Origin of the sequence: Affinundibacterium macrobrachii (assembly GCF_014652415.1) — a bacterium.
Classification (GTDB): domain Bacteria; phylum Pseudomonadota; class Gammaproteobacteria; order Burkholderiales; family Burkholderiaceae_D; genus Undibacterium; species Undibacterium macrobrachii.
Genome location: NZ_BMYT01000006.1, coordinates 115,343 through 173,013, shown reverse-complemented (window position 1 = coordinate 173,013; position 57,671 = coordinate 115,343). Strand labels below are relative to the sequence as shown.

Below are 57,671 nucleotides of genomic sequence, written 5' to 3'. Positions count from 1 at the left end.
TCGGATTTAATTGCTTGCCACGATTACCGTTGTTTGCTGCGTTTGTGGGATTATTGCCAGCTGTCCCACGATTAGGGTTGCGGGCGTCTGAGCGCTGATTTAATGATTTTGAGGTAGATTTAGAAGTTTTGGACATTTTCTGCTCCAAGTGAGTTAAAGGGAAGCAAAGTTTATCGATGGGTCTGTTGTTTTCCTAAAGGGAAATTGGCGACGTGTTTTTTTTACCCGATATTTGCAAATACGTCTTGAGGGCTCTTGCTTGAAAAAATTGTTGATTATCGATTCACGTACGACGCACAAACTACGCGGGGTAAGACAAAAATCGCCATGAAGAAGTTTTCTCCATGGCGATTTTTATCGGCATTTTTGAATAATATGGGGTTAAATTAGAGACGACGAGGTTTCCAATTGCGTTGAGCGTCAAACATTCGTTTTTCCCAGTTTTCGACGGCCTCAACGCACCAAAAGACCTTTTTCCCAATTCGCTTCCCTGGAGGGAATTCTTCGCGGTTGACCATCATTTCTAAGCCCCGTACAGACACGCCTAACATCTCACACACAACATCCTTCGCTAATATTTCCATTTCAAAATCCTCAAAAAAGTCATCAGGATTCTTATAGGAATCAATATTTATCGATGGTTCTAAAATCCAGTATTTGCGGAAATTTAAGGACACTTTTTTTAGAAATGAGTTGCTAAGTAAGAAAATTCAACTTAAGATGCCACCGTCGATTTCACTGACAGTTTACTGACAGTTGAAAGTGCGGACAGCTGCGTTTGACTGCGCATCGGTGCGGTTAAGTGCATGATTTATATAGGATTTGCGTTTTAAGGTCGGACAGGAAACACGATGATTCTTCATTGAAAATCCTTGTGTCGGTGGTTCGATTCCGCCCCGGGCCACCAAGAATAATGCGGCTCACAGCGATGTGGGCCGTTTTGTTTTGTTCAGCAATTTCTTGCTTGCTCCGCGATCCCACATTTTTGGTATCTTTCCATCTCACGACTATTTGGTTCGATTTACCTGATCCCCCGCGTCTGCTCTTGCTGTAATGAGTCGGTGCACACTCAAATTTGACCTACCGGGGATGCGCGTCAACACTGATTGGCAAGAATGGCCGCTTGTTTTTGTAGCCCCTTAATTATCGACTCGGCAAGAGATGAGGGAAAGTTTGCGGGCAATCTTCCATACACAGACTCAACAACTTTTGGAACCTGCGCAAGTACCTCTTCGATAATTTCCTCAGCAGTTATCGCACCTAGGCCCACCTGTTTTGCCATACTAGACCAATGTCGGCGTTGGATACGTTGGATATGATAGTAGTTAGTGCTTCCTCGGACTGCCATGGCGAGTTTAGCGTCCTGTGGCGAAATCATATTAGGTCCTGTACCAATAACTGGGTGTGCAGATAACACGTCATAAATTGGCGTTGCCTGATATCGAGCTTTCGGCTGCAAGAAAATACTGAAATTTTTTGCGTGCCCATCGATTGCCGCAAGCAACCAAAAGATGATTTGGGTTTTAAAGAAGTTTCGTCTGTCTTTTGCCGCGCTTTCGGAGCCTAACAATAGCCGCATAATCGCTTCAATCCCTGGTCCACCATCTCTCTGATATTTATTGAGCGGTGAACATCCCGAGGCTTGGCACATATCTTCTTGCGGAAGACGAACAATCCAACTTCTGTCATCGGAATACTTCCGATCGAATCTTTCTACGGAAAGCACTTTTTGTTCTTCAAACTGCAGAATTTCTGTCTTCGCAATCGGCAGATTAAATTCTTCAAGAATGATAGAACACAGCCATTCATTTTCTATCGATGTACTCATATCCGCGCGCATACTTCCGACCAATCCGAGCGGCAATTTCAATATATGTGTGGTTGGTGTACTTCCAATTGGTAGGTACCAACCTCCCTGATGGTATAGGAGAGCATTTTTTTCCTGAGCACCAGCGATGGAAATTCGAAAATCTTGATCATCATCGGTGTGTCCAAACGGGTTTGAGTTAGTAGTATCACGCAATAATTTGGCTATCGCTTGTTCGTCTAGTGGGCGTTTGCGGATAGAAAACAAGTCTTCGGGCTGCACATCTTCAGGGAGTATTTGGGCGGCGCCCACGCAGTCTCTACCGATTGCCTCAAGTAGTTGAAACGGAGATGTGCCACCTGTATTGTGGCGCATGGCAAGCCGACGTCGAATGATGTCGCTGTCTGGCAATAAATTATCGAAATAGTTTATGACTACCTGACCGGAATAGGCATCATTATTTGCCGTAAATGGCATCGACAATGACAATGGACGTCCGCTCTCGTCCTCTAACCACTCATTAAAGTAAGTGAAAGTAGAAGAATTTGCCTTGTTTCTCCATTGACCAACGGGAGTGCCGTTGAACCAAACATTAAGCGTATTTTGCTTTGATCTACGTGCCATGCATCACCATTTCGTCGTGTCTGAGCGCTTACTTAGTTTTGCAGGTGAGGCCAAGGTTCGTTTTTTGTTTGCGCTAGTTGTTTCTTTGCTCGATAAAGTATTTGACTGCTTTTTTCTGGAGACTAGTTTTTTAGTACCTAGTTCTACTTTGAAGCTCTGAGGTTTTTTAACTTTATTCGGAGTGACCAGATTTTTCGATGAAATGCTAGCGATCTCTACTGCTGTTGATTGGACTTCTGCATGGCTCGTAAAATTAATATCGATATTCAATAACCTAAGTATTGTGTACAGTCGTTCAACACTTGTGCTAGATAAGTTTGACTCGATCTGTGCGTAGGCTTGCTGAGACACCCCTAATCGCTCAGCCATCGCCGCTTGCGTCAAGCCGGATTTTCGCCTAAAGCCTTGAACAAGTGGTTTTAGTTGATTGAGTGTTTGGATTCGATATTCCATGCGCTCCTGCTCCTGACAATTTAAATCGCCTACAAGTTTAGCATTGTATTTCAACAATACAACATAAAAGTTGTATTTGCGAATTACAATCTATACATTGTAATGAGGAGTTGCAACATAAACATTGTTAAACGGGATTATCTTCGCCAAAAAGCGGAACTTACAAAGTCCATATTCTGGGTACACAACATTGAAATCTGCTCCCTGTTTCATCTGTTAATGCGTAGAGCAAAGTCACAGTTCAGATCAGAATCAATAGAAAAAATTATTGCCTCAAGGAATATTTCACCTACAGATGCGGGGATTACCTGAAATGAGTTATATGAGTTATTGACTAGCATATTTTTACAGACACCAAAAATTCCCCGAACACTGCGCGAGTGCGTCGATGTGATGTTGATGCCTAGGCAGGTGAATCAACCACAATGCAAGGCGAAGGAATGGAACGTTCAGAAAAACTGAACATCAACATGATCACTCATGCGGGGAATAACGAAGTTCCGGTTTTCGGAAGTTTTGGGGGAATTCAAATCGCGTTATTGATATTTCAAACTAAGGAACAAACGGGATCATGGCGTTTAACTGATTAACATCAACAAATTCAAGAATGCTTTTTACATGTAAATTTACACGCTCGAAAAAAGATCACCTATAAGCTATTAAACCCCGCAAAAATCGCCTGTTTTCTATAGAGACTACAGTACAATCATCACTCCTCATTTTGGTGGACAGTGGATTAGTCGATGGATAAAAAGAGCCTTACTGAACGCGATATCTGCAGCAAATACATTACCCCAGCCATCCTCGAAGCAGGCTGGGATTTGCATACCCAAATCCGAGAAGAAGTCAGCTTCACCAAAGGTCGCATTATCGTGCGCGGCAAATTGCATACACGCGGTGAACAGAAGCGTGCAGATTACATCCTGTACCACAAGAAAAATATTCCGATCGCCGTCATCGAAGCCAAAGACAACAAGCACAGTATTGGCGATGGCATGCAACAAGCTTTAAATTATGCCGAGACCTTGGGTGTGCCATTTGTGTTTAGTTCAAATGGCGATGCATTCCTATTTCACGACCGCACAGGCAATGCTGCAAAGACAGAGACCGAAATAGGCCTTAACCAATTCCCATCGCCAGCAGAACTTTGGCAACGCTATTGCGTTTGGAAAGGCATCGCGACTGCTGAGGCTGTCCAGACCATAGAAATGCCTTACTACGACGACGGCACAGGTCGCGCGCCTCGCTACTATCAAGCCAATGCGATTAACAATACTGTAGAGGCGATCGCCAGAGGCCAACAACGAGTATTGCTAGTCATGGCAACTGGCACAGGTAAAACCTACACTGCATTTCAGATCATCTGGCGTTTGTGGAAATCGGGCACTAAGAAACGTATTCTCTTTTTAGCAGACCGTAATATTCTGGTGGACCAAACCAAGAATAATGATTTCAAACCCTTTGGCGCAGCGATGACCAAAATCAGCAAACGCCAAATCGATAAAAGCTACGAGATTTATCTGAGCCTATATCAAGCAGTGACTGGAAATGAAGATGAGAAAAACATCTATAAACAATTCTCGCCAGATTTCTTTGACCTCATCGTAATCGATGAATGTCATCGTGGTAGCGCTGCCGAAGATTCCGCTTGGCGCGAAGTGCTTGAATATTTCAGTAATGCGGCCCACGTTGGTCTTACCGCCACACCAAAAGAAACCAAAGATGTCTCCAGCATCACCTACTTTGGTGACCCCGTTTACAGCTACACCTTAAAACAAGGTATTGAAGACGGCTTCCTCGCACCATATAAAGTCGTGCGTATTGATATCGACCGCGATTTACAAGGCTGGCGTCCGCGTAAAGGGCAGCTCGATAAATATGGACAAGAAATCGAAGACCGCGTGTTTAACCAAAGCGACATGGATCGCACCTTGGTACTAGAAAAACGCACAGAGCTAGTCGCGCAAAAGATCACCGATTTTCTCAAAGCCAGCGATCCTTTTGCTAAAACCATCGTATTCTGCGACGACATCGACCACGCAGAACGCATGCGTCAAGCACTCGTCAATTTGAATCCAGAGCGAGTCAAAGAAAACCGCAAATACGTGATGCGAATTACGGGTGATGAACAAGAAGGCAAAGCCGAACTCGATAACTTCATCAACCCAGAAGAGCGCTATCCCGTGATCGCCACCACGTCCAAGTTAATGACAACTGGTGTCGATGCACAAACCTGTAAGTTAGTCGTACTGGATCAACACATCAAATCCATGACCGAGTTCAAACAGATCATCGGTCGCGGTACGCGCATCAACGAAGACTACGACAAATACTGGTTCACCATCATGGACTTTAAAAAAGCCACCGAGCTTTTTGCCGACAAAGATTTTGATGGCGAACCCGTGGTGATCTACGAACCCAAGGAAGATGAACCACCGGTGCCGCCCGATGATATTGACGTGACGCCTGACCCACAATCAACTGATAGCGACAAAGATAATGCCATCGACGATGATGAAATCCCTGGATCAGATATCAGTGGTGGTGGCAGACGTATCAAGTACGTTCTCGGTGACGTAACGGTGCACGTGATCGCGGAACGAGTTCAATACTACGGCAGCGACGGCAAACTCATGACCGAATCGCTCAAAGATTACACCCGTAACACCGTACGTAAAGATTACACTTCACTCGATCAATTTTTAAAGCGCTGGACAAGCGCCGAACGTAAGGCCGCTATCATCAAAGAGTTAGAACAACATGGCGTATTGTTTGAACCATTAGCAGAAGAAGTCGGCAAAGAACTCGATGCCTTTGACCTAATCTGCCACGTCGCATTCGACCAGCCACCACTCACCAGAAAAGAGCGTGCCAACAACGTCAAAAAGCGTAATTACTTCGCGAAATATAGTGAGCAAGCACGCAAAGTCTTAGAGACTCTATTAGAAAAATATGCGGATACGGGGATTGAGAATATCGAAGACATCAAAATTCTTACACTCGACCCATTCAAGAATATGGGCAGCGCCACAGAGCTTGTCTCTGCGTTTGGTGGAAAGCAAGCCTATATGGAGGCACTAGCTGAATTGGAACAAAACTTATATGCCTAGACTGTCAACAAAAAAACAAAGCGAATTGCTTCTAACTCCCTCTCCCGCAAGCGGGAGAGGGCTGGGGTGAGGGAGCCTGAGTCGCGCACAAAGCATAAAGAATAACGATACAAACAAGCACATGAATATCAAATCTAATTTCTCGAACGCCCTCACCCCCAACCCCTCTCCCGCTTGCGGTAGAGGGGAGTTTTAAGAGCACCGAATTCTAAAGAAGCACAAAAATCAACAATCATTCGAACCTGAAAAGAACACCATGAGCATCTCAAGCACCATCAAATCCATTCAAGACATCATGCGCAAAGACGTAGGTGTCGACGGCGACGCCCAGCGTTTAAGTCAGCTCGTGTGGATGTTGTTTCTCAAAATTTTTGACGACCGCGAAACCGAGTGGGAACTCATACAAGACAACTACCAATCACCGCTACCTGAAAAATACCGCTGGCGCAATTGGGCTGCTAATCCCGAGGGCATGACAGGCGACGAACTCAAGCAGTTTTTAGACAATGATCTCTTCCCTGCCCTACAAACTTTGGAAGCCAAAGGTGGCGATCAACGCGCCTATGTGATTCGTTCTGTTTTTGAAGACGCCTACAACTACATGAAGTCCGGCCAGTTGATACGTCAAGTCATCAACAAAATCCAAGAAGGCATCGACTTCAACAAGGCACAAGAGCGCCATTTGTTTGGAGACATGTACGAGCAACTGCTGCGTGATTTGCAAGCCGCAGGCAATGCGGGCGAATTTTACACGCCACGCGCCGTCACCGAATTTATGGTGCAGATGACCAACCCGCGCTTGGGTGAGAAAGTCATGGACCCTGCTTGTGGTACCGGCGGCTTTCTATCGTGCTCCATCGAACATATTCGCAAACAAGATGTGAAAACTGTCGACGATGAAGCGCAACTGCAAAACAGCATTTTCGGTATCGAGAAAAAACCGCTACCGCATTTACTCTGCACCACCAATATGATACTGCACGGCATCGATGTGCCCAGCAATATTCGTCACGACAACACCTTATCGCGCCCTTTGATCAGTTGGGGCCCAAAAGAACGTGTCGATGTCATCGTCACTAATCCGCCTTTTGGTGGCATGGAAGAAGACGGCATTGAAACCAACTTCCCCAGCGCCTTTCGCACCCGAGAAACCGCCGACTTGTTCGTCGTGCTGATCATGCAGCTTCTCAAAGCCAATGGCCGCGCCGCCCTCGTTTTGCCAGACGGTTTCTTATTTGGTGAAGGCATCAAAACCCGCATCAAAGAAAAGCTTTTAGAAGAATGTAACTTGCACACCATTGTGCGCTTGCCCAACGGCGTCTTCGCGCCTTACACCGGCATCAAAACCAATCTGCTTTTCTTCACCAAAGGCACGCCAACCAAAGAGACATGGTTCTACGAACACCCCTACCCTGAAGGCGTGAAGAGTTACAACAAATCCAAACCCATGCGCATCGAAGAATTCGCCACCGAAAAAGCATGGTGGGGAAGCGAGGCGGACGGCTATGCACAACGTACAGAAACACCACAAGCGTGGAAAGTTAGCATCGCCGAGATCAAAGAACGCAACTACAACCTCGATTGTAAGAACCCTCACGTTGGCGAACAAGAACAACACGATCCAGAAGAATTGTTAGCGCAATACGCGCAAATGCAAAACGAGATCAGCGATCTGCGCCATCAACTCAAAGACATCCTAACCAAAGCATTGAAAGGTGAGGAATAAATGAGCGCAGTACACAAACTGATCACAGATCATCTCGAAATTTGGACAGCAGCGGATACTGAAAAGAAGTCAGGCCGTGGCCGCGTTTCTGGAAGTGCGAACAGCGTGTATGGCATTAAAAAACTGCGCGAGTTGATTTTGGAGCTCGCGGTGCGCGGAAAGTTGGTGCCGCAAGATCCGAATGATGAGCCTGCTAGTGAATTGTTGAAGCGGATTCAGGTTGAGAAAGCTAAGTTGATCGCAGATGGAAAGATTAAGGGAGGCAAGCCGCTACCAGAAATAACCACCGAAGAGAAACCATTTAAATTGCCATATGGTTGGGAGTGGGCAAGGTTAAATGATTTTGTTCTGAACATAATCAGCGGCGGAACGCCAAGTAAAAACAATTCCGAATTCTGGAACGGCGACATACCTTGGGCGAGTGTTAAAGACTTGAATGTAGAAAAATTTCTTGAATCTACTCAAGATTTCATTACTCAGAAAGGGCTAGATGCGGGAAGTAAACTTGCGCAAAAGGGCGATCTAATTATCTGCACAAGAATGGGACTAGGAAAGATAGCGATTGCCGCGATGAATGTCGCAATAAATCAAGACCTCAAGGCCCTCAAAGTTACATCATTCCTTGATATCGATTACTTTATAAATTTCTACGGGACCTTAAAGATTATTGGTAGCGGAATGACCGTTGCAGGAATTCGACAAGATGAACTGTTACAATATTGCATACCTACGCCCCCCCTAGCCGAACAACACCGCATAGTCGCCAAAATAGACGAACTCATGGTGCTATGTGATCAACTAGAACATCAACACAACAACGCAGCAGAAGCACACGAGCAACTGGTCAGCCATTTGCTCGGCACACTCACGCAATCACAAGACCCCGACGACTTCAACGCCAACTGGCAACGCATCGCCGATCACTTCGACACACTCTTCACCACAGAATCCTGCATAGAAGCCCTAAAACAAACCATCCTCCAACTCGCCGTCATGGGCAAACTCGTACGACAAGATCCGAATGATGAACCGGCGAGTGAGTTGCTTAAACGGATACAGGCTGAGAAAGCGAAGTTGGTTGCTGAGGGAAAGATCAAGAAAGATAAGGCTCTTGCGACGGTTAGCGACAGCGAGGAGCTGTTTAAATTGCCAAGTGGGTGGAGTTGGACCCGAATGATAAATTGTGCTAAGCAAATCACAGATGGTGAACATTTAACTCCTGAACGAACAACTGACAATACGAAGATACCGCTTATCACAGCGAAGAACGTTCGTGACGGTAGCATGGATTATACAACCACAGACTTTGTGGATTTTGATGTTGCATCCAAGTGCTGGAATCGCTGCAAACCAGAACCCAATGACATTCTAATCGTCTCTGTTGGAGCGACAATTGGAAGACTAACAATGATTGAGGATCATCGTGACATGGTAATTGTTAGAAGTGTCACGTTAGTCAAACCTTTACTGATCAATATTCGATACCTAACGATGGCTTTGCGTAGTCCTTCTCTGCAGAAAACTATTTGGGCCGGCGTAAAACAGAACGCGCAGCCGTGCCTATACTTAGCTGTATCAAACAACTTGCCAATTCCGGTTCCACCGATTAATGAACAACACAGGATAGTATCCAAAGTAGGCCAACTAATGGTCTTATGTGATCAACTAAAATCACGCATCACCAACATGCGCCGATCTCAACAAAAACTTGCCGACGTCCTGATTGAGCATGCTCCCACAAGATGACTCTCAAACTGGTCGAGCAAGTCCCTATCAATTCAGAAACTAAGCCTAATTAGAAATGCAAGCTAGCTAAACAATTTGTTCTTTAATTTTGCGATTACACTTCAAAAGTAAGGAAAGTAAAAGATGGGAAAACTAACACGTTATTACTTGGGCCGAGTCTTAAAACGAGGCGAGATGACTTCCAAGAAAATTGTGGAGGCAATGCAGAATCCCATCATTATTGAATATCGAGGTACCAAATACAGCTTCATTGATTTTGAAAAATTTGATGGCCCTGGTCAAGAAATTGGTTACTTCGCAAAAATTGCTAAGTACAAGCAACTCGGAGCAGTAGAGGTTGTCCAAGAGGCACAACATACATCCGCAGAAACGCCAGTTTTAAATCGAATAGATGCCGCGAGTGCCTTCGTTTATATTCCTGGCTTTAGCGGAATTACCTATCGACATATCTGGGGTGTTTTTCCTAGTGAGCAATTTGAGAAAGTATTCAAAGAACTGGTCGAAATGCGTCATCAGAAATTTTTTGTAGGCTGCGATATTGAACCAATCGTCGATCTAAGAACGTTTGTAGCTAGACTCTCAAAACTCGACAAAATTACCGAGCTCAATGCAACGGTGAAACCTCCAAATCCTCTATTTGGCCCTTGTTGGAAATCGCTTTCTGAGTACCTACTAAAACGTAAATTAGTAGAAGCATCGTTCAAGGAAACCGCACCGAGTGGAATCGAAACCAATTTGAAAAGTATCGCCGTTGCGGTTCTCGACGATAACACATCAAAGAACATGGTCGAGCTTATGGAACCTTTACTCGACGGGGTCGGTGATGCGGCTTTACTCATGGCGGCCGACGGCTACGGCCACGCACGCATCAAGGGTATAGAAGAAGCACGCGATGTCGTTATCCGCACAAGTGAAAACCAAAAGAGCTTCATGTTTGAGGGTGAGCCAAACCCGAAATTACTCTACCAGCATGCAGTCGATGTGTTTAGAAGACACACTGAAGAACGAGGCCTAGAACATCCATGAAACAATTTAAGGACATCTTGAGACTGACAATTATTTCGCCAGAATTGCTGATTGGTTGTCTTCCTTTTCTTATTTACACTTTTCAACCGTCATTAGCTGATGTCTTTGTGAAACCGATAAAAGAAAGCATCGGTTTTGGGCTTGGCGCCGCAATGATCCCATTGGGGCTACTTGGCTTTTGCTACAAAGAAGGGTTGGATTTGTTAGCACCAACCGGCGCAAAAAAAATCATTCTAGAATGGCCCGATTACCCAATGATAAAGGCGAGAGTTTTAGCAATTTTTCTTTGGTGTGTAATGGGATCTCTCCTAGCATTTATCGCCTTTTTCATGGTTAGCACCGATTCCAAGCCACAACTGGCAATAGCAATCTTGGTGGCTGGCATTCTTTCATCCGCGACAGCGACAGCAACGCTTGCTTTAGCACGTTTTCGGATGAGAGAAATTATTGGTGAATAAGAACTTCAATTTCTTCAAAAACAAGCGAGTTTTACTGGCACATCAGTTGTCAAAGTAAGGCGTTACTGGATTGACTTCATTTTCAGTTCAAAGCATACGGTTTAATCATAAATTAATGAAAACGCAAAATTTGTTTAAACACTATCCAAAAGGTGAATTACATGTTCATTTAAATGGCCTTGTGAGTACAGACATAGTAAGAAAGCTACTGCATCAAGAATACACATCAATACCACCTGGATTCGACTTGAACCAGGACCTCGTAATATTAACGCCTGCAAGAAATTTGGAGACATATCTGAAACCATGGGAAGTGCTTAGACTAATTCCAAAGAGTCGAGCTAATTTAGCCATGATCGTTGATAACGCATTTAGCAATTTGAAGGAACAAAACATACAGTTCGTCGAATTGCGTAGCAGTGTTCTTTATCTGTCTAAACTCAATAATGTCGACGTCGAAACCGCCCTATCTTGGTTGATTGACGAAATAAAAAATGCTTCGTCCAAATACAAAATTAAAGCTGGGCTCATCCTTACCGTGTCTAGAGGTAATTTTGCTTGTACACATCTGAGCGCGCTACTTGAGGCTTTCAAGAACTTGGATCGCCCTGATTTTGTAGTCGGAATCGATCTTGCAGGATACGAGGATACAACTTCACCTTTGGAACTAGGGTATCTCTTCGAAAAAGCAAAAAATGATTTTGGGTTAAACATTACTATCCACGCGGGAGAAACTGGAAATGCCGGTAATATTTTGGATGCAATTGTTAGGTTCAAAGCCGACCGTATTGGGCATGGCACGGCCGCATATAAATCCGCTGCAGTCATGGAATTGTTACAAAAAAATGATATTTGCGTTGAAGTATGTCCAATCAGCAATCGTCGAACTGGTGCGATCGAAGAAAATGAGAAACACCCTGTCGTCGAATTCATCAAATTGGGCGTACCTTTTGTCATTTGCTCCGACAACCCATCAATTCACGCATCAGGACTGAGTGATGATTACTTGTGCTTCTACAATGAAACAGAAAATTTAGAACATCTTCAAAATATGTTTGAAAAACAAAAGAAATACAGCTTTATTAAAGGACTAACGTGAAACTACGATTCATCTCAAAAAACCCCCATAAGATAGATGAGGTAAAAGCTATTCTTGCGGACTCAAATATTGAAGTAATTCCGGTTCCAAAATCCATCGATGAAATTCAAACAGAAGATGTTGACAAACTCGTCAGGGACAAACTACTCAAAGCTTTTCACATAACCGGAAAACCCGTTTTCGTCGAACATACCGGTCTTTACATCGAGAGTTTAAACGAATTTCCTGGGGGGCTTACGCAAATATTTTGGGATAAATTGGAAGCCGTAAGATTTACTGAACTCTTCGGACAAGGACCGAATACAACGCTAGTCGCAAAAACAGTCATTGGCTACTGCGACTCAAAAAAAATTCACTTATTCGAGGGCAGTATTAGAGGCACGATACCAAGCTCGCCAAAAGGTCAGCAGAAATTTCAATGGGACTGTGTTTTCATTCCAGAAGGTGAATCCGAAAGCTTTGCAGAAATGGGGACAATTCGAAAGAATGAAATTTCGATGCGAAAAATAGCTTTCGACAAATTTAAAGAATTTCTTAAGAAGGTAGACGAGTAATGGAGCAACTCATTTCATCATACAAGCAAGGTAACGTTATTCTTTTCATTGGCGCTGGTGTGTCGATGAATTTAGGTCTGCCATCTTGGAAGCAACTAATCGAAAAAATCGCGACTGAACTCGAATACGATCCTGAAATTTATAAAACACTAGGGACTGACTTGGCGTTGGCTGAATACTATCGAGTGAAAAAAGGAAGCTTAGGAAAACTTCGAAGCTGGATGGATAGAACCTGGCATTCTCCCGACATTAAAGTGGAGACATCCAAAGTTCACGAACATATTGCAAATTCAAAATTTCCCATTATTTACACGACAAATTATGATCGCTGGGTTGAACTAGCGTTTGATCACTACAAGAAGCCATATAAAAAAATTGTATCTGTCGCTGACTTAACGAGCATTAGTGGAAAAGGCACACAAATTGTAAAATTTCATGGTGACTTCGACGACGATAAATCCATTGTTCTCGATGAGACAAGTTATTTTGAAAGATTGGGGTTTGAAACACCACTAGACATAAAACTTAGATCAGATGTCCTTGGGAAGTCCGTCTTATTTATTGGTTATAGCTTGACAGACATCAACATAAGACTCCTGTTCTATAAACTGTCAAAACTCTGGAAGACAAATGATAGCGGTGGCACCCAGCCGAGATCATATATTTTTTCACCAAATCCAAATCCCATCCAAGAAGCGATTCTTGATCAGTGGGGTATCAATATGCTGTCCTCTGAAATTGATGATCCAGGAGAGGCACTTGCGGATTTCCTAAAAAATTTCGTTTAACTGAGCCTTGAATAGATAGCGACATGGTCGATCTCCTTTTCCATTAAAAATAACAACTTTTCTAAATCAAAGCGGTAGAGGAATTCATTTATGTCCCCACCATTTTCCCTAAAAATATTCGTATCCACAGGCGACCCAGACGGCCTTCGCATCGTTGAACGTAGCAACTGGATAGGCAAAGCACTCGTCTTTCCAAGAGGCCTGTTACCGTCCATCAAACAGAGAGATGAGTTCGCACAGACCGGCATTTACATCTTGATGGGACCAAGACCGGATGCTGATGGTGAGATGATGTACATCGGAGAAGGTGATCCAGTAAAACCTCGTTTAGAAAGCCATTACAGCAATAAAGATTTCTGGACACGTGCAGTATTTTTCGTCGCTGGACCGGGTCATCTCAACAAAGCACATGTGCAATTTTTGGAAGCACAATTAATTCAACGCGCCAAAGACGCCAAACGCATTCGTTTGGAAAACATCAAAGCAGAGAACGAACCCACACTCTCCGAGGCTGATCGTGCAGACATGATGGTGTTTCTAGATCATATGTTGAGTATGCTGCCAGTACTCGGCATCAGCGCCTTCGAGATAGCTCGCACAAACACGACGGAGTCGCAAAAATTGACGAAGCTCTTTTGCTCTGGAAAAGGTCTTAAGGCAGAAGGCTACGAATCCAATCAAGGCTTCATCGTCAAAACAAATTCACAAGCAAGCGGCTCAATCACACCATCAATGCGCGATCAAATGCGCGGCATCTTGGATCTACGCGAAGATTTAATGTCAAACGGTGTACTGAATAAAGCTGGCGAAGACTACGTGTTCACACAAGACTACAGTTTCAGCAGCCCATCGACAGCAGCGGCCATCGTATTAGGACGCAGCGCCAATGGACGGATCGAGTGGAAAGATTCAGCGGGTCGAACTCTCAAAGAGATTCAAACACAACAGGCTATGCTTTAAAAAAACTTTGCCGGCCTGATTGTGTGGGCAAACTGAGAGCGGTCGCCTTATTAACTCAGGTAAGAATTAATCTCTGGCTAGCGGTGATACTCACCATTTCGTTCTGGCTGATAGGTGATTTCTTGTATCGTTACCTGTTGCACGCCGCCGTCTGGTGTTGGCCATTGGATTTGGTCACCTTGTGTTAAACCGAGTAAGGCGCTGCCGATTGGGGCAAGGATTGAAATTTTCTTGCCGCTGGCGTCGAGATCTTTTGGGTATACCAAAGTTAATTCGAATTCTTCCGGTGAAGATGCGACTTTAAATCTGACGGTGGAGTTCATCGTCACCACATTGGCTGGAATCTCGGTCGGTTCAACGACATCGGCACGCAGCAACTCTGCTTCTAATTCGTCTTTAATTGCTGCATTGTGTGGAAGACCATCCAGCAATTGCTCGATGCGCTCCGCATCTAATGTGGAAACAACAATCTTAGGTCTACTCAGCGTTTGCGGGGTCATACTTTTCTCCTTTACTACATTCAAATTTGATTTGGCTTAGTCTAACATCGACTGCATAAACAATCTAACATTGCACAATCTAACGTGGCACGATCTAACGTTGTGAGCGTACTGTCTTTGATTTGCTCGCTAACGCACTCATTTGCGTCAAATAATCCCATAATTTAGCGACGACTGGCTTACCGGGCTTTTGTTCTGATGGACGCTCACGGTACAAGCGGATTTCCATACGTACTTCCCATGCATCTGCACCACCATCCGCGCGTGCTAACTGCTTTTGCTTTAGCTCACGTGTTACCGCAGATTCTGGAAGAAACGCAATGCCTCGACCTTCAAGCGCCATCATTTTGAGACCTTCTGCCATGTCGGTCTCGTAGCATTTGTCGAGATGCAGTGCTTGCTTGGTTTGCGTCAGAATCAAATCCACCATGCGTCCAAGATACGCGTTATTAGCGTATGCCAAAAACGGTAAGGGTTCTTCAATAGTGCCAGGCAAAATGAAATCTGGCTGACCTGCTTTATCACAGCGCGCGTAAGCACGTAAGGTTTCAGTTCCCATGCTGATCATATCGTATTGTGCAGGATCTAACAGCAAGGGCTGTTGTGGATGGTGATAGCAAAGCATAAGATCACAACCACCTTCTACCAAACTCATCACCGCATCATGTACGTTCAAAGCTAACAATCGGCTATTGATCTCGCCAAAATTGCTATGCAATTCACTCAGCCATTTCGGTACAAAGGTTAAGGACAAAGTATGCGGCACTGCAAAGTCGACGGTAGTCTGAATCGAAGTGCGCTTGCCGCGCAATAAGGCGCGTGCATTGTTGATTTGCCCCAGCATTGCAATCGCTTGTTCAAAGAATATTTCACCCGCATTTGTTAAGCGCGTTGGGTAAGAAGTTCGATCAATCAAATCAGCGCCTAACCAGGCTTCTAAGGATTGTATGCGTCGCGAAAACGCAGGCTGCGTTACGTGCCGCAATTCGGCAGAACGACTAAAACTATTGGTTTCCGCCAAGGAGACGAAATCTTCTAGCCATTTGGTTTCCATAGATTATTTTGAGATAAATAATATTAAAAGTTAGACTCAAACATTGACACTGACAACACAAAACACACTGAAGTGCGCTCCACAAATCGTGAATCTATTGTGAACAGCCTGCAAAATTCGATCGCATAAAATTAAGATTCAGCTTCAATTGCATTGCTAGCCGTATCATAACTATGCTGTTGTCGCTCCCACATTTGCGCATACGCACCTGCGAGTGCCATCAATTCTGTATGCGTACCACGTTCAATAATGCGCCCTTTGTCCATCACTAAAATTTGCTGTGCATCGACGATTGTCGATAGGCGATGCGCGATGACTAAGCTGGTGCGGCTCTTGGCAATTTGCTTTAATTGCGCTTGTATCATTTGTTCCGATTTTGAATCAAGTGCCGAAGTCGCTTCGTCAAAAATCATTACCACCGGATTCTTGAGTAAAGTACGCGCAATCGCGACACGTTGTTTTTCACCGCCAGACAATTTTAAGCCACGCTCACCGACCATGGTTTCGTAGCCATCTGGCAGGCTCTCGATAAAATCATGAATATACGCAGCCTTAGCAACTGCAATCACTTCTTCTTTCGTTGCGCCGGGTTTGCCATAAGCGATGTTGTAACCGATGGTGTCATTGAATAAGACAGTATCTTGCGGCACGATGCCAATTGCTTGGCGCAAAGAATGCTGCGTCACATCCATAATGTTTTGACCGCCAATATGAATGCTGCCAGATTGAATATCGTAGAAGCGAAACAGCAAACGCGACAGCGTTGACTTGCCTGAACCACTGTGCCCGACCACAGCTGTCGTGGTTCCAGCAGCGATCGTGAAATCAAGATCAAATAGAATTTGACGCTTCTCTTCGTAACTAAAATTCACGCGCTTAAATTCCACTTCTGGCGATGCATTGCCAGCCAATTGCAATACTGGTGCTGCTGGCTTATCGGCAATTTCTTTGTTTTGATCGAGCAAGCTAAATAGCTTTTCCATATCCGCCAAGCTTTGTTTGATCTCGCGATATAAGACTCCCAAAAAGTTCAAGGGGATATACAACTGAATCATAAAAGCATTGACCAATACTAAGTCGCCAAGCGTCATCGTTTGGTCGATCACACCTTGCGCGGCACGCCATAAAATTAAAGTGACTGCGGTGGCGATAATCAAAGATTGGCCCGCATTTAACATCGACAAAGTTGTTTGCGATTTGACTGCGGCTTTTTCGTAACTCTGCAAACCTTGATCGTAGCGCTGTGCTTCGTATTCTTCGTTGACAAAATATTTCACGGTCTCATAATTGAGTAGTGAATCAATTGCTTTGGTGCTGGCTTTTGAATCGAGATCATTCATAGTGCGACGGAAATTCGTGCGCCACTCAGTGACCGCAATCGTGAACACGATGTAAATAATCAAGGCAGCGATTGTGATAATCGCAAACCATTTATCGTATTGCAGAAATAAGTAAGTCAATACCAAACCAATTTCTAATAAAGTCGGCACAATGCTAAATAAAGCAAATGACACCAAAGAAGAAATCGCCCGCGTACCACGCTCGATGTCGCGCGTCATTCCGCCGGTTTGTCGATTTAAATGAAAACGTAAAGACAAGGCATGCAAATGCCTAAACACCTTCAAAGCGATGGTGCGCACTGCTCTTTGCGTTACCTTGGCAAATACAAATTCACGTAATTCTGTAAATAAGGTGGTAGATAAACGCAACACGCCATAAGCGATTAACACGCTCACCGGCAATACCATTAAGCTCACTGGGCTACTAGGATTTGCCGTTAAGCGATCAACCAATTCTTTTAGAACTAAAGGCACGCCGACATTGGCTAACTTAGCTCCAACCAAAAAACTCAGCGCTAATAACACACGCCATTTGTATGCCCATAAATAAGGCAATAAGGTCTTTACAGTGGACCAATCACCGCGAACGGCATTAGGACTAGCAGGAGAAGAAGGACGAGAGTCGCGACGCATGGCTTACCATCAAAAAAGGATTTACTATATTATTCAACTTTATTGCGCCACAGCATGATAAATGCGATAAATGATTTGGCAATTAATACAAATTATTAGCACTAATAATTAATGCTAATAACTAATGTTAATAACTAATGCAAATGATTAGTGCAAGCAATCAATGCAAGCCATTTATTTACTAGCGATGCCTAGCAATAGAAATAGATACGAAGACGTGTTGACTTGATGTTGGGGCAATGCGTATGAGAATCAAGTCTACAAAGTATATTCATGCGATTGTATCGCGTTCAATCGATCTTAGAGAGAAAGCCATGTCAGAAAGCTCAAAAACTTCATTACCCAATTGCATGCCGACCTTACGCGTCATGCCTATGCCGTCGGATGCCAATATTCATGGCGACGTGTTCGGCGGATGGATTATGGCGCAGGTCGATATTGCTGGTGCTGTGCCGGCTGCACGCCGCGCGAATGGACGGGTGGCGACGATTGCGGTGAATTCATTCTTATTTAAACAACCGGTGTTTGTCGGTGATTTATTGTCTTTCTACGCAGAGGTTATCAAGGTCGGCAATACCTCAATCACCGTATCGGTTGAGGTATATGCAGAACGTAATCGACTACAAGCAGATACCGTCAAAGTCACCGAAGCCACATTAACGTATGTAGCAACTGACGAACATCGCAAACCTCGCGCGATTCCACCATTAGACTTACTGTAAATCGCTTGGATTTATTCTCTATCAAAGCAGTCGTGATTCAATCTCGACCGCTTTGATTGAAGCACCGCTTCCGCTGTTTCGATTTTATTCACAGCTCGGATTCCATCCTCTACATAGTCATTTCAATTTACAGATCCGCACAATACGTGCATCGATTGTGCAGACTATTCCTCTAATTTGTCGCTGTATCGCAAACTAAACGCGCCTCACACCAATCGACGCTACGATCCAAACTTTTCTCGCTATCGTCGAGAGTCGATGCTCACTTTGAGCATGGTTCATCTCAACCACCATCGCAATCGAATAGCCAAACAGAGGAGTTAACTATGAATCGATTTAGCATCATTGCAGGCATCATCTTGTGCTTCACCAGCCTAAGCAGCTTATATAGCAAAGCCGCTGATACGGTTTCGAACCAAGCTACAAAACAGCAAGACGAGCAAGCACAATCCCAACAAACCGTGACTGCGACGATTACTATCAAACGTTTAAGCAAGGATGATTGGGAATTCGAATATCAGTTCTCACAAGAGATCGATGCCTTTGATTTTGGTCCACCAGTAGTTCAGTTCCGACAAGATGCATGGAAGCCGAGCACCCCAGCGATGAAAATTATCAGCAAGGCTGGCAGCGAAGTATTACAGCATGAGCAAGGTCGCTTTCAACGCGCGACGATTGAGGTCAAATCGTATCACCCATTCTCACATAATCAATATGTGCCGATGATTCACTTTTCTGATGGCGGAGTCGCACTGTTTTTAGGACATCTAACTGGTCAAGTCAGCATAGCTGGTGTGAGTCGTCCGCTCAAGACTCGATTTATAGCGCATGGATTACCTGGTGAAAAAATCGTCTTGCCACAAAAGGCGCAGGAAGGTGTTGGCCTATTTGCGTATTTTGGCCCACAAGAACCTATCGTTGCCTCGCACGGCATCTTGGTGCTTGACCCACTTACACCGGCATGGATGCGCGAAGTCTTGGCAAACACCACCGAACGGGTAACCGCGTCTTATGCTAAATCATTTGAACGCATACCAAGCGAGCCAGCAATGATTTTCTTTGCGATCCGTGACTTGCATTTAAAAGGTTACTCCATCAGCGGTGGCGCCTTACCTGGTCAATTGGCTTATCGATTAGCAGGCAACGAAAGCATTATCGACAAACCCGAAAGCCGCAATCGTTTCACTTATATGATCGCGCATGAGCTAGCGCATATCTGGCAATCGATTCCCAATCGCGCTTGGACTTCATTCCCCGAATCATGGATCAATGAAGGTGGTGCTGACGCGATTACCACAGAGACCCTACTTAGAACTGGGTTATGGTCAAAAGAAGCAGTTACCGAATTTGAAGAGAAGTTAATCAAAGAATGTGACAACACCAAAGATTCTGTACGTATCGCGTATGCATGCGGATTTAAACGCTTCAAAAGCTACAACACCGACGTTTTACAACTATGGAAAAAGCTCATGGATGAGAGCGATCGTAGTTCGACTGCATATAACGAAACCATGATCCAAGCGGTATTGCGCAAATAAATCACACCAACTATTCCAACCGAATAAGTTAATGAAGCGGAGCCATCTTACTCCGCCTCTCAACTAAGATAGTTGTGCAAACAAAGCGGTTCAAATTGTACGGATACGCTTTGGTGCTGCACACTCGTTCCACTCACCAGCATAGACAGAGACACTGACTAATGGCATTATCAGCTTACTCGATTGTAGCTATCACTAGCCTGTTTCTATTTTTACACAATACAATCGACACAGAAATTTTCAATACACCACCGTAGTAGCTTCAGACATACCAAGTTCAGCAGCACAATTGATTGTTTAGGTTCGTTAGATCTTTAGTTCTTTGGCTAATATCTCTAATCCAATGCTAAAACTGTTTCAATTTAATTTGCGCTTAATTGCACTCTGTAGCTTGCTACTGAGTGGTTCTTGTATGGCACAAAACTTAGCGCTGTATTGCGAAGAAGATCGTCCTCTACAGTTTTATGGCACCGATGGCAAGCTAACTGGCTTTACTATCGAAATCGTGCAAGAAATCCAAAAACGTGTTGGCAATAAAGACCGAATCCAAGTGGTTCCTTGGGCGCGTGGCTTAGATAAGATCAATAATAATCCCAACACGCTCTTATTTAGTATGGCACGCACCCCTGAGCGTGAAGACGCTTATCAATGGATAGGTCCGATTATGTCGAATATCTATGGGCTGTATGCCAAAGCGGACTCTAACTTACGCATTCATAGTATTGAAGAAGCCAAACAACTTAGTTTAATTGGTGTCTATAGAAATGATATTCGCGATCAAACTTTAACTCGGCTGGGGTTCACCAACCTTGATCGCGCAAGCTCGAATATCTCTAGCTTTAAGAAATTAATGATGGGACGCATTCCCGCTTACACCGATTCCAAACTCGGCGTCGAAAGCCTAGCGATTGCCTCAGGCTATCAAGCAAGTGACGTCAAACTGATTTTTGAATTATTCAAAAGTGAGTTATACATTGCCGCCTCGAAAAACACCGATAAACACATCGTCGAGCAATGGAATCAAGCGCTAGAACAAATGAAGCAAGATAAAACCTTTATGAAAATCGAACAAAAATATCGACGACAAATCTCGCCGACATTACCCGCCACACCTTCGCTCAAATCAAAACAATAAACAGCTCTTGTAATCGTCTGCATCTCAATGCAGGCATAAAAAAAGCTCGGCGTTTAAACCGAGCTTTTGATTTTGCAGCGAATTCCAGCTAGCTTCTAACTGATTTGCAGCAAAGGTATTGCTACCCTGTCACAAGCTAAACATACAAAAATATTAGGTACTTTGTTTTTCGTCCCGCAATGCACGACGCAAAATTTTGCCTACATTCGTTTTTGGCAGTTCAGTGCGGAATTCAATGTACTTCGGTTTTTTGTAACCAGTGAACTCTTCCTTACAGAATGCCATCAATGCTTCTTTTGTTAATGCCGGATCTTTCTTGACGACGTACAGTTTGACAGCTTCGCCCGAAGTTTCATCTGGTACACCAACGCATGCACATTCCAAAACACCAGGGTGACCTGCAATTACGCCTTCGATTTCTGTTGGGTACACATTAAAGCCAGAAACCAAAATCATGTCTTTCTTGCGATCGACAATTCTAGTGAATCCACGCTCGTCCATGATGCCAATATCACCGGATTTAAAGAAACCATCAGGGGTGAAGGCATTCGCGGTTTCGTCAGGGCGATTCCAGTATCCCATCATCACTTGTGGGCCGCGAATCGCGATTTCGCCACTTTCACCTAGCGGCACTGGCTTACCATCATCATCCAAAATCGCAATTTCTGTCGACGAAATTGGCAAGCCTATACTACCTGTGAACTCTTTAGAATCAGCGTAATTAGCAGTCGCAACTGGCGATGTTTCAGAGAGACCATAACCTTCTGCAATCGCACAACCCGTCACTGCCTTCCAACGTTCTGCGACAGCTTTTTGCACCGCCATACCACCACCGGTACAGCACAAATAGCCAGAGAAATCGGTATTTGCAAATTCTGGATTATTCAACAAGGCGTTATACAAGGTATTCACCGCAGGGAAAATATTGATCTTGTACTTCTTCAATTCTTTAACAAAGCCGGGGATATCGCGCGGATTTGGAATCAAGAGATTCAAACCACCGATGCGCGTACCAACCATATTACATACTGTCAGTGCGAAGATGTGATATAGCGGTAAAGCACAAACAAATACTAACTGTGGTGTCTCTTTGTGCGCATCCATACTTGGTTTGAGCCAAGCATGATTTTGCAATACGTTAGCAACCACGTTGCGATGGCTCAATACCGCGCCTTTCGAAACACCAGTGGTACCACCTGTGTATTGCAAGAAAGCGACGTCCTCAAGCTTGATCTCAACTGGTTGAAACTTCATGGACGCGCCTTGTGCGACGACATCATTGAAACGGAATGAACCTGGTAAAGAAAAAGCTGGCACCAATTTTTTGACATGGCGCACAACGAAATTGACGATCGTGCCTTTTAATCCACCCAACAAATCACCCATCGCGCACACCACGACATGCTTCACATCGGTATTGGCGATTGAATGTTCCAAGGTTGTCGCGAAATTTTCTAATACAAAAATTGCTTCTGCCCCAGAATCTTTTAATTGATGCTCAAGTTCACGGTGCGTGTACAAAGGATTGACGTTAACCACAACATAGCCAGCACGCAAAATCGCTGCCAAAACGACAGGATATTGCAAGACATTCGGCATCATCACAGCAACGCGAGCACCGCGTTGTAAGCCGCGACTTTGCAACCATGCGCCAACTTTTTTCGACATCACATCCACTTCGCGATAAGTCAAAAACTTATCCATGCAGACATACGCATTGCGATCAGCAAATGTTTTGAAGGCTTCTTCCAATAAATGTACTAGGGATTTGTATTGGGTAACATCGATCTCCGCTGGAACGTTTGGCGGGTAATGTTTGAGCCAAAATTTATCTGTATTTATTGTCGTCATTTGTTGTCTCCAATTTTTTTATATGGTCGTTAAATTATTGATGAACACTCTAACCCCGGCCATCTCTTTGCATACACCTACAGCGAATCGCAGTGAATTCACTAGCGATCTCAACGATGTTATTCAAGTCAAATCAAGATGCAAGCAGGCTATTTTCTGCTTGCGATTTCTATCAAAATACTAAAAACATCAAGCCCCCACACGATACACCAAGCCTTGCGCTATGACTATTGCTGGTGCAAATTAGCCGCGCAAAAACAGCTGAAACTGAATAAGCTCTCTAGGAATTTTTGCGACGCAACATAAATTTACAGAGTAAATTTACCGATTTCTTCACCAAATAAAATCAACTTACAGCTTTTCTACTTGCACCAATAAATCATAAAAAGTTGGCCCACCACCCATGTCGGTTAATCGCTGACTAGTCACTTCATTGGCGTTTTTCTGATCCGACGCAAGCTTCTTCCACCAGATCGACAATGCGACAACCAAGCCTGGCTTGGCCTTTTCGGTAACTCTTGCTTTCGCCACAAAGCTACCGCGATCGTTGAAGATTCTGACCATATCGCCTGCTGCAATTTGACGTGCTGTGGCATCCTCAGGATGTAAATCAATATGTGGCTCGCCCTCGGTATCACGTAAGCTCTTCACATTCACAAAAGTCGAATTCAAGAAATTACGTGCAGGTGGAGAGATCATAGCTAAGGGATATTTCGCCGCCAATTGTGGATTACTGATCACCGATTCATAAGGTGGAATATAAGCTGGCAAGGGATCTAAACCTGCATCCAACATTTGCTGACTATAAAATTCACACTTGCCAGATGGCGTGGTAAACCCGCCTTGCGCGAATGGAATTTCAGGCATGTTTAATTTTGACCAACCTGTTTGCTTTAACTGTTCCCAATTCGTGTGTTGGGTGCGCGCATGTTGATAATTAAACGCCAGCGCACCTAATTCATCATCGCTTTCAGTAAAACACGCTTCCGTGAAGCCCAAGGCCCTTGCTAATAAGCGGAAGATTTCGGTATTCGGCTTCGCTTCACCGAGTGGCGCAATCGCTGGATTACTCGCCATCATATAGCGATGACCATAAGCAGAATGCGCATCCAGATGCTCTAACTGTGTGGTTGCTGGCAGCAAAATATCGGCATAATCAGCGGTATCAGTCTGAAAGTGTTCCAACACCACGGTGAACAAATCATCACGTGCAAAACCTTGCGCAACCACCGCAGATTCGGGAGCAATCGCTACTGGATTAGAGTTATAAACAATCACGGCCTCTACTTTGGGACCAAATTCATCTGAGCCCGGATGCAGCAAAGTATTGCCGACATCACTCATATTTAAGGTACGGCTAGGCTGATTTGTTGGGAAAAGGTCTGGACGCGCTAAGGCATCTGAATTCTTCACAAAACCACCTGATGAAGATAATAAGACGCCGCCAGCGGCATGACGCCAAGCACCAACCAAGGCAGGCAAACAAGAAATATTCCGCACCGCCATACCGCCACCATGGGTACGTTGCACACCATAATTCATACGAATCAAACTAGGCTCACCACGCTTAGCGCCTTCGCCATAATCACGCGCTAATCCAATCACCTCTTCGGCACTGATCCCGCAAATTTCCGCTACTTTTTCTGGAGTCCAATCGGCGACGCGTTGTTGTAATTGCTCAAATCCCAAGGTGTATTGCGCGATGTAATCATGATCGAGCAAATCTTCTTTGATCAGTACATGCATCATGCCAAGAGCGAGTGCCGAATCCGTCCCAGCACGCACCGCAATATGCTGATGGCATTTTTCAGCACTTAAGGAGCGATACGGATCAATCGCAATAATCTTGGCACCATTACGCTTGGCTTCTTGTACCCGAGTCCAAAAGTGTAAATTCGATGCAATCGGATTACCGCCCCAAATAATGATCAAACGTGCATTCTGCGTTTGTTCAACATCCGTACCAATCCGATCGCCTAAGGTATATTTATAGCCAACCCCACCAGCCGAGGCACAAATTGTTCTATCCAAAAAAGACGCGCCGAGTTTATGCAAAACACGCGCAGCCATACTCTCGCCTTGTACCAATCCCATCGTACCAGCGTAACTGTAAGGCATGATCGCTAGTGGGTTACGTGCCGCAATTTCTTTTAAACGATAGGCGATGGTTTCAATCGCTTCATCCCAACTAATGCGCTCAAACTTCCCTTCGCCTTTTTTGCCAATACGCTTTTGCGGATATAACAAACGATCTGGGTGGTAAGTACGCTCAGTGTAACGTGCCACTTTGGTACATAAAACCCCAGCCGTCGTCGGATGATCGGGATCGCCTTTAACCTCAGTGGCAACACCATCTTGCACCGTCACTAACAAGGCACAAGTATCAGGGCAATCATGAGGGCAAACAGCACGAACAACATTACTAGACATGGTACTTCCTTTGTTTCTACAATCATTTAGAGGATTTGGCGACCGAATGGACGAATGAGGTAGCGCTCATCACCCATCATCAGCATTCATTTCGGCTTGATAACGTGATGATAGACTGCTTCAACAAACTCTGCCAGCGAGCAAAACAGGAACTTTTGCCGAATCACGTAGTCCATCGCTGCAAGCATGCCAAAGCTACAAAAGAAAGCTCGGATAACTTTGCGTAAAGCAGATGAAATCTAGTATGCTTACGCCCGCTTGATCTGAACCCTTCTTATGCGCTGTAGTGGAAGTGTTTTTAGATTATTGATTACCACCGAAGCGAATGGAACACGCCATGAATCGTACAAATGCCATCTTAGTCACCATCATTCTTGCCTGCCTCGGTTTGCTTGGCTTTGCCATGTACTTACAACTGGTGTTAGATATGTTGCCTTGTCCACTGTGCGTGATGCAGCGTTATGCATTTGCTCTGATTGCTTTGGCTTGCTTACTGACTCTAATCGTGCCCAAGCTCAAACGCGCTGCGATGTCGGCGAGTTTATTGTTTAGCTTGATTGGCGGTGGTCTTACTGGTTATCAACTCTGGGTTATTGCACAACCGATGGGTTCCTGCGGTGTTGATCCACTTTCTGGCCCACTAAATAGCTTCTTTATTGCAAAACTATTTCCAACGATGTTCCAAGCCAATGGCTTATGCGAAACACCTTATGATCCAATTTTGGGCTTATCGATTCCAGCTTGGGCTTGTGTTTGGTTTGTCGTGTTCGCAATTGGGTCTATCTATTTACTCGTGAACAAACCGAAAGAACAAAGCATTTTTGCGAACAAGCTGTAATGAATACTTGGTTTTCAGTTGACGATAATCTCGCTGCTTGTCAACAAAAGTCTCCCTTAGATGCATTAGAAACCCGCATGTTGTTATCTCATGTGGGTCAATTGAGCAGAGTACAGTTAATCACTCAACATGAGCGGTATTTAAGCGCCACACAAGTTGCAGAATTAAATCAATTAGTCCAAAAACGATTGGATGGCCACCCTTTAGCGTATTTGCTTGGTGAGCGTGAGTTTTATGGGCTGAACTTCAAGGTGAGCCCTGCGGTATTAATTCCGCGTCCGGATACTGAATTATTGGTCGAGCTCGCTCTGCGATTGACACCGCAAAATGCCAGTTTATTAGATATGGGAACAGGTTCTGGCGCAATTGCAATTAGCATCGCCGCACAACGAGATGATCTCGATATCCATGCCTGCGATATCTGCGTGGCGGCGCTCGATATCGCCAAATTTAATGCGAACAAACTACTGCCGCATCGCTCGCCTATCACATTCTATGAAAGCGATTGGTATCAACAAATTCCACCAAAACGATTTGATACGATCGTTAGCAACCCACCCTACATCGTCAAAGACGATAGTCATTTGAGCCAAGGTGATTTGCGCTTTGAGCCTATCGATGCCTTAACCGACCATGCGGATGGTTTGAGTGCCTATCGCAAGATCATCGATAATGCACCCAACTATTTGACAGCAAATGGCTACTTATTGATGGAACATGGTTACCATCAATCGCAAGATGTGCAGGCACTTTTGCAAGCGCGTGGGTTTAGCGCGGTGCAAAGCTGGCAAGACCTTGCCGGTATTTGGCGCGTAACGGGTGGACAATGGAAATAAGTCACGACAAATCAAGATTACAGCTTGATGTGATTCATCGATTCTTATCAACCCAAAGTACTTGGGCAATCGGTATTCCTCGCGAAGTCGTTGAGCGCTCGATCGCCAATTCATTGTGTTTTGGTGGTTATGAGAATCATCAACAAATCGCATTCGCGCGCGTGGTCAGCGATTACGCTACTTTTGCTTATTTAATGGATGTCTTTGTGTTACCTGAACATCAAGGACGCGGTCACAGCTTACAATTACTCAAAGCAGTTATCGCGCATCCGCAACTACAAGGCTTGCGACGTTTTATGTTGGCGAGCAGTAATGCACGTGGCTTGTACCAAGGATTTGGCTTTCGCCAATTGGCCAATCCCGACATCATGATGGAAATCAATGTGCCAAATATCTATGCAAAACACGTGGCAAAAACATAAGTTTAATGTCATTCCTGTACAAAATATGCATTTAGGCGCCTGAATCACACCCATTCGCACCCAATAACGCCCAATCACAGTCAATTTCGTCCTTGTCAAGACTGGCGCAATCGCACAGATTGCGTATGATCACGGGCTTCATTTAACTTTACTTCAATTCTAAACACCCTATGTTGCCTTCTATAGAACAACGTCTCGCCGTAGAACTTGCCGCTAAACCGAATCAAATTGCCGCTGCTGTCGCCTTGCTAGACGAAGGCGCTACCGTGCCGTTTATCTCTCGCTATCGTAAAGAAGTCACTGGTGGACTCGATGACACACAGTTACGTTTATTAGAAGAACGTCTACGCTATCTGCGTGAATTAGAAGATAGACGTGCTGCGATTATTGCCTCTATCGAAGAGCAAAACAAAATGACGCCAGAATTGCTGACTGCGATCAGTCTGGCGGAAGACAAAACACGCTTAGAAGATTTGTATTTGCCTTACAAACAAAAACGTCGCACCAAAGCGCAAATTGCGGTCGAAGCAGGCCTCCAACCACTAGCAGACGCTTTATTGGCTGATCCAACTTTGGTTCCCGAAACCGTTGCGGAAGCCTATTTGAAGCCAGCATTCACCACCGCTGCGGGCGACAATCCAGGCGTCGCAGATGTGAAAGCAGCGCTTGATGGCGCTCGCCAAATTTTGATGGAGCGCTTCTCTGAAGATGCGACTTTACTGCAATCGATTCGCGAATATCTGCTTGATCACGGCATCGTTGAAACTGCCGTCGTCGCTGGCAAAGAAGAGGCTGGCGCGAAGTTCAGCGATTATTTCGCTTACTCAGAAACATTAGGAACAATTCCTTCGCATCGCGCTTTAGCGATTTTCCGTGGACGCCGTGAAGAGTTCTTAACAGTTAACTTGCGTCTCGATACCGAAGAAGAAAAACCAAAATGGGATGCGCCACTCAATCCATGCGAAAGCCGTATCGCCGCGCATTTTGGTGTCAGCAACAAAAATCGTGCAGCAGACAAATGGCTTTGTGACACCGTGCGTTGGGCATGGCGTGTCAAAGTATTTATGCACATGGAAACCGAATTGATGACCAATTTGCGCGAACAAGCCGAAGTTGAAGCGATCAATGTATTTGCGCGTAATCTGAAAGCCTTATTACTCGCCGCACCTGCTGGACCACGTGCAACCATGGGTCTTGATCCTGGTTTACGTACTGGTGTCAAAGTCGCGATTGTCGATGCGACCGGTAAAGTGGTAGAACACGCAACGATTTATCCACATCAGCCACGTAATGACTGGGACGGTTCCTTGCATGTATTGGCACAGTTGGCAGCTAAACATAATGTATCGCTGATTTCCATCGGCAACGGCACCGCATCTCGCGAGACCGATAAATTGGCGCAAGATTTAATCAAATTGAAGCCGGAATTAAAACTGACCAAGATCGTGGTCTCTGAGGCTGGCGCGTCAGTTTATTCCGCTTCCGAATTCGCCTCCAAAGAATTACCTGATTTAGACGTCACGATACGCGGTGCCGTATCGATTGCACGTCGTTTGCAAGATCCTTTGGCAGAGCTAGTCAAGATCGATCCAAAATCGATTGGTGTAGGCCAGTACCAGCATGATGTTGGGCAATCTCAATTGGCACGTTCGCTCGATGCAGTGGTAGAAGATTGCGTGAATGCGGTCGGTGTCGACGTCAATACAGCTTCTGCTCCCTTGTTGGCGCGTGTGTCTGGTTTATCTAGTAGCGTAGCGCAAAGCATCGTCAATTATCGTGATGCCAAAGGCATGTTTAAATCACGTTCCGATTTGCGTTCGGTACCACGTTTAGGCGACAAAACCTTTGAACAAGCTGCGGGTTTCTTACGCATTATGAATGGTGACAATCCACTTGATGCCTCTGCAGTTCATCCTGAATCCTATCCTTTGGTTGAGAAAATTCTTGCCGATATTAAGAAGGATGTGAAAACCATTATTGGTGATAGCAGTGTCTTAAAAAGCATTAGTCCGTCTAAATATGCCGATGAAAAATTCGGGATTCCAACCATCACCGATATTTTGAAAGAATTGGAAAAACCTGGTCGCGATCCACGACCAGAATTTACCACGGCGACATTCAAAGATGGTGTGGAAGAGATCAAGGACTTACGTCCCGATATGATTTTGGAAGGTGTGATCACCAACGTCGCTGCCTTTGGTGCTTTCGTTGATATCGGCGTGCATCAAGATGGTTTGGTGCATATCTCTGCACTGTCTAACACCTTCGTCAAAGATCCGCACACGGTAGTGAAAGCGGGTCAAGTGGTCAAAGTTAAAGTCTTAGAAGTCGATGAAAAACGCAAACGCATTGCCTTGACGATGCGTTTAACTGATTCAGCGCCACAAGCGGGTAGCAAACCAGAGCAACGTGCAGATCGCGATGATGCAAAGCGTCTCAATCAGCATCGCAATCAATCACAACACGCCCAACCAGCATCGCCGATGAATAGCGCAATGGCCTCTGCTTTTGCAAAACTAAAGCGCTAAAAAAATAGCTGCACTCTAAGAAATAAAGCAGCGCAAATCACATAGCTAATTGCATTGTGATTTGCGCTGCAATACTTACCGATGTGCGAATCAAAATGGGTGTCGGTCTTCCGTTTGATTGAAACATCTATGCAAACATCGGATCAAACATCTACTCAAACATACACTCATGCACGAGAATAGAAATTCCCGTGAAAACAATGTGGCAGCCAATACGGCAAATGCGCTAATGCAACTGGCCCTGCCGATAGATTTTGCGCATCAAACACACTGGCAAAACTAGTTTGTCTATCCACATCAAATCCTACGCCAACTAACCATGCCTCGCCTTCATTTCGTGAGCCGCGTTTTGGCACGACGACGTGTTCTTCTAAACGGTAACGCTCACCAAAATCGAAGACATCTTTCTTGCCGCTGTCGACATGTAAGCGCATCACACCATTAAAGGCATTGTTATCCCGTTTGTTCACTGCATGCGGGTAGTACAAAAACTGATTTCTTTGCCCAACTACACGCGGATCGACTCGCGGAAACTCAGCATTTTCAAGCCGTTCCGTCAACCTAATTTTGTTGGTATTTAAATCGATGCGAAGAAATGCCGGATTCGATGGCTCTGAAGCGACATCCTCACCACGCATGATTTTTGGCATCCAAGTATTAAAATTAGTTAGATCATTGCTCTTCACAAAATCGAGATGAATGATATTGTTTTCTTCCCACGCATTACCAAAGTGGAACAACATCAGTGCCGGAATTTCGAGAATGCGACTCTTAGTGAAATCGGCTTTTTCTACAATCAATACTTTGGTGGATTCTTCGGCTTTCCACTCCATAGAATCGACCATGCTACGTCCTGCTCGCAGCAAATCCATGTTTAAAGCGATCGGCGAAAGTAAAAAGATCAAATGCTTTTGTGAGATCGCAAAATCATGCGCCATCGCAGTTCTTGGGCACTTCATGACATGATGTTTAATCAGTTTTCCTTGTGCAGAAATTTGATACATCACCAACCTATCCATCATGGTGCCAAAGTTCCACATGGTTCCATCGGCTTCGACTTTGGGATGCGCTGAAAACGGCATGCCTGCTAGTTCAGGCGCCCAAGAGACGATGCCATGTGTTTGCAAACTGCTGGCATCCATCGCATGCGCTGATCCACCTTCCCACAGCGCCAATAAACGTCCATCCAATTGAATCACATTGGTGTTCGCAGTATTCATCGTATCTGACGAGCGCATCGGGATTTTGGCTTCTATAGGTGTACCAAAAGCCGGAACCAAGAACTCACCTGCCTGTTGTTCTGCAAGGAATTTTTTTGTCCGTACAAAGCGTGCTTGATGCGACACACCTTGCTCGCCAAAACGCCAGGCGTGCACCATGCCATCACCATCAAACCAATGGTGATAGCGTTGATTACCACGCTCAAATAAACCAGGACCATTACGATAAAAATCGCCGCGTAAATCGCTAGGAATTTTGCCTTCTATCCAAGCGCTGTCGCAACTAACATCTTGACCTTGATAACCACGCAAACAAGTTAGTCTCGGGTTAGCGCGAAATAAGGGCTTGGCTTTACCAATACCACCCGTCTGCTGCAAACCAGTTTGAGTTGCCCAAGTAGGTAAGGCGATACCAGAAGCAGCAACTGCGCCTAAAGATTGAAAGAAGTTTCGACGATTCATGATCAAACTCCGAATGATTAACGAATTAATTAATGAATTAATGAATTAATGAATTAACGAATTAATTAACGCGGATACTGATTACTGTCTTCGCTTGATCAAGCGTAATTTTGGCGGCATCGTAGGATGGCGGACCAAAATTACTAGGCGCGTTATTACTGAATCCATACGGTTCAATTGGCATACCAACTGGATTACTGTCGAGGCGGCCGTTTCCATTTAAGTCATGAAAAACCGACACCGCATATTCACCCTCAGGCAAATTATCAAATTGCACACTCATCACTTTTTGCGTGACTTCTGTCTTCTTATTCAATGTTGCTTGTTTTAACCATTGTCCTTTTTGATTAAACACCGCAACCAATAAATTGCCCTTCATTTCGGTCAATCCCTGCACTTCCACGCTTAATTCACCAGCCTGCGCTGCACCACTAGTTAGGCTCAAACCTAATGCCGCTGCGCTTAACAAAGTTGCTATTGATTTCATACGACCTCCTAATTGATTAAGTAGGTTTGCATGGTAGTTGTGTGAAATCTAGCTAGGGAGATTTTGCGACTAGGCCAAGCAATCACGGCGCGAGTGGTTGATATAAGGCGCGAATATCATGAACAACAAGAGACAACTGGAAGTTTGCGTAAGCACATCGCTGCGCTTCTTGGTATCACCTGCACGCCAAATTTTATCGAAATGATATTAAATATTAAATTGACTAGCGCCTAGTCACTTGCCCTAGTTCTTCTGCCGCCAAAATGTTTATGCAGTTTCCTTTATAATGCACACCATCGATTTTTATCATTGAAGGAAACATCATGAGCGACGTACAAGCTTGGATTAAAGAAACCGTTACTAGCAACCCAGTCGTGCTATTTATGAAAGGCACGGCGCAATTTCCACAATGCGGCTTTTCTGGTCGTGCAATTCAATTATTGAAAGCCAGTGGCGCTGAAAATTTAGTGACAATTAACGTGCTGGAAGACCCAGTCGTTCGTCAGGGTATCAAAGACTATGCGAACTGGCCGACCATTCCACAGTTGTACATCAACGGTGAATTCATTGGTGGTTCAGACATCATGAATGAAATGTTTGAAAGTGGTGAATTGCAAGCTTTGATCAAGGGCTAATTCCACCATGTCAAATCCAGTCGCGCCGAAACGCATCATTATTGCCATCACCGGAGCGACTGGCGCTATTTACGGCGTACGCTTATTGCAGCATTTACGCGATATTCCCCATCTACAAAGTCACCTACTGATCTCTGACGCAGGTGTCCTTAACATCCATCAAGAACTCGATCTAAAACGCAAAGATATTGAAGCGATGGCAGATGTTGTGCATTCTGTGCGCGATGTAGGAGCCACGATTGCCAGTGGTTCGTTTCAATCTGACGGCATGATCATCGCTCCTTGCTCAATGAAAACCTTGGCAGCTGTTGCGCACGGTTTTGCCGACAATTTAATTACACGTGCGGCGGATGTAGTCTTAAAAGAACGCCGTCGGCTAGTCTTAATGGTCAGAGAAACCCCGTTTAATTTGGCGCATTTGCGCAATATGACCGCAGTCACAGAAATGGGGGGAATTGTGTTCCCACCACTGCCGAATTTTTATCATCGTCCTGCCAGTATCGAGGATATGGTCGATCATAGTTTAGCTAGAGTACTAGACTTATTTCAAATCGAACACCAGCTAGCTCCGCGTTGGGCTGGTTTAAAAGAATCCGATTAATTTTCTTGCAGACCAAGCCTGCACAATTAATCAACACAACAAACTACTGACTTACTGTGTTTTTTTGCCGTACAAATTGCGATTCAATCTTCTATGCTTCTACGACGAATCACGGCAAGCGAGCACGTTGGCCAAGCAATGCGGCACGTGTTGTCGGCGACTGCAATTGCTCTAGCCACCATTGCAAAGCGCGTCCTTGCTGAGAAGCTTTTGTTTGACGCCAAACATAGTAGCTTTGCACTTGCTGTTACGCACGCTCGACTTTCTTTTCTACCAAGCGACCACTGTCGATATATGACTGTGCTACACAGGTCGGTAAAAAACCAATGCCCAAGCCGCGTACTTGCGCATCAAGTTTGGATGGCAAATCCGCGACAGTGAACACGTCCTGTCCGTGCAGTAAGCCGATGGATACACTACTACCACGTTGCACGCTATCGGCAATTGCGACCGCGCGATATGCGCGTATCAATTGATCCGACAAAGCTTGCTGTACATCCGCCAGTGGATGATGTGGTGCGACCGCAAAGGCGAAATAAACGGTTCCTAATTTTTCTCTTTGCAAACCCGTAGTTCCACTGCCATCCATCACCGCACCAAGCGCCAAATCAGCTTGCCCCGAAGTCAAAGCTTCTAAGGTTCCCGATAAAGTTTCGCCACGTAGCTTTAAACGAGTGGGAGGATTTAGCTGATAAAAGCTCTCACATAATTCCATCACCGTACTGCGATCGATAATACTATCAACAGCAATCGTCAATTGTGGCTCCCATCCTGTGGCGACGCGCTTAACGCGATTCGCAATCGCATCAACTTCCAATAATAAATTCTGCCCTTCTCGCAATAATTCCGTACCCGCTGGCGTCAACTTCGCTTGGCGCGAAGAACGATCAAACAATAAAACATCTAAGGCATCTTCAATCTGTCTGACACGATAAGTCAAAGCGCTGGGTACCATATCTAAGTTTCGTGCCGCCGCCGCAAAACTTCCTGCATTTGCAATCATTTGCAACATCGAGAGAGAAGCTGGTGTTAATACATCGCGTGCAGAAGTCATTCTTACCTCTCATTCTTGAATTGATTAGCGCCTGTGATTGTCTTAGTGATCATGTCGTGCAAGGCGCTCCATCATGTTAAGCTCTAATGTCTTTTTTTTGGTCAGTATCGTTAGCCACAGGATCAGTCACAACACGGACAAAGCTTACATCAACAACTTGACAGAACTAGCTCATCTTTTTTTGGTACTAACACAAGCACTAGCCTATACTTGTCGTCTAATCTATGTACACCAATCTTGGAACACAAAGATGGCGCAGTAATTTTTCTTCACAAATTATTTTGTATCGTATGTTCGAGTTAAAAACTATCGCCCTCTTTTTCCTAACCGCTATCGCCGAGATTCTCGGTTGCTATCTGCCATATCTTTGGCTAAAAGAGAATAAGAGTATGTGGCTATTAGTACCAGCGGCGCTATGTTTGTCACTATTTGCTTGGTTACTGTCGCTGCACCCAGCGGCGGCTGGCCGCGTATATGCCGCTTATGGTGGCGTGTATATCGCGGTGGCACTGTTGTGGCTCTATGTGATTGATGGCATCAAACCAAGTACTTGGGATCTTATCGGTGCCGGTGTTGCTTTACTCGGTATGGCAATCATTATGTTTGCACCAAAAAATTCTTAAGCGTCTTCACTGTTGAACGAAGACGCTCGCCAACTCTTTCGCCTGATCCGAATTATTCAAATCAATTACTTGCTTTACAGATTCAATAATTCGGATCATACAAGATGCAGCGCCTTATCAAGCGCGGCGCGCATCCAAACTCCATCCACCAGCACCCCACGCCGCCAAGCTCATCAAACCACCAGCAACGGCGATATTTTTGAAGAACAAAAGTTGTGTCACATACGCCTGATCAGCCGGTACCGCCCAATAAGCATGAAAAATAAACGATGCGACCAGCGTGAAAAACGCTAAAGCGAGCGCGGCAAAACGTGTACCTAAGCCGATGATCAAAGCAATGCCTCCAGCAACTTCCAGCACAATCGCAGCGATCGCTGCAAGAGTGGCCATTGGTAAGCCAACAGATTCGATGTATCCAACGGTGCCAGCAAAGCCGGTAATTTTTGCAATCCCGGCTGGCAGAAAGAGCGCAGCAAGTAATAAACGACCGACGAAGGTGAGTGGATTTTGCAATTGAGTAAACATGGTTTTTCCTTAAAAATAAATTCGAGAATGGGATATTTATATCTAGCTTATGTGTGCAACTTAAGTAGCAAAACTAAGCCGCCAAATCAAATACCAAAACTTCAGCGTCAATACCTTGACTGAGATGCAAATGCTGTTCGTGCTCAATGCGTAGCGCATCACCGCTATGTAATCGCTGTCCATTGACAGTCAATTCGCCACGAATCAAATGCACATAAGCTTTACGCGCAGGATTCAAATCAAGCCCTGCTTGTTCTACGCCATCAAACAGTCCAGCATACAAAGCCGCATCAGCATGCATCGCCACCGCATTTGCATCACCCGTTGGCGATGCGACTAGACACAAAGCGCCACGTTTTTTCATTGCAGGAATCGTCTTTTGTTCATAACTAGGCTCCACATTTAGTTGATTTGGACGTATCCAAATTTGTAGAAAATGCGTTTGCTTCCCTTCCGCATGATTAAACTCACTATGTCTAACACCCGTACCGGCACTCATGCGTTGCACATCACCTGGTGGAATTGCTTTGACGTTGCCCATACTATCTTTGTGCGCCAGCTCTCCTGACAAAACATAGCTGATGATTTCCATATCACGATGTCCGTGGGTACCGAAACCGGTACCAGCAGCGATACGATCTTCATTAATCACCAACAAATTACCCCAGCCGACATGTTCAGGATCGTAATAATTTGCAAAAGAAAAGCTATGAAAGCTCTTTAGCCAACCGTGATCCGCGTAGCCACGGTCTTGGGATTTTCTTAATGTCAACATGGTTTTCTCCTTATTGAATAGTACGCAGCAATATCGTTTGTGTACTGCGTTTGACTAGATGTCATAAGTGAGATTATGCGCTAGCGTGAATTGCTTTTGATTGAATGAATTTGACTTCATTATTCAAATATTTTGAATAATTACGCCTCACTGTATGTTCGCGAACTTCAAACAATCAATAAAATTCCAAGCAAAAAATTATGGCCGATTGACGATAAACTGATTTAGCTACCCTGTATATTTATTCGCAGGTCTAGCAATCGAAGGCAGCGACATAAGTAGCATGCATAGTGGAACCTTAGAATGAAAAAATCCCCGATGAAGCATATTCATCGGGGACTCGTCCAAATTAATTTCAATAGCGATGCACTGATTTTATTACAGTGCATCCATATCAAAATTATGCCAAATCAAAGCGATCTGCATTCATCACTTTGTTCCACGCAGCGATGAAATCATTTACAAATTTTTGATTTGCATCACTACTTGCATACACTTCTGCCAACGCACGTAGTTGTGAATTTGAACCGAAGACCAAGTCTACAACGGTACCTGTCCATTTCAATTCGCCACTTTGACGATCGCGACCTTCCAACACGCCAGCAGCGCTGCTGGACTTTTGCCACTTGGTGTTCATATCCAACAAATTCACAAAGAAATCATTGCTCAAAGTCTCTGGGCGTTTGGTGAATACACCATGTTGTGTCTTACCTGTGTTGGCATTCAAAGCACGCATACCACCGATCAACACCGTCATTTCTGGTGCGCTCAAATTCAACAATTGCGCCTTGTCGATCAAGAGTTCTGCTGCATGGGATTCTAATCCTGCACGAACATAATTACGGAAGCCATCCGCCGCTGGCTCCAATACAGCAAAGGAGTCAACATCGGTTTGATCTTGCGACGCATCCATACGACCTAGTGTGAATGGCACTTGCACCGCATGTCCCGCCTTGTGAGCAGCAGCTTCAATACCTGCAGCACCAGCTAATACGATCAAATCAGCTAAAGAAATTTTCTTACCGCCAGTTTGTGCCGCGTTAAATTCTTGCTGGATCGCTTCTAATGTCGCCAAGACTTTGCTTAATTCCAGTGGCTGATTGGCTTCCCAATCACGCTGTGGCGATAAACGAATACGTGCACCATTTGCACCACCGCGTTTGTCACTGCCACGGAAAGTCGATGCTGATGACCATGCCGTATTCACCAATTGCGCAATGCTCAAACCAGAAGCTAGCACTTTCGCTTTCAAATTAGCGATATCTTGAGCATCGACTAATGCATGATCAACCGCAGGGATAGGATCTTGCCAAATCAAAGTTTCGCTCGGCACCAAGGAACCCAAGTAACGTGCCGCTGGCCCCATGTCACGATGGGTTAACTTAAACCAAGCACGTGCGAATGCATCAGCAAATTCTGCTGGGTTTTGATGGAAGCGACGTGCAATTTTTTCGTAAGCTGGATCAAAACGCAAAGACAAATCAGCGGTCGTCATCATTGGTGGATGTGACTTGCTTGGGTCATGTGCGTCTGGGATCAAGTGCTCAGGTTTGCAATTTTTAGCAACCCACTGCTTCGCTCCCGCTGGGCTCTTGGTTAATTCCCATTCATAGCCGAACAACATGTCAAAATAACCGTTATCCCAAGTCGTCGGATTAGGTTTCCATGCCCCTTCAATACCGCTCGTCGTCGTGTGCACACCTTTGCCTGATCCAAATTGATTGATCCAACCCAAACCCTGCTCTTCAATTCCGGCAGCTTCTGGTTCTGGTCCGACTAAAGAAGGATCACCAGCACCGTGCGCTTTACCAAAGGTATGACCACCCGCAACCAAGGCGACGGTTTCTTCGTCATTCATCGCCATCCGCGCAAAAGTCTCGCGTACATCGCGGCCTGATGCGACTGGATCAGGATTACCATCTGGACCTTCTGGGTTCACATAAATCAAACCCATTTGTACTGCAGCCAAAGGATTTTCTAACTCGCGTTTGCCTGAATAGCGACTGTTTTCTTTGTCACTTGTCGCTAGCCATTGTGTTTCAGAACCCCAGTAAATATCTTCCTCTGGTTGCCAAATATCTTCGCGACCACCAGCAAAACCAAAAGTCTTAAAGCCCATTGATTCGAGCGCCACATTGCCAGCCAAGATAAACAAATCCGCCCACGAAATTTTGCGGCCATATTTTTGTTTGATCGGCCATAATAAACGACGTGCTTTATCAAGATTACCGTTATCTGGCCAGCTATTGAGTGGTGCGAAACGTTGATTACCAGTACCCGCACCACCGCGACCATCAGACACGCGATAAGTACCTGCAGCATGCCAAGCCATACGAATCATCAAACCACCGTAGTGACCCCAATCTGCTGGCCACCAATCTTGAGAATCGGTCATCAAGGCATGTAAGTCTTTGACTAAGGCATCGAGATCGAGGGTTTTAAATTCTTCTGCGTAATTAAATTGCTCCCCCATTGGATCGGATTTGGGAGAATGTTGATGCAAGATATTGAGTTTTAATTGATTAGGCCACCAAGTTGCATTAGTTGGTGCGCCAGCAGCAACAGCGTTTTTCGGTGAGCCGTGGTGGAAAGGGCATTTTGCTTCGTTTGACATAGTTATCTCCTTGGTTTAGTTCAAAACGACTACGGAATTGATTCTAGAGATCAAACTTTGATAGATCAACTCAATTAAATTTATCCATTCGATAAATTTTAACTAAATTAATCCAGTAAAGGTAATTGAATGTGATTTACGTCAACATAATTGGGATATAAGTCGCTAGGCTGAAATGTGTACGTGCTGAGTCATTGTAGTGCATTACAAGAAAAGTGATCGATGCAAATAATCAGCAAAAACTTTAGATTAAGGATGCATTAAATTCAGCAATTGTTCACGCAACCAACTATTTGCAGGGTCATTATCTGCGCTGCTATGCCAATACAAATGGGCATCGATAGGTTGAGTAGCTAAAGGAAATGGGTCAATCCGATTCATAAACTGTGCATTGGCGATACTTGCATATTGCTCAGGCATGGTCAGCAATAAATCGGTTTCACTAACAACACGACAAGCAGCAAAGTAATGCTGGCAGCGCAAACTGATTTGTCTACGCAAACCCTCACGATTCAATTCAAAATCTTCTAGTCCTACACCTTGACGCCGCGAAGACACCAAGACATGCGCTTGCTGCAAATAGATGTCGAGATCAAGTACTTGATTTTTTTTCTTCGGCATCTGTGGATGCCCTTTGCGCGACAACACAATTAAACGATCACGCGAGACACGTTGCTGCCGAATTTGATTACTGAGTGGGATCGGCACTTCTAAAACCATATCAAGATCACCGCTACTTAAGGCTGTTTCAATCTCGCGTCGATCCACTCGCACGCTTGCAATAGTGATACCCGGCGCTTGTTCGCTAATTTTCTGTACCAGCGGCGGCAAGATGGTCGCTTCGAATACGTCGCGCAAACCCAAGTGAAATCGTCGTTGCGTTTGTGCGGGATGAAAACTTTGATCAGTTTGCAAGCTGGCTTCAAACAATTGCAAACCCTGTCTCACCTGCGTAATGATTCCACGGGTAAATGAGGTAGGAACCATCGCTGCGCCTTGTCGCACAAATAGAGGGTCATCAAACATGGTGCGTAAACGCGCCAAGGCATGACTGAGCGCAGGCTGACTTAAATTCAAAACCTGGCTTGCACGCGTGATGCTGCCTTGACTATAGATTGCGTCAAGCACCACAAATAGATTGAGATCGGTACGAGATAAATGCATGAAATGAATTATGGCATATTCAAATCATTCATTTGAATAATTCATACCGAGGTCGTATGCTGCTACAACATAAATGCATCTGCGATGCAGCTCTACACCTGACATGTGAAAGCCCACCATGAACTTCGCCCACTCCGATAACGCCACTAGTTTGATTGCACGAATGCAGTCCTTCATGCAAGAGCATGTGATCCCTGCCGAACAAACCTACGCAGCACAATTGCGTGGTGGTGCCGATTGGACGCAGTGGCAACAACCGCCAGTGATGGAAGAGTTAAAAGCCAAAGCACGTGCTGCTGGCTTATGGAATTTATTTTTACCGGAAGACGGTGCGCGTTTATCCAATGTTGATTACGCACCTCTTGCAGAAATCACCGGACGTTCCATGATCGCGCCCGAAGTCTTCAACTGCAATGCGCCCGACACCGGCAATATGGAAGTGCTAGTCAAATACGGCAGTGAAGAACAAAAGCAGCGCTGGCTCAAGCCTTTAATGGCAGGTGAAATCCGCTCCGCTTTTTGCATGACAGAACCAGAAGTCGCATCGAGTGATGCGACGAATATGCAAGCAAGCGCGATCTTGGAAGGTGACGAAGTCGTGTTAAACGGTCGCAAATGGTGGAGTTCAGGCATCGGCCATCCGAACTGCAAAGTGCTGATCTTTATGGGACTGAGCAACACCAGCGCAGACAAACATCAACAGCATTCGATGATACTGGTACCACTCGATACCCCCGGTGTCAAAATCGAGCGCATGCTACCCGTATTTCACACATTAGACGAACCGTATGGACATGGCGAAGTTAGCTTTACCAATGTGCGCATGCCTCTCTCATCGATCATCGGTGGTTTAGGTCGTGGCTTCGAAATCGCCCAAGGGCGTTTAGGACCAGGACGCATTCATCACTGCATGCGTGCAATAGGCGCAGCAGAATTTGCATTGGAATTATTGTGTGAACGCGCAATGCAACGCGTCGCCTTTGGCAAACCTTTAGCCAAACTCGGTGGCAATGCCGACATCATCGCCAATGCACGGATGGCGATAGAACAAGCGAGGTTACTGACCTTGAAAGCGGCGTGGATGATGGATACGGTCGGTGTCAAAGGCGCGATGAGCGAGATTTCCCAAATCAAAGTAATTGCGCCGAATGTCGCCACCCAAGTGATTGATGCCGCGATGCAAATGCATGGTGGCGCCGGTTTATCTGATGATTTTCCACTGACCGCTTTGTATGCGTATGCACGTGTGTTGCGGATTGCCGATGGTCCAGATGAAGTACATCGCGGCTTGATCGCCAAGCTCGAATTGAAACGACAAGCTAAACGCCTCGGTATTTCTAATTAAATAAAATAAGTATGAGCATGAATCAATTACTGGATACAGCAAGCGCAGTACGCGCTGGCGAAGAGCTTGAGCGCCAAAAAGTTGGCGCATTTATTCACCAGCATTTACCCAACTTAACGGGCGAGCCTGTCATCGAGCAATTCGCTGGCGGCGCATCGAATCTAACTTACCTATTGCGTTATCCAGAACGCGATCTCATCTTACGTCGTCCGCCGTTCGGGCACCGCGCCAAATCAGCGCATGACATGCTGCGCGAAGCCAATATCATGAGCGCACTCAAGCCTGTGTATCGCTATGTGCCCAGCGTGATTGCCACTTGCAGCGATCCCGCTATCATGGATTGTGACTTCTACGTGATGGAGCGCCTGCACGGAATTATTCCGCGACAAAATCTCCCCAAAGATTTAGTGCTTTCGGTCGAAGACACACGCCGTTTGTGTCTGAACGTCATCGACAAAATGATAGAGGCACACCAGATCGATTATCAACAAGCAGGTTTCGCCTCAATCGCCAAAGGTGCGGGCTATGTGGCACGCCAAGTCGCAGGTTGGAGCGAACGCTATCGTCAAGCAAAAACCGAGGATGTCGGCGATTTTGAAAACGTTATGCAGTGGCTGCACGAGAAAATGCCCGCGCAAGATCTCGCCACCTGCCTCATCCATAATGACTTCCGTTTTGATAATGTCGTTTTGAATCCGGAAAATCCAACTGAAGTCATCGGCGTGCTCGATTGGGAAATGGCGACACTCGGCGATCCTCTAATGGATTTAGGTAATACCCTCGCCTATTGGGTACAAGCCGACGATGACGCGGTATTTCAATCGGTACGACGCCAGCCGACGCATTTAGCGGGCATGCTAACGCGCCAAGAAGTGATCGCGTACTACGGTGAGAAAACCGGCTACCGTGTCGATAATTTTGACTTCTACGCGATCTTTGGCTTGTTCCGCTTAGCGGTGATTGTGCAACAAATCTACTATCGCTACTTCCATGGTCAAACTACAAATCCCGCGTTTGCCGAGTTTGGCAAATTCAGTAATTATCTTGAAAAACGATGCCTACGTCTGATCAAAGCATCCAGCTTATAAAGCAAACAAACTATGCGACACATTTATTTAATCCGACACGGTCAAGCCAGCTTTGATGCCGACGATTATGATCAACTCTCCACACTAGGAGAAGAACAAGCGCGACTATTAGGTGCTTGGCTTAAACACAGCGGCCAATCGGCCGATAAAATCGTTATTGGCGGCAATCGTCGTCATCGACAAACAGCGCAACATTGTCTACAACAATTTAGAAGCACACCACAACAACTAGCGGAACAAGATTGGTTGCTTGATCCAGGCTTTAACGAATTTGATCACGAAGAAGTGGTGCTCAGGCACTGTTCCGAATTTAGCGACTTCGCCTCACTCAAACAATTCTTAAACAAGCAAGCCCAGCCTCAACGCGCTTTTCAACAAGTCTTCACAGAGGCAATCCAACGCTGGATCAGTGGCGACTACGCGGACTACAGCGAGAGCTGGATAGAGTTTCAACAACGCTGTCGCGCTGCCTTAGCGCGCATAAGCGAGACAGCTGAAAATGAAGCTAACTCAAATGAAGCAAGCCAGCAAACCTATTGGGTATTTACTTCTGGTGGCACGATTTCGACCTTGATTCAATCTGTATTAGGGATTCCTGATCAACAGATCTTCGATCTAAACGCGAGCTTAATTAATTCTGGTGTCAGCAAACTGACCGTGGGTAGAAATCGAACACGCTTGAATTATTTAAACAACCCCGCTCACTTAGAGATCTATCAACGTCCAGAATTAATTAGCTATCGCTGATAGATATTTATAGAACAAACAAAACACCATATCCGTTTATAACGCACTCAAAAATTGGAGTAGTAAATGCAAGACCTCAAAGCAAAAGTGGCTGTTATCACAGGCGCAGCAGAAGGCATAGGCAAAGCAATCGCGGTAGCCGCAGCAGCGGAAGGTATGCGACTGGTACTCGCCGATATCTATCAAGAACTGCTCGATAAAACCGTCACCGAACTACGCCAAACTGGTGCCGAAGTGATCGGTGTAGTAACAGACGTATCCAAAGAAAACGAGATACAAGCCTTAGCGGATCAGGCCTACACACAGTTTGGTCAAGTGCATTTACTCGTCAATAATGCAGGTGTCGCTTTTGCTAAATCGGCTTGGGAAACGACTGCCAAAGATTGGGAGTGGATCATGGGAATTAACCTCTACGGCATCACCCATGCAATTCGTATTTTTGTACCGCGCATGTTAGCCAGCAACGAAGTCGCACACATCGTCAACACCGCATCAGTAGCGGGCTTAATCGCCGAGCCTGCACTCGCTGCATACAATGTAAGTAAGTTTGGGGTGGTCGCACTGAGCGAAAGTTTGCAGCATGACCTTAACTTACGCCAAGCAAAAATTGGCGTATCCGTATTGTGCCCGAGTTGGGTAAAAACCCGCATCACCGATGCCGAACGCAATCGCAAAACAGAAGATCGTATTCAAGTCGAACAGCTAGAAAAGGTAAGCTTAAAAACTGGCGCTGCGATTAACAAAGCAGTAGAAGCGGGGATCGCACCGCAGCAAGTGGCGCATGATGTCATCAATGCGATAAAGAACAATACGTTTTATATTTTGACGCATCCTGAAACCAAAGCGGCAGTGGCTATTCGTAGCGAAGATATCTTGCAAGGACGCGCACCAACTTTGCTTCCAATCTGAGCATCATCGCCAAACTGATACCAATCCAGATTTACCAAATCAAGCACGGATAGTACAAAAGCGGCTATCCGTGTCGCTACCTCTCACGCCACATTTGCAGTTTATGTGCACTGCAAAATCACGAGACAATGTTTGACAATTGCTCTTTCCAAAATATCCTACAATAGTGTATAGACAGGCTCGTATGTCGAAATACCAGCAGCGCTATTTTTTAATTATCTGAAGTGTTTTTTAAATTAGAACTATTTGCAACACCCTATTCTTTGAACCATTTTGCAACACTTTTTGACCCGAAATATCGAGTCAATTTGATCAAAATAAAAAGACTTAATAATTTACCTTGAAATATCAACCTCTGGTGAATACATTAACATTATCGAAGTGCTAAATCAAAAAAGATCTTGAACTAGTACTGAGAGTTCATTGAAGTGAAAGGGCAAAGCCCTGAAGAAAAAGGTGATTGCCCTAAAGTGCAAGTGCAATAGTGGCTGTATTGATTTACAAGATTAAACCGAATCAGAAGTTAAAGTTTTTTCACATAAACCACTTAATTAGGATTCATCATATCTATGGCTAATATCCTCGACATCCCAAGTTCCGAAGAGTTTCAATACGATCCAAATAATTTGCTTGATACATTGATTAAAACTTTGGGCATAAAAAACGATGCTGCGCTTTCACGTGCTTTAGAAGTTGCTCCACCAGTGATCAGCAAAATCCGTCACAAAATTTTGCCAGTCGGCCCATCGCTATTAATTCGTATGCATGAAGAATCTGGTTTGAGTATCCGAGAAATTCGTAATCTGATGGGCGACCGCAGAGAAAAATTCCGCATGCCGGATCAGCTGTAATCATTTGTAATCTTAGATTCGCTTCAAAGCTTTAGTAATACCATCAGGGCAGATGCAGCGATGCATCTGCCCTGAGTTTTTGTGCGTAAAAAAATGCGTGAAGCTACGCACCAACATCGCAGCAGAAATCATCTATTTCGATAAATGCTGCAATTTCATATGCTACCTACGAAGTTTGCAGCTTATTGTTTGGTCGAGACGTGTTCTTGCAATTTTCGATACAAGGTTTGGCGGCTAATCCCTAAGTTTCGCGCTGCCGCAGAAACATTCCCCTGAGTTTCTTGTAAGGCTTGCTGTATCAATTGCCAGGTGTTCTGCTGTATATTCGGTACAAGATTTTTTTGACCTTGCCTCATGATTACGGACTCAGGCACAGTTCCGGCAGCAGAGTTAGTGCGCTGATGTAGATCGTCTATTTGTGCAACCGATCGACGTAAATCCTCAACCAAATCCTGCGACAAATGCGCCCACCCAATCTCGGTTTCTCCCTCATCTAACAATGCAGCTGCCGCACGCAAAACATGGCTGAGTTGACGTAGATTACCTGGCCAAGCATAGAGCTGCATCGCAGACAGTACGTCGGCATCAATATGCACTAGCGAATGCGGAGAAATTTCGCGTAATAAATTGCGGCACAGCGCGGCAAAGTCAGTACGTTGTCGCAAAGGCGGTAGATCTAAAGTTAGCCCATTAATTCGGTAAAACAAATCTTCACGGAATCGGCCTTCTGTGACACTTTCCTTCAAATCGCGATGAGTTGCGCAAATCAAATTGAAGTCAACCGGAATCGCACTACTACTTCCTAAAGGCGTGACTTTGCGCTCTTGCAAAACACGCAGCAATCTGGTTTGCAGCATTAAGGGCATATCGCCGATCTCATCCAGAAATAAGCTGCCACCGTGGGCTTCACGAAGCCGACCAAGTACGCCATGACGCGATGCTCCCGTGAATGCACCAGCGACATAGCCGAATAATTCCGATTCAATCAAATGCTCAGGTATCGCCGCACAATTCACCGCAACAAATGCTTTTTCTCGCCGTTGAGAACTATGATGAACTGCTTGCGCGAAAACTTCTTTACCAACGCCAGACTCGCCATGCAAAAGCAAGGGAATCCCTTTATCAATTAACTTGCGCGCCTTGTCCGCTGCCGTTTGCCACTGACGATCTAACTCACTACTGGGGATCACTGCATCCTGCACTACTTGAGATTGAGTAGTAATCGTGTTCAACGATTTGCTGTGTGGATGAAATTGGGCAAACAAACGTCTGCCATCACGACAAATCAAAGCTTCGGGATGACTAGTCGAACGACGTTGACGTGACATGAAGGCATGCAAGTCTTGATCAAATAATTGACGCCAATCGATACGCGCCAAATCGCTGTAGCCTAAGTTCAGCAACGCTAATGCGCGACGATTGGCACCAAGCAAATAGCCATCTTCTGAAAAAACTAAGATTGCTTGAGCGACGCTACCAATACCTTCGGCGCGGGTATGCAGTTGTAACAAAATAGGATGCTGGCAACTTCCCAACACCATACTATTTTCTATCATTTGTGCAGCAGTCGATACCAAACCCAAGGTGTGCGGATGACGACTACGTTGATCTCCAGAGATATCGAGTATGCCGAGCAGATGACCTTGTGCGGATAAGATAGGCGCAGCCGCACATGTCAGAAATTCATTCGGTTCGAGATAGTGTTCGGCACCATTGATTTCAATTTCTGCCGCTTCGGCTAGCGCGGTTCCTATCGCATTTGTACCGCGTTGATTTTCTGCCCAGTTCGCCCCGCATTTTAAGGCAACGCGCTCTGCCTTACTTAAAAAATCTAAGTCACCCAATGTATGCATGAGTACGCCTTGTGCGTCGGCAAGAATCACCATGCTATGACTATGCTTCACCTGATCAAATAGATATTCAATCACGGGCTCTGAATGACTAATTAATTCATGATTAAAATCACGCGCATATTGCAGATTTGCCGAACTCAAATTGTCTGCACAATCAGCTCGACCAACGGGCGACAATCCAGCCGACAAACTTCGTTGCCATGATTGCGCCAAGCGCAAATCGATGCCGGACGTAGGCGTAATTCCACGCTCAACAAATTGCAGACGCGCCTGCTTTAAATGTAAAGCAGGAAGTATGGCTTGGTGGCGCATGAACTTGTCTCCTATATTGGGTCGAGAACAATCGCAATGATACTCAATAACGCGAAATGAACCGAAATGACCTCATGTACATCAATATCATCAATGCCAATGGTGCAAATCGTGCTCATGCCCACATTGCCGTGATTTCTATCGCTTTGTTTTTCTCAGTCTAACTTAGTTTAACAGTTGCGTGCGGCTTCGATTCTGTGTAGGCACAGACTTGTGATGGCGATCAGTTCGAGACCTCATTTCACTGTCTCAAAATGTTACACCTGTCACTTTTTTGCATCGCCTTATGTGACACTGCTGTCACTTTTTTTGACAATCATTGAGGACGAAATTCACAGCCAGAATGCCAAGATATTTTTCAAAAAGTTCATCATCACATTTTGCCTACGCAATCTCATAGGAGGTTGCAGCGCAACAATGCAATTATCAATACGCAGCCCTCAAACATGGCATGCCATTTGCAATTACTCAAAACAGTAACGCCCACAATGCAAGCTTGTATCAGCATCATCGCGTTGCCGTTGTTCGACAAAAGCTCGACAAAAGCCCAACAAAAAAGTGTCAATCACAAATAACAGAAGGAGACCACCTTGATCTATTCAGCACCAGGTGCAGCAGGCGCCAAAATTCAATACAAAGCACGTTATGACAATTTCATCGGCGGCAAGTGGACTGCGCCAGTAAAGGGACAATACTTTGACGTGATTACACCGATTAGCGGTAAGGTCTATACGCAAGCGGCGCGTTCAGGCGCAGAAGACATCGAATTGGCGCTTAATGCCGCGCACGCAGCGGCAGATGCGTGGGGCAAAACTTCACCAACTGAGCGCGCGAATATACTCAACAAAATCGCCGATCGCATCGAAGCGAACCTCGAATTATTGGCGTATGCCGAAACCGTCGACAATGGTAAGGCGATACGCGAAACACTCAATGCAGACATCCCACTCACTATCGATCACTTCCGTTATTTCGCTGGTTGTATTCGTGCGCAAGAAGGTGCATTGTCTGAACTCGATGAAACCACCGTCGCATATCACTATCACGAGCCACTCGGCGTAGTCGGTCAAATCATCCCTTGGAATTTCCCTATCTTGATGGCGGCGTGGAAATTAGCACCGGCCTTAGGCGCAGGTAATTGCGTGGTCTTAAAGCCAGCAGAGTCGACCCCGATTTCGCTCCTGATATTGACAGAATTGATCGCCGATTTATTGCCTGCTGGTGTGCTCAATATCGTCAATGGCTATGGCCGCGAAGCTGGTATGCCATTAGCAAATAGCAAGCGCATCGCGAAGATTGCGTTCACAGGTTCGACCTCAACTGGTCGTGTGATTGCACAAGCTGCCGCGAATAATCTGATTCCTGCAACCTTAGAACTCGGTGGTAAATCACCTAATATCTTTTTTGCTGACATCATGGATGCAGACGATGCCTTCCTCGACAAGGCAATTGAAGGCTTAGTCCTATTCGCTTTTAATCAAGGCGAAGTATGTACCTGCCCATCACGTGCATTGATTCAAGAAAGTATCTACGATAAGTTTATGGAACGCGTATTACAACGCGTTGCGGCAATCAAGCATGCCAATCCTTTAGATACCGACACCATGATGGGCGCGCAAGCATCGAAAGAACAATTGACCAAAATTTTGTCGTATCTTGAACTAGGCAAAGAAGAAGGTGCCGAAGTGTTAGCTGGTGGCACGCAAGCGCATTTAGATGGCGATTTGGCTGGTGGTTACTATGTCCAACCGACCTTGTTCAAGGGACATAACAAAATGCGTATCTTCCAAGAAGAAATTTTTGGACCTGTGCTCGCCATCACCACTTTTAAAGATGAAGCCGAGGCATTAGCAATCGCTAATGACACGCTGTATGGTTTAGGTGCTGGTGTGTGGAGCCGCAACGGCAATGTCGCATATCGTATGGGACGTGCGATCAAAGCTGGCCGCGTTTGGACCAATTGCTATCATGCGTATCCAGCCCATGCTGCGTTCGGTGGTTACAAGGAATCTGGCATCGGTCGTGAAAACCATAAGATGATGCTCAATCACTATCAACAAACCAAGAACCTCTTGGTTAGCTACAGTGAAAACAAATTGGGCTTCTTCTGACATCAATCTAGATAACAGTAGCGCATTGCATATTTAAGCAGTGCGTTACTTTCTTACGATGAAATCTCTGCTCAAGGTAGCGACGTGTCGCGTCGTGATTGTGCAGAGAATTCGTTAACTGGCTTTGTCTTTAGCTTCGCTCATTGAGTAATTTGATGAATTATTTAGTGAACTATTTTGCGCGAGGAATCATGGTAGATCGTGTTATCGCCACAGCGGCTGCTCTAGAATTAATCGCTCAATTAAAAGCCGAATACGGTGAAATCATGTTTCATCAATCTGGTGGCTGCTGTGACAATAGTGCAGCGAATTGCTATCTTCCTAGCGATCTAACGATAGGCCACTATGATGTCAAGTTGGGTGAATTAGATGGCGTACCGTTTTATATCGGTAAACTGCAATATGACTATTGGAAACACACGCAATTAATTTTAGATGTCATCGATGGGCATGGCGGCACATTTTCTCTCGAAGGCGCAACCGGCAAAGCCTTTCACACACGCTCACGTCTTTTCACTGACGATGAATGGCAACAAATCGAAGCCCAGGTGCTTGCCGATTTGGCCTAGTCGATCTTGCTCAACACCGAACTACATGCAAGAACAATTTAGCTCATGCAATCAATTACTCGGTAAGTAGCCAGGGTTCATCACCAAAGGCAGATGCAAACCCAGATCAGGGTGTGCAGCAGCAAGCCAAGGCATGTGTACGTTTTCTAGAAATGTATCAGCAGCATCAACCGTTAATGGCTTTGCAAATAGATAACCCTGCAAGAGATCACAACCCAAATGTCGCAACTGCGCTAACTGCTCCTTGGTTTCCACACCTTCAGCAACAATTTCTAAATCCAGTTTCTTCGCTAAGCCAATCGCAGTCGCACAGATTTCTAATCCCTTGCCACCTTTATCCATATCCCACACAAAGCTGCGATCTAGTTTTAAGGAATTGACTGGCAACACGCGCAGATAACCCAGCGATGAATAGCCGGTGCCAAAGTCATCAATCGACAAACGTACACCCAACTTTTGCAAGGCGCCCAAACGTTCAATCGCGCGCTCAGGGTCTTGCATCAAGACCGACTCAGTGATTTCAAGTTCTAAATCCTTACCTTCCAGATGGTAAGTTTGTAATGCCTCACTCACCGTTTGTTCTAGTTCCGAGACCAGCAATTGTTGTGCAGACAAATTCACAGCGACGCGTAAATCGCTAAACCCCATCGCATGCCAACGTGCTAATTGTGCGCATGCTGCATTAATCACCCACGCACCTATTGGCGCAATAATGCCCATGGTTTCGGCTAGCTGGATAAAGCGATCTGGCATCACCAAGCCATACTGAGGGTGCTGCCACCGTATCAATGCCTCTAAGCAAATCGTATTGCCATTGCTAGCGGAAACTTGGGGTTGATAGCATAAGAAAAATTCTTGCTTCGTCAATGCCTCTTTCAATGCACTTTCAAAGGCGATACGCTCTTGCATCTTGTCTTTGAGAGAGGGCTGGTAAAAACGTAATTTACCTATCCCCGCACTTTTTGCATCATGCAAGGCTAACTCTGCCGCCGACAATAAATCCTCATCGGCACTAATATTGTCAGGAAACACGGCAGCACCAACGCTCGAAGTGATACTTAATAAACTATCGCAAACATAAAACGGTGAAGCTAAAGCCCCCGCCAATTTCTCGTAGACTAAAGTAACGCAACGCTCAGTCTTTAAGCAAGATGCAGCAACGATAAATCGACCACTTCCCAAACGCGCAACGATATCGGTTTCGCGTACATGCGCTTGTAATCGCTGTGCAACTTCGATCAATAATTGATCACCCGCTTGATAACCTCTGGTGCCATTCACGATGCCAAGTTGATCTACATCGAAAATAAATATGCCTAGCTTGGTTTGATTCTGACTATTTAATTCCAATAACTGACGCAAGCCAAGCAAAGCACCCGCACGATTGGGCAAACCCGTCAGCAAATCACTGTTCATGACATGTTCAAAGCGCTGATTGTCTATCTTACGATGCTCAATTTCATGTTGAAGTTCGTTATAGATACGCAGCTCTTCAATTCGTCGACTCGACACATCTTTCCCTACCAAAGCAGAAAATGAAACAGCGAGCAATAAGAAGCCAAATCCACCCAAATACGGCAGTTTGATCACCCCCGAATCAGACAGCCCAGCCAACAAACCAGCGATCAACATCAGCGCCAGCGCAATCCAAAACAAGCGACTGGTTCGCTTCTCACCCAAGCGCGTAATCTTGATCGAGAAGATCATGGTGTAAATCAATAAACCCAAAGACATCAGACGCATGGCGCGAAAAACTAAGGATGGCTCACCAGAGAAAATCCACAATTGTTCACCCCACGCGTAGGTGGTTAAACCATCTTTTGATACCGTATCAAAGCGATAACCATACTCGCTGAAATAGTTGTACACCATCACCGCAGCTGCAAAAGCGGCAACGAAATAGGCGGACCGAAACGCACTGGCTTTATCTTCTAGCGAAGCAACCAAAAACCATATCAATGGGATTAACAATATCGAGAAAAGATTAACCCACTTATGCGCGACCATCGCGGCTTGAAAATTACTAGCCGTAAATTGCACACCGCAAGCAAATTGGAAAAGAGAGAAGAACAAGCAGAGAGCAGAAAACACCCAGCAAGTTCTTGCATAGGGACTGCCACGTGCCATGATGGCTGCCTGAAAAGCACCTAATGCAAACACGCCAACCGAAATAAAATACAGTGTTGCAACTGGCGTATTCATTTCTGCTTTCTTAGTTAATAAGGGGAAATCAAACAAACACGCCACCTGCAAAATTTGCCTCTCTTGTGAAGAAACAAGCAGCATGGGTGAATTTAATATATTTAATTATACTGCGATGATTTCCACATAGCAATGATTGGTATGACCAATTTGAATATATGTGTTGAAATAAAGTAGCAGCAACTTTCTTCATTGCGCTGACTTAGTTGCTGTGACTTATTTGCCATGACTTAGTTGCTCTGATTCAGCAACTAAGTCATGTTTAAAGCAAATCGAATAGTTTTCTTTAAACAGTAATCGCCAACTTAGAAAGGCCATAGATTCTCTAGGCGGAATCCATCATTGCGGTTTTGCAGAAGCCGCGAGTTTCGCGGCCGCCGCTTCAAATTGCATGAAGCGCTGATCGAGTTGACGTAATTGCTGCGTCTTTTCGCTTGGGTTTAAGAATGAATAATGAATGCTGTTATATACCGTCTGCTTCAAGACCGCATACGAAGGTTGATAGCGACTCGTAAACAAAAAGTATTCATGACTGAGATTATTACGCGATACCGCAGCGTCGTCACTACTGATGACAATAGGTACTTGATGACGTAAATACAGCGTGACCGGATGTGCCTGTGCTTGCAATCCTAAAATAAACGCATTGCTACTTAAATTAATTTCTACCGCTACCTTTCGGCGCTTCAATTCCGCCAACAATTGATCGGCTTGACGCTCATGCATGATTCCTACACCGTGGCCGATGCGTTCTGCGCCTGCAATTTGTACAGCGCCACTGATGTGATGTTGCAAATGCTCTGGCGCGACCAAACCGAGTTTCAATTCACCAGCATGCATTGCCAATCGAACTTGCGGAAATCGTTGCTTCAAAAAGGCGAACATCTGCATGTGTAGGGTGTAATCACGCAATGCCACCACACCATGCTCTGGCCCAACAATATTCACACCAACAATCAAGGGATTGAGATGACTCGCGGCAAAAGCTGCATACAAACCAGAAAACACTTTTGATGGTGCGCTATTGCGTGAAACATAGGTTTGAAAACGCAAAGTAAATTCTGCATCATCAATGCCCGCCGCATCAGCGTTCAATTCTTTTATAAAATCACGAATCTTTGTTTGCGCCATCGTATCGTTAGCTAAAAAATCAGCGTATTGACTAAACGCCTGCTGCATTTCACTTTGACTCGACAGCGAATGCAAACTATCGATCTTACTCGCCAACTCAGGATGATCTGTGACTGGCGCACTCTTCAACATCGTTTCTAGATATTGTTGATTTTCGGCTTTTGCTTGTTGCTTCAAAATCTGCAAACCTTGATTGGTTGAATACTTTGAAATCCCAGAAAAATAGCCAAAGGTATTGAAGAAATGTTGATCTGGCGCTGGTTGCGCATGCACCTGATGCTCGTAATCTTGAACCGACCACGCAGAGATTAACTCGCGATAGAAATTGACGTCTTTACGTATCGCGTCAGCACTTAAACAAATTTTACTCGCCGCAGCGATTTGCGCAGGACGCGATTCAACTTTGAATTTTTCTAACTTATTCGCTGCGTCACTTTCACGATAAACACAAAAACCGTGTTGACCTACCCAATCAAGGTAGGTCTCCGCATAAATCGAGCCAGAATAATGATGATGAATGTCACCGCCCTTCGGCAACATGGTCATCAACATGCTCAATTCTGCCAAACGTGGTTGCGCGCTATTGGTCGATTGAATCAGTTGCGTATAGTAGTGATTGGTCGCATTCCAATTTTGCTTAAGCTTGCTTGCAGTAATTTTATTTTCAAACGAGATCGCATGGCAGGCGATGGAACTCAAACAAACTGCAAGGATGATTTTTTTCATGACGAACTTTCAGATGTACTTTTAGGTGTACTCACGGGTGCAATTTTAAATGTGCTGTCAAATGTAGCGCTAACCACTGAGCTAAATTTTTGTTCCAAGCGCATCAAATTTAAGGCCAGATACTTTGCAATAATGCAGCGAGTCGATGGCCTGCAATCGTCAGCTGCTTGCGTGTGACAGCCGTGCTATCTTGGATATAAGCCGCTGGCAATTTTGCATACCACGACGCATATTCAACTCCGCGTCGATTTGTCATTTTCACTTTATCGACAATAACGATATCGGCATACGCGGATTTCGCTAAGTACAAACCTTCTGTTGCCCACTGCTCTGGCCAGCTCATTGGCTCTCCCGTATTCAGCGGAAAATCGACTTTTGATGCCAGCAACTTATCTGTGAACTCGGCAACGCTCTTCGCACCTAAATCACGCATCACATTCTCTACTACCGTCACATCCCAATACAAATGCAAAGCTTTGCCAACACGAGCAGCATTGGCATTTGTTGCTTCAGATTTGAAGTTTTTCAAATCACGTGCAGTCCAAGTAGCCTGATCCTCGATCAATAAATTATTCCCACCTTGTACATCAAAGATACGCACACCATCGACTTCGGCTTGCTTAGTTGGCGTAACGAATTGATTCTCTTGATTAAGATAAACCGCGCCCACATGCAGAGGTTGATGAATATCACCAACTAAATGTGCAATCATCAGCAAGGCTTGGCGTTGCGTGAAGCGATGTGGATTGGTTTTCTCGTTATCATTGCCTTGCAAAACGGCGATTGCTTGCTTTAATGTTTGAACGATATCGTGATCGGTGGTACCAACACCACCAGCAACATAGGATTTGTTTTCAACCGGTGTATTTGTGTAGTGATAAGCAGCGTGAGCAGGATTTTGAATCGTGAAGGCTTGCATTTCTGGAGTCTGCGGGCCACAAAATGTCCCTTTGGCACAATCCGCCCAAATCGAGATCGATTGCAAACTCTCACCCGGTTGCAGCAAAGCTTTAACGCGCGCGCCAGCATTAGTGCCGACTAATAAACGATCAGCTATAGCACCGATGGTTTTGTGCCCGTCATCGCCTGAGGCAAACACATTCAGGGACAATAAGGCAGCACACAGTAGCACGCAAAATTTCATCTTCTTCATGATTAAAAACCTCTTCAACTCAATGACAACAAAACGATGTTTTCTACAATCACCATCAATCAATTTTGTCGCTGCACACGACCAACTGGTTTATCACTACCAACAGGCGTGCCCGCTTTTTCCTTCTGTTTAATGTAGGCCATAAACACATCAATATCCTTGATACCGGTATCGATCACGTTTTTACCTTGTAAGAACATCGGCACACGATCACCACCACCTGCAATAAAATTATTCGCAACGATGCGATATTCGCGCTGATCGTCTAGCAGCACACCGTTTAACTTCACGCTTTCTGGAATCACACGTTCACCCACTTTGCGTTTAGCATCCCAAGTGTAAGTAAAACCATCTGACACTTGCAGCACGTTTCTACCATCTTGCGATTCTTCATCCAGCCACACTTGTTGCTCCAGCAAACGGCGAATTTGCGCGCCAGTCAAACTCATCAGCACCAGCGTATTACCAAACGGGAAAACCGTCGCATTTTGTCCGTAAGTACTGATATTGCCGGCCAAAGTTTCCAGATTACTGCGTATCCCTTTATTGTTCATAAAAGCAATCTGCGCCCCCATATCTTTTACCGCTGCAAGCTGAGCGTCCGCGACGATATTACCTAATGCAGATTCTCCAGCAGCGTTCAACTTACGCGTAATCACTGGCACCGCTAATTTCGCTACGGGTTCCGCAATAATCGCTTTGCTTCCTTCACGTGCTTTATGCAGTAAGTTTGACAATTCTTCTGGTGCTGGAGCTGAGCTTGGTTCCATCACTAAATTTTTTGCTTGAATATCCATCACCTGATGAGTTGCACCATCTAACTTAATCGCAATGCGTGTTAGTAAGTGGCCATACATTTGCGCTTGCGTTACCGTGCGGCCTTCAACATTGCAGACAAATCCGGTATGACTATGCCCACTGACTATCAGTTTGATCGCAGGATCAAGCCGCTTAACAATATCAACAATCGGCCCTTTAATTTGTGAACAAGAAAATTGATCAAAAACGTCTGGTGAACTAACGCCCTCATGAATCAATACCACAAATACTTTCACGCCCATTTCTTTCAGCACAGGGATCGTGCGATTGATTCCTTCCGCTTCATCAATAAAGCTTAAATCTTTTACTTTATCGCCTGCCACCATGAATGGCGTATCGCGCAAGACCGCGCCGATAAAAGCAATTTTGACGCCCTTCACTTCTTCCACATGATAGGCAGGGAAGAACGGTTTTTGAGTTTGCTTACTCAAGACATTGGAAGCAATATACGAGAATTGCTTACCCGGAAATCTTCCATCAAATTGACAGGCACGCTCAGGACGCGGTGACTCACAACCGCCGTGAATTTGTCGCTGCAATTCTTGCAAACCATGATCAAATTCGTGATTGCCCAAAGCACTGACGCGCAAGCCCATGCGCCCCAAAGCATGTAAGGTTGGCTCGTCGGCAAACAAAGACGATATCGCTGGACTCGCGCCAATCAAATCGCCACCGCCAACAAAAATCAAATCTTTATCTTCTTTGCGCCATGCTGCCAAATTGGCGCCCAAAGTCTCGATACCGCCACCAACGACGGTCTTAGCGGTTTGTTCTCCACGCGGGGTATAACTAAACTTTTCTTTCTCGAGATGTCCGTGCAGATCGTTGATAGCGACTAAATTGAGCACCACCGGTTCCATCGTCGGCGTTGCGCATGCAAGCAACATCAAAGACAAGCTAACACTAATGGTGGTGCGGGTCAGACGACCCCAAGATGAGAGAGAAAAGTTCATAGAATTTGCGCCAACATCACGCTAAAAAAAATCGATATTTAGAATAAATCTCTGCACAACCGTCACGCGGTCAAAGTTTATATTTTGCGTATAGCTTATGCAGAGGTATCTACAAGTGAAAAGGTCTGCAACCACAAGGTTGCAGACCATCGATATTACTAAATCAGACCATTGCAAAAATCGATCACAAAGGTCTGATGTTGATCAACTAAGCAAGGCTTAGAAATCGCCTGACAAAGTCACAGATGCAAAGCGTGGTGAACCCATGTAGTAGAACACAGTTCTCGCGCTAGCAGTGCCGTAAGGCTTTGCATTGGTAACGTTAAAGCTTGATGGATTACGATACTTTTCGTTAGTCAAGTTGCTGATATTCAAACGCAAAGTTGGCTTCTTCACCCAGCTTGTATTTGGGAATTGGTAACCAAAATCCAAACCTAACAATGTGTAACTTGGAACCAATTCATCATTGGTCATCGTTGCCCATTGTTCGCCAGTGTATTTCACTTTCAAACGTGCGTAGAAAGCACCTGTTTCATACATTGCGCTCAAGCCCGCTTTCCATTC

Annotated in this window: 47 protein-coding genes and 1 pseudogene (2 of these 48 running past the window's edge); 27 read left to right on the top strand and 21 right to left on the bottom strand. The window is 45.1% G+C overall.

Annotation, left to right across the window (positions count from 1 at the left end; translation table 11 throughout):
* The 3 genes from IE103_RS15955 to IE103_RS15945 form a co-directional block, all read right to left on the bottom strand.
* Positions 1-136: the 5' portion of a hypothetical protein gene (locus IE103_RS15955; protein WP_189347133.1), read on the bottom strand. Its footprint begins 14 nt before the window's first position; 136 of the gene's 150 nt are visible here — the first part of the coding sequence; the start codon lies at positions 134-136; its stop codon lies beyond the left edge, outside the window.
* 960 nt (positions 137-1,096) lie between these two features.
* On the bottom strand, positions 1,097-2,431 hold the full coding sequence (locus IE103_RS15950) for a type II toxin-antitoxin system HipA family toxin (protein ID WP_189347132.1): 1,335 nt from the start codon (positions 2,429-2,431) through the stop codon (positions 1,097-1,099).
* A gap of 3 nt (positions 2,432-2,434) precedes the next feature.
* On the bottom strand, positions 2,435-2,884 hold the full coding sequence (locus IE103_RS15945) for a helix-turn-helix transcriptional regulator (protein WP_189347131.1): 450 nt from the start codon (positions 2,882-2,884) through the stop codon (positions 2,435-2,437).
* 440 nt (positions 2,885-3,324) lie between these two features.
* Between IE103_RS15945 and IE103_RS15940 the strand changes: the two genes are divergently transcribed.
* The 10 genes from IE103_RS15940 to IE103_RS15895 all read left to right on the top strand — a co-directional run bounded on the left by IE103_RS15940 (position 3,325) and on the right by IE103_RS15895 (position 14,351).
* A complete protein-coding gene (locus IE103_RS15940; protein ID WP_189347130.1) occupies positions 3,325-3,474 on the top strand; it encodes a hypothetical protein in 150 nt (49 codons plus the stop codon).
* A 153-nt stretch (positions 3,475-3,627) separates the two neighbouring features.
* Positions 3,628-5,994 carry an EcoAI/FtnUII family type I restriction enzme subunit R gene (hsdR, locus tag IE103_RS15935; RefSeq protein WP_189347129.1) on the top strand — a complete coding sequence of 789 codons (2,367 nt, stop codon included), beginning with the start codon at positions 3,628-3,630 and terminating at the stop codon, positions 5,992-5,994.
* Between the two features lie 256 nt (positions 5,995-6,250).
* Positions 6,251-7,720: a type I restriction-modification system subunit M gene (locus IE103_RS15930; RefSeq protein ID WP_189347128.1), complete on the top strand. Its 1,470-nt coding sequence runs from the start codon at positions 6,251-6,253 to the stop codon at positions 7,718-7,720.
* Complete coding sequence (locus tag IE103_RS15925) at positions 7,721-9,466, top strand: restriction endonuclease subunit S (RefSeq protein WP_189347127.1); 1,746 nt, start codon at positions 7,721-7,723, stop codon at positions 9,464-9,466. It begins immediately after the preceding gene.
* Positions 9,467-9,589: 123 nt separating this feature from the next.
* A complete protein-coding gene (locus tag IE103_RS15920; RefSeq protein WP_189347126.1) occupies positions 9,590-10,492 on the top strand; it encodes a hypothetical protein in 903 nt (300 codons plus the stop codon).
* Entirely contained in the window at positions 10,489-10,950 is a 462-nt protein-coding gene (locus IE103_RS15915; protein ID WP_189347125.1) for a hypothetical protein, read from the top strand. The genes IE103_RS15920 and IE103_RS15915 overlap by 4 nt, the downstream gene beginning before the upstream one ends.
* Positions 10,951-11,065: 115 nt before the next feature.
* On the top strand, positions 11,066-12,049 hold the full coding sequence (locus IE103_RS15910; RefSeq protein WP_189347124.1) for an adenosine deaminase family protein: 984 nt from the start codon (positions 11,066-11,068) through the stop codon (positions 12,047-12,049).
* Positions 12,046-12,603: a non-canonical purine NTP pyrophosphatase gene (locus tag IE103_RS15905; protein ID WP_189347123.1), complete on the top strand. Its 558-nt coding sequence runs from the start codon at positions 12,046-12,048 to the stop codon at positions 12,601-12,603. Before IE103_RS15910 ends, IE103_RS15905 begins: the two co-directional genes overlap by 4 nt.
* Positions 12,603-13,391 (top strand): SIR2 family NAD-dependent protein deacylase, encoded by a 789-nt coding sequence (locus IE103_RS15900; RefSeq protein ID WP_189347122.1) that lies wholly within the window; start codon positions 12,603-12,605, stop codon positions 13,389-13,391. Before IE103_RS15905 ends, IE103_RS15900 begins: the two co-directional genes overlap by 1 nt.
* 90 nt (positions 13,392-13,481) lie before the next feature.
* Positions 13,482-14,351 carry a GIY-YIG nuclease family protein gene (locus tag IE103_RS15895; protein ID WP_189347121.1) on the top strand — a complete coding sequence of 290 codons (870 nt, stop codon included), beginning with the start codon at positions 13,482-13,484 and terminating at the stop codon, positions 14,349-14,351.
* 77 nt (positions 14,352-14,428) lie between these two features.
* Here the strand turns inward: IE103_RS15895 and rnk are convergent, their stop codons facing one another.
* From rnk to IE103_RS15880, 3 genes are all read right to left on the bottom strand, one after another.
* Positions 14,429-14,851, bottom strand: coding sequence for a nucleoside diphosphate kinase regulator (gene rnk / locus IE103_RS15890; protein ID WP_189347120.1), 423 nt, complete (start codon positions 14,849-14,851; stop codon positions 14,429-14,431).
* 94 nt (positions 14,852-14,945) lie between these two features.
* A complete protein-coding gene (locus IE103_RS15885; RefSeq protein ID WP_189347119.1) occupies positions 14,946-15,905 on the bottom strand; it encodes a LysR substrate-binding domain-containing protein in 960 nt (319 codons plus the stop codon).
* 131 nt (positions 15,906-16,036) lie between these two features.
* On the bottom strand, positions 16,037-17,878 hold the full coding sequence (locus IE103_RS15880; protein WP_189347118.1) for an ABCB family ABC transporter ATP-binding protein/permease: 1,842 nt from the start codon (positions 17,876-17,878) through the stop codon (positions 16,037-16,039).
* 314 nt (positions 17,879-18,192) lie between these two features.
* On the opposite strand from IE103_RS15880, the gene IE103_RS15875 reads away from it, so the two are divergent.
* The 3 genes from IE103_RS15875 (at position 18,193) to IE103_RS15865 (ending at position 21,273) form a co-directional block, all read left to right on the top strand.
* Entirely contained in the window at positions 18,193-18,600 is a 408-nt protein-coding gene (locus IE103_RS15875) for an acyl-CoA thioesterase (protein WP_189347117.1), read from the top strand.
* Positions 18,601-18,926: 326 nt separating this feature from the next.
* On the top strand, positions 18,927-20,138 hold the full coding sequence (locus tag IE103_RS15870; protein WP_189347116.1) for a hypothetical protein: 1,212 nt from the start codon (positions 18,927-18,929) through the stop codon (positions 20,136-20,138).
* A gap of 412 nt (positions 20,139-20,550) precedes the next feature.
* Positions 20,551-21,273 carry a substrate-binding periplasmic protein gene (locus IE103_RS15865; RefSeq protein WP_189347115.1) on the top strand — a complete coding sequence of 241 codons (723 nt, stop codon included), beginning with the start codon at positions 20,551-20,553 and terminating at the stop codon, positions 21,271-21,273.
* 153 nt (positions 21,274-21,426) lie between these two features.
* On the opposite strand, the gene IE103_RS15860 is transcribed toward IE103_RS15865, so the two are convergent.
* Both IE103_RS15860 and IE103_RS15855 read right to left on the bottom strand, forming a co-directional pair.
* On the bottom strand, positions 21,427-23,124 hold the full coding sequence (locus IE103_RS15860) for a long-chain-fatty-acid--CoA ligase (protein WP_189347114.1): 1,698 nt from the start codon (positions 23,122-23,124) through the stop codon (positions 21,427-21,429).
* Between the two features lie 351 nt (positions 23,125-23,475).
* Entirely contained in the window at positions 23,476-25,554 is a 2,079-nt protein-coding gene (locus IE103_RS15855; RefSeq protein WP_189347113.1) for a molybdopterin-containing oxidoreductase family protein, read from the bottom strand.
* A gap of 337 nt (positions 25,555-25,891) precedes the next feature.
* Here IE103_RS15855 and IE103_RS15850 point away from each other — a divergent pair, with 337 nt between their 5' ends.
* From IE103_RS15850 to IE103_RS15835, 4 genes are all read left to right on the top strand, one after another.
* On the top strand, positions 25,892-26,392 hold the full coding sequence (locus tag IE103_RS15850) for a disulfide bond formation protein B (protein WP_189347112.1): 501 nt from the start codon (positions 25,892-25,894) through the stop codon (positions 26,390-26,392).
* The gene (gene prmC, locus IE103_RS15845; RefSeq protein WP_189347111.1) at positions 26,392-27,228 is read left to right on the top strand and encodes a peptide chain release factor N(5)-glutamine methyltransferase; all 837 of its coding nucleotides are present in this window, start codon (positions 26,392-26,394) and stop codon (positions 27,226-27,228) included. The genes IE103_RS15850 and prmC overlap by 1 nt, the downstream gene beginning before the upstream one ends.
* Positions 27,219-27,650, top strand: a complete 432-nt coding sequence (locus tag IE103_RS15840) for a GNAT family N-acetyltransferase (RefSeq protein WP_189347110.1) — start codon at positions 27,219-27,221, stop codon at positions 27,648-27,650. Before prmC ends, IE103_RS15840 begins: the two co-directional genes overlap by 10 nt.
* A 170-nt stretch (positions 27,651-27,820) precedes the next feature.
* Positions 27,821-30,178, top strand: a complete 2,358-nt coding sequence (locus IE103_RS15835; RefSeq protein ID WP_189347109.1) for a Tex family protein — start codon at positions 27,821-27,823, stop codon at positions 30,176-30,178.
* A 167-nt stretch (positions 30,179-30,345) separates the two neighbouring features.
* On the opposite strand, the gene IE103_RS15830 is transcribed toward IE103_RS15835, so the two are convergent.
* Positions 30,346-31,860 (bottom strand): carotenoid oxygenase family protein, encoded by a 1,515-nt coding sequence (locus tag IE103_RS15830; RefSeq protein ID WP_189347108.1) that lies wholly within the window; start codon positions 31,858-31,860, stop codon positions 30,346-30,348.
* A gap of 61 nt (positions 31,861-31,921) precedes the next feature.
* Positions 31,922-32,347, bottom strand: coding sequence for a DUF2141 domain-containing protein (locus IE103_RS15825; RefSeq protein WP_189347107.1), 426 nt, complete (start codon positions 32,345-32,347; stop codon positions 31,922-31,924).
* A 323-nt stretch (positions 32,348-32,670) separates the two neighbouring features.
* Here IE103_RS15825 and grxD point away from each other — a divergent pair, with 323 nt between their 5' ends.
* On the top strand, positions 32,671-32,982 hold the full coding sequence (grxD, locus tag IE103_RS15820) for a Grx4 family monothiol glutaredoxin (RefSeq protein WP_189347106.1): 312 nt from the start codon (positions 32,671-32,673) through the stop codon (positions 32,980-32,982).
* Between the two features lie 7 nt (positions 32,983-32,989).
* On the top strand, positions 32,990-33,583 hold the full coding sequence (locus IE103_RS15815) for a UbiX family flavin prenyltransferase (RefSeq protein ID WP_189347105.1): 594 nt from the start codon (positions 32,990-32,992) through the stop codon (positions 33,581-33,583).
* Between the two features lie 109 nt (positions 33,584-33,692).
* On the opposite strand, the pseudogene IE103_RS15810 reads toward IE103_RS15815, so the two are convergent.
* Positions 33,693-34,637: pseudogene (locus IE103_RS15810) on the bottom strand (LysR family transcriptional regulator).
* A gap of 290 nt (positions 34,638-34,927) precedes the next feature.
* On the opposite strand from IE103_RS15810, the gene IE103_RS15805 reads away from it, so the two are divergent.
* The gene (locus tag IE103_RS15805; RefSeq protein ID WP_189347192.1) at positions 34,928-35,260 is read left to right on the top strand and encodes a YnfA family protein; all 333 of its coding nucleotides are present in this window, start codon (positions 34,928-34,930) and stop codon (positions 35,258-35,260) included.
* A gap of 117 nt (positions 35,261-35,377) precedes the next feature.
* On the opposite strand, the gene IE103_RS15800 is transcribed toward IE103_RS15805, so the two are convergent.
* The 4 genes from IE103_RS15800 to IE103_RS15785 form a co-directional block, all read right to left on the bottom strand.
* Positions 35,378-35,785, bottom strand: a complete 408-nt coding sequence (locus IE103_RS15800) for a DoxX family protein (RefSeq protein ID WP_189347104.1) — start codon at positions 35,783-35,785, stop codon at positions 35,378-35,380.
* A gap of 73 nt (positions 35,786-35,858) precedes the next feature.
* Positions 35,859-36,560 carry a pirin family protein gene (locus IE103_RS15795; RefSeq protein ID WP_189347103.1) on the bottom strand — a complete coding sequence of 234 codons (702 nt, stop codon included), beginning with the start codon at positions 36,558-36,560 and terminating at the stop codon, positions 35,859-35,861.
* 400 nt (positions 36,561-36,960) lie between these two features.
* A complete protein-coding gene (gene katG / locus IE103_RS15790; protein ID WP_189347102.1) occupies positions 36,961-39,174 on the bottom strand; it encodes a catalase/peroxidase HPI in 2,214 nt (737 codons plus the stop codon).
* A 249-nt stretch (positions 39,175-39,423) separates the two neighbouring features.
* Positions 39,424-40,338 carry a LysR family transcriptional regulator gene (locus tag IE103_RS15785; RefSeq protein WP_189347101.1) on the bottom strand — a complete coding sequence of 305 codons (915 nt, stop codon included), beginning with the start codon at positions 40,336-40,338 and terminating at the stop codon, positions 39,424-39,426.
* Between the two features lie 118 nt (positions 40,339-40,456).
* On the opposite strand from IE103_RS15785, the gene IE103_RS15780 reads away from it, so the two are divergent.
* The 5 genes from IE103_RS15780 to IE103_RS15760 all read left to right on the top strand — a co-directional run bounded on the left by IE103_RS15780 (position 40,457) and on the right by IE103_RS15760 (position 45,278).
* Positions 40,457-41,683, top strand: coding sequence for an acyl-CoA dehydrogenase family protein (locus tag IE103_RS15780; RefSeq protein WP_189347100.1), 1,227 nt, complete (start codon positions 40,457-40,459; stop codon positions 41,681-41,683).
* Positions 41,684-41,700: 17 nt separating this feature from the next.
* A complete protein-coding gene (locus IE103_RS15775) occupies positions 41,701-42,771 on the top strand; it encodes a phosphotransferase family protein (RefSeq protein WP_189347099.1) in 1,071 nt (356 codons plus the stop codon).
* Positions 42,772-42,783: 12 nt separating this feature from the next.
* The gene (locus tag IE103_RS15770) at positions 42,784-43,518 is read left to right on the top strand and encodes a histidine phosphatase family protein (RefSeq protein WP_189347098.1); all 735 of its coding nucleotides are present in this window, start codon (positions 42,784-42,786) and stop codon (positions 43,516-43,518) included.
* A 66-nt stretch (positions 43,519-43,584) separates the two neighbouring features.
* On the top strand, positions 43,585-44,427 hold the full coding sequence (locus IE103_RS15765) for an SDR family NAD(P)-dependent oxidoreductase (protein ID WP_189347097.1): 843 nt from the start codon (positions 43,585-43,587) through the stop codon (positions 44,425-44,427).
* A gap of 569 nt (positions 44,428-44,996) precedes the next feature.
* A complete protein-coding gene (locus tag IE103_RS15760; RefSeq protein WP_189347096.1) occupies positions 44,997-45,278 on the top strand; it encodes a hypothetical protein in 282 nt (93 codons plus the stop codon).
* A 182-nt stretch (positions 45,279-45,460) separates the two neighbouring features.
* Here the strand turns inward: IE103_RS15760 and IE103_RS15755 are convergent, their stop codons facing one another.
* Complete coding sequence (locus tag IE103_RS15755) at positions 45,461-47,443, bottom strand: sigma-54-dependent Fis family transcriptional regulator (RefSeq protein ID WP_189347095.1); 1,983 nt, start codon at positions 47,441-47,443, stop codon at positions 45,461-45,463.
* A 590-nt stretch (positions 47,444-48,033) separates the two neighbouring features.
* On the opposite strand from IE103_RS15755, the gene exaC reads away from it, so the two are divergent.
* Together exaC and IE103_RS15745 are read left to right on the top strand one after the other, a co-directional pair.
* Positions 48,034-49,554: an acetaldehyde dehydrogenase ExaC gene (gene exaC, locus IE103_RS15750; RefSeq protein WP_189347094.1), complete on the top strand. Its 1,521-nt coding sequence runs from the start codon at positions 48,034-48,036 to the stop codon at positions 49,552-49,554.
* 191 nt (positions 49,555-49,745) lie between these two features.
* Positions 49,746-50,123: a DUF779 domain-containing protein gene (locus IE103_RS15745; protein ID WP_189347093.1), complete on the top strand. Its 378-nt coding sequence runs from the start codon at positions 49,746-49,748 to the stop codon at positions 50,121-50,123.
* Between the two features lie 51 nt (positions 50,124-50,174).
* Here the strand turns inward: IE103_RS15745 and IE103_RS15740 are convergent, their stop codons facing one another.
* The 5 genes from IE103_RS15740 to IE103_RS15720 all read right to left on the bottom strand — a co-directional run.
* The gene (locus IE103_RS15740) at positions 50,175-52,325 is read right to left on the bottom strand and encodes a putative bifunctional diguanylate cyclase/phosphodiesterase (RefSeq protein WP_189347092.1); all 2,151 of its coding nucleotides are present in this window, start codon (positions 52,323-52,325) and stop codon (positions 50,175-50,177) included.
* Positions 52,326-52,664: 339 nt separating this feature from the next.
* Positions 52,665-54,182 (bottom strand): amidohydrolase family protein, encoded by a 1,518-nt coding sequence (locus IE103_RS15735; protein ID WP_189347091.1) that lies wholly within the window; start codon positions 54,180-54,182, stop codon positions 52,665-52,667.
* Between the two features lie 109 nt (positions 54,183-54,291).
* Entirely contained in the window at positions 54,292-55,335 is a 1,044-nt protein-coding gene (locus IE103_RS15730) for a S1/P1 nuclease (RefSeq protein WP_189347090.1), read from the bottom strand.
* A gap of 59 nt (positions 55,336-55,394) precedes the next feature.
* Positions 55,395-57,107 (bottom strand): bifunctional metallophosphatase/5'-nucleotidase, encoded by a 1,713-nt coding sequence (locus tag IE103_RS15725; RefSeq protein WP_189347089.1) that lies wholly within the window; start codon positions 57,105-57,107, stop codon positions 55,395-55,397.
* A 219-nt stretch (positions 57,108-57,326) separates the two neighbouring features.
* A protein-coding gene (locus IE103_RS15720) for a TonB-dependent receptor (protein WP_189347088.1) crosses the window boundary here: on the bottom strand, positions 57,327-57,671 show its 3' portion. 2,058 nt of this gene lie beyond the right edge of the window; only the last 345 of its 2,403 coding nucleotides appear in the window; its start codon lies off the right edge, out of view — the gene reads right to left on this strand; the stop codon is at positions 57,327-57,329.

Excerpts from the sequence above, each read along its gene's own strand:
- IE103_RS15835 (WP_189347109.1), top strand. The coding sequence starts at position 27,821 with ATGTTGCCTTCTATAGAACAACGTCTCGCCGTAGAACTTGCCGCTAAA.
- IE103_RS15765 (WP_189347097.1), top strand. The coding sequence starts at position 43,585 with ATGCAAGACCTCAAAGCAAAAGTGGCTGTTATCACAGGCGCAGCAGAA.
- IE103_RS15865 (WP_189347115.1), top strand. The coding sequence starts at position 20,551 with ATGGCACAAAACTTAGCGCTGTATTGCGAAGAAGATCGTCCTCTACAG.
- IE103_RS15800 (WP_189347104.1), bottom strand. The coding sequence starts at position 35,785 with ATGTTTACTCAATTGCAAAATCCACTCACCTTCGTCGGTCGTTTATTA.
- IE103_RS15730 (WP_189347090.1), bottom strand. The coding sequence starts at position 55,335 with ATGAAGAAGATGAAATTTTGCGTGCTACTGTGTGCTGCCTTATTGTCC.
- rnk (WP_189347120.1), bottom strand. The coding sequence starts at position 14,851 with ATGACCCCGCAAACGCTGAGTAGACCTAAGATTGTTGTTTCCACATTA.
- grxD (WP_189347106.1), top strand. The coding sequence starts at position 32,671 with ATGAGCGACGTACAAGCTTGGATTAAAGAAACCGTTACTAGCAACCCA.
- IE103_RS15855 (WP_189347113.1), bottom strand. The coding sequence starts at position 25,554 with ATGTCTAGTAATGTTGTTCGTGCTGTTTGCCCTCATGATTGCCCTGAT.
- IE103_RS15860 (WP_189347114.1), bottom strand. The coding sequence starts at position 23,124 with ATGACGACAATAAATACAGATAAATTTTGGCTCAAACATTACCCGCCA.
- IE103_RS15895 (WP_189347121.1), top strand. The coding sequence starts at position 13,482 with ATGTCCCCACCATTTTCCCTAAAAATATTCGTATCCACAGGCGACCCA.
- IE103_RS15840 (WP_189347110.1), top strand. The coding sequence starts at position 27,219 with ATGGAAATAAGTCACGACAAATCAAGATTACAGCTTGATGTGATTCAT.
- IE103_RS15830 (WP_189347108.1), bottom strand. The coding sequence starts at position 31,860 with ATGAATCGTCGAAACTTCTTTCAATCTTTAGGCGCAGTTGCTGCTTCT.
- IE103_RS15780 (WP_189347100.1), top strand. The coding sequence starts at position 40,457 with ATGAACTTCGCCCACTCCGATAACGCCACTAGTTTGATTGCACGAATG.
- IE103_RS15920 (WP_189347126.1), top strand. The coding sequence starts at position 9,590 with ATGGGAAAACTAACACGTTATTACTTGGGCCGAGTCTTAAAACGAGGC.
- IE103_RS15950 (WP_189347132.1), bottom strand. The coding sequence starts at position 2,431 with ATGGCACGTAGATCAAAGCAAAATACGCTTAATGTTTGGTTCAACGGC.
- IE103_RS15945 (WP_189347131.1), bottom strand. The coding sequence starts at position 2,884 with ATGGAATATCGAATCCAAACACTCAATCAACTAAAACCACTTGTTCAA.
- IE103_RS15725 (WP_189347089.1), bottom strand. The coding sequence starts at position 57,107 with ATGAACTTTTCTCTCTCATCTTGGGGTCGTCTGACCCGCACCACCATT.
- hsdR (WP_189347129.1), top strand. The coding sequence starts at position 3,628 with ATGGATAAAAAGAGCCTTACTGAACGCGATATCTGCAGCAAATACATT.
- IE103_RS15825 (WP_189347107.1), bottom strand. The coding sequence starts at position 32,347 with ATGAAATCAATAGCAACTTTGTTAAGCGCAGCGGCATTAGGTTTGAGC.
- IE103_RS15775 (WP_189347099.1), top strand. The coding sequence starts at position 41,701 with ATGAATCAATTACTGGATACAGCAAGCGCAGTACGCGCTGGCGAAGAG.
- IE103_RS15735 (WP_189347091.1), bottom strand. The coding sequence starts at position 54,182 with ATGAAAAAAATCATCCTTGCAGTTTGTTTGAGTTCCATCGCCTGCCAT.
- IE103_RS15915 (WP_189347125.1), top strand. The coding sequence starts at position 10,489 with ATGAAACAATTTAAGGACATCTTGAGACTGACAATTATTTCGCCAGAA.
- IE103_RS15745 (WP_189347093.1), top strand. The coding sequence starts at position 49,746 with ATGGTAGATCGTGTTATCGCCACAGCGGCTGCTCTAGAATTAATCGCT.
- IE103_RS15815 (WP_189347105.1), top strand. The coding sequence starts at position 32,990 with ATGTCAAATCCAGTCGCGCCGAAACGCATCATTATTGCCATCACCGGA.
- IE103_RS15880 (WP_189347118.1), bottom strand. The coding sequence starts at position 17,878 with ATGCGTCGCGACTCTCGTCCTTCTTCTCCTGCTAGTCCTAATGCCGTT.
- IE103_RS15940 (WP_189347130.1), top strand. The coding sequence starts at position 3,325 with ATGGAACGTTCAGAAAAACTGAACATCAACATGATCACTCATGCGGGG.
- IE103_RS15875 (WP_189347117.1), top strand. The coding sequence starts at position 18,193 with ATGTCAGAAAGCTCAAAAACTTCATTACCCAATTGCATGCCGACCTTA.
- IE103_RS15785 (WP_189347101.1), bottom strand. The coding sequence starts at position 40,338 with ATGCATTTATCTCGTACCGATCTCAATCTATTTGTGGTGCTTGACGCA.
- IE103_RS15900 (WP_189347122.1), top strand. The coding sequence starts at position 12,603 with ATGGAGCAACTCATTTCATCATACAAGCAAGGTAACGTTATTCTTTTC.
- IE103_RS15760 (WP_189347096.1), top strand. The coding sequence starts at position 44,997 with ATGGCTAATATCCTCGACATCCCAAGTTCCGAAGAGTTTCAATACGAT.
- IE103_RS15795 (WP_189347103.1), bottom strand. The coding sequence starts at position 36,560 with ATGTTGACATTAAGAAAATCCCAAGACCGTGGCTACGCGGATCACGGT.
- IE103_RS15930 (WP_189347128.1), top strand. The coding sequence starts at position 6,251 with ATGAGCATCTCAAGCACCATCAAATCCATTCAAGACATCATGCGCAAA.
- IE103_RS15870 (WP_189347116.1), top strand. The coding sequence starts at position 18,927 with ATGAATCGATTTAGCATCATTGCAGGCATCATCTTGTGCTTCACCAGC.
- katG (WP_189347102.1), bottom strand. The coding sequence starts at position 39,174 with ATGTCAAACGAAGCAAAATGCCCTTTCCACCACGGCTCACCGAAAAAC.
- IE103_RS15925 (WP_189347127.1), top strand. The coding sequence starts at position 7,721 with ATGAGCGCAGTACACAAACTGATCACAGATCATCTCGAAATTTGGACA.
- IE103_RS15770 (WP_189347098.1), top strand. The coding sequence starts at position 42,784 with ATGCGACACATTTATTTAATCCGACACGGTCAAGCCAGCTTTGATGCC.
- IE103_RS15910 (WP_189347124.1), top strand. The coding sequence starts at position 11,066 with ATGAAAACGCAAAATTTGTTTAAACACTATCCAAAAGGTGAATTACAT.
- IE103_RS15805 (WP_189347192.1), top strand. The coding sequence starts at position 34,928 with ATGTTCGAGTTAAAAACTATCGCCCTCTTTTTCCTAACCGCTATCGCC.
- IE103_RS15755 (WP_189347095.1), bottom strand. The coding sequence starts at position 47,443 with ATGCGCCACCAAGCCATACTTCCTGCTTTACATTTAAAGCAGGCGCGT.
- IE103_RS15740 (WP_189347092.1), bottom strand. The coding sequence starts at position 52,325 with ATGAATACGCCAGTTGCAACACTGTATTTTATTTCGGTTGGCGTGTTT.
- IE103_RS15850 (WP_189347112.1), top strand. The coding sequence starts at position 25,892 with ATGAATCGTACAAATGCCATCTTAGTCACCATCATTCTTGCCTGCCTC.
- prmC (WP_189347111.1), top strand. The coding sequence starts at position 26,392 with ATGAATACTTGGTTTTCAGTTGACGATAATCTCGCTGCTTGTCAACAA.
- IE103_RS15885 (WP_189347119.1), bottom strand. The coding sequence starts at position 15,905 with ATGGAAACCAAATGGCTAGAAGATTTCGTCTCCTTGGCGGAAACCAAT.